The sequence below is a fragment of the Bradyrhizobium sp. genome (genome assembly GCF_035309285.1).
Taxonomy (GTDB): Bacteria; Pseudomonadota; Alphaproteobacteria; order Rhizobiales; family Xanthobacteraceae; genus Bradyrhizobium.
Map to the genome: position 1 here is coordinate 1 of NZ_DATGFH010000014.1, position 56052 is coordinate 56052.

Sequence of the window (56052 nt, forward strand, 5' to 3'; positions counted from 1 at the left end):
GGGTCAAGCCCGGCAATGACAAGGCTTTTGATAATTGGGACCAGAAGGGCTGACATTCGCTCTCGCCGTCGCTATATCCACCGCGCCCGGCACGTCCGGGCTTTTGGCGTTGGACTGGAAGCAAAGAGATGACGGGATCGACGAGATCGAGCCATGGGTTGGAAGAACGCCGCAAGCGGCTTTTGTTCCGCTGCTGGCACCGCGGCACACGCGAGATGGATTTGATCCTTGGCCGCTTTGCGGATGCCGAGATCGCAACGCTTTCCGAGCAAGAGGTGAATCAGCTCGAGGCCCTGATCGAGGTGCCCGATCCCGACCTCTATGCCGCCCTGACCGGCGACAAGCCGCTTGCGGCGGACTATGCGGGCACGCTGTTCGACCGCATCAAGGCCTTCCGCGCCGTGGATCTCGCATGAAACCTCAAGTCAAATCTCCGGCCGAGCTGTTGGCACCAGGCCATGTACTGACGCTTGCCAATGTCGCGGAAGGTGCGGAAGGGCTTGTCATCTCCGACCTCGCGCGCGCGATCGCCGCAAGGCCGAAGAAGCCCGCGATCAGTCTTGCCGCGGTCTGCCGCGACGGGCCACGCATGCAGCAATTGGCGCGGGCGCTCGAATTTTTCGCGCCCGATTTGCCGGTCCTGCAGTTTCCGGCCTGGGACTGCCAGCCCTACGATCGTGTCTCGCCGCATGGCGGTATCCTCGCGCAACGTCTGACCACGCTCGCGCGGCTCTCGCGCCTCACCGGCAGCGAGAGGCCGCTGATCGTGCTGACTACGGTCAACGCGATCGTACAGCGCGTCCCCGCGCGTGAGGCGGTTGCGGCGCAGGCATTGTCGGTCGCGCCCGGCCAGGTCGTGCCGATGGATTCGATCGTCGCCTGGCTCGAGCACAACGGCTACACGCGTTCCTCGACTGTGCGCGAGCCCGGCGAATACGCCGTGCGCGGTGGTATCCTCGATCTCTTTCCGGCCGGGCTCGATCAGCCTGTACGTTTCGATTTCTTCGGCGACTCGCTCGAGTCGATCCGCTCCTTCGATGCCGAGACCCAGCGCACCCTCCTGGACATGCGCTCGCTCGATCTGGTGCCGATCTCGGAATTCCAGCTCGTCACCGAGACCATCCGCCGCTTCCGCATGGGTTATGTCGCCGAGTTCGGCGCGCCCGACCGCGACGACCAGCTTTACGAGGCGGTCACCGGGGGCCGCCGCTATCCCGGCATGGAACATTGGCTGTCGCTGTTCCAGGAGCGGATGGACACGCTGTTCGACTACCTCGGCGACGCGCCGATCGCGATCGAGCCGCTAGGCGAGGACGCCGCGCGCGAGCGTTTCAAGCAAATCACCGACTATTACGACGCGCGGCGCGAGGCGATGGAGCATCCCGGCGGCGGCGCGATCTACAAGCCGCTTCCGCCGGACCGGCTTTATCTCACCGAGGACGAATGGAAGACGCGTCTCGGCGAGAGCTCGCTGACGCGGTTTACGCCCTTTGCCGTGCCCGGGGGTGCCAACGTGTTCGATGCCGGCGCGCGGCAAGGCCGCAACTTCGCGCCGGAACGCAACGACAGCAATGTCAACGTGTTCGAGGCCGTCGTGGCGCATGTCCACGCGTTGCAGGCCCAGCGCAAGAAAGTCGTGGTGGCGCTATGGAGCGAGGGCTCGCGCGACCGCATGGCGAGCATGCTGCGCGACCACAAGCTCGCCAACGTCACCTCAGTCAATTCCTGGCGCACGGTTCAGGCAACCCCGCGCAACGAAGCCATGCTGGCGGTGCTCGGCATGGAGTCGGGTTTCGAGACCGACGATGTCGCCGTCATCAGCGAGCAGGATATTCTCGGCGACCGTCTGGTGCGGCCGCGCAAGGCGAGCCGCAAGCTTGAGAATTTCATCTCGGAAGTGACCAGTCTCACCTCGGGCGATCTCGTTGTGCATGTCGAGCACGGCATCGGCCGCTTCATTGGGCTGCAGACGCTGGAAGTGTCCGGCGCGCCGCATGACTGTCTTGAGCTGCATTATGCCGCCGAGACCAAGCTGTTCCTGCCGGTCGAGAACATCGAGCTGCTTTCCCGCTATGGCTCCGATAGCGCCACTGTCGAGCTTGACCGGCTCGGTGGCACCGGTTGGCAGACGCGCAAGGCGAAACTCAAGAACCGCATCCGCGAGATCGCGGGCGAATTGATCAAGATCGCTGCCGAGCGCATGTTGCATGAGGCGCCGAAGACGCCGGTGCAGGCCGGCGTCTACGACGAGTTTTGCGCGCGGTTTCCTTATGAGGAAACCGAGGACCAGTTGTCCGCGATCCAGTCGACCTTGAAGGACCTCGAAGTCGGCCGTCCGATGGACCGGTTGATCTGCGGCGACGTCGGCTTCGGCAAGACCGAGGTGGCGCTGCGCGCTGCCTTTGCGGTCGCGCTGGACGGCAAGCAGGTCGCCGTCGTGGTGCCGACCACGCTTCTGGCGCGCCAGCACACCAGGACCTTCATCGAGCGCTTCAAGAGCTTCCCGGTGAAGGTCGCTCAGGCTTCGCGCCTGGTCTCGGCTAAGGAACTGACGCAGGTCAAGAAGGGACTCACCGACGGCTCGATCGACATCGTCGTCGGCACCCATGCGCTGTTGGGCAAGGCGATCAAGTTCCGCGACCTCGGCCTGCTCATCGTCGACGAGGAGCAGCATTTCGGCGTCAGTCACAAGGAGCGGCTGAAACAGCTTCGCGCCGAAGTGCATGTGTTGACGCTGAGTGCCACGCCGATCCCGCGTACCCTCCAACTTGCGCTGACCGGCGTGCGCGAGCTCTCGATCATCGCCTCGCCGCCGGTCGATCGCCTCGCCGTGCGCACGTTCGTCGCCCCGCACGATCCCCTGATGATCCGCGAGGCGCTGCTGCGCGAGCGCTACCGCGGCGGCCAGGCGTTCTACGTCGTGCCGCGGATCGAGGACCTCGCCGGCGTGAAGGACTTCCTCGACAAGAACGTGCCGGAGATGAAGGTCGCGGTCGCACACGGCCAAATGGCGCCGACCGTGATCGAGGACATCATCTCGGCCTTCTACGACGGTAAATACGATATCCTGCTCTCGACCACGATCGTCGAATCCGGCCTCGATATTCCCAACGCCAACACGCTGATCGTGCATCGCGCCGACATGTTCGGCCTTGCGCAGCTTTACCAGCTCCGCGGTCGCGTCGGACGCTCGAAACTGCGCGCCTATGCGCTGTTCACGCTGCCGGCGCAGCAGAAGATCACGGTGCAAGCCGAGAAGCGGCTGACGGTGTTGCAGTCGCTGGAGACACTGGGCGCCGGCTTCCAGCTCGCTTCCCACGACCTCGACATCCGCGGCGCCGGCAACCTGCTCGGCGAAGAGCAGTCCGGCCATATCAAGGAAGTCGGCTTCGAGCTGTATCAGTCGATGCTGGAAGAGGCGATCGTGAACCTCAAGGCCGGCGTCGCCGAGCCTGCCGCCGACCGCTGGTCGCCGCAGATCACGATCGGCATGCCCGTGCTGATCCCCGAGGATTACGTTGCCGACCTGCCGGTGCGGCTGTCGCTCTACCGGCGGCTCGCCGATCTCGACACCGACGAGGAGATCGACAATTTCGCGGCGGAGCTGCGCGATCGCTTCGGCGTGCTGCCGGACGAGGTGCGCTATCTCTTCAAGGTCGCTGCGATCAAGGCCTATTGCCGCCGCGCCAATGTCGAGAAGGTCGATGCCGGGCCGAAGGGCGCCGTCATCACCTTCCGCGACAACAGCTTTGCTCATCCCGACCGGCTGGTGTTCTTCATCAAGCGGCACGGCCAGGCTGCAAAAGTGCGGCCTGACATGAAGGTGGTGTTCTTCCAGGATTGGGAGACGCCGGAAGAGCGGATCGCCGGCACCACCGAGATTCTGCGTCAGCTCGCCAATCTCGCCGAGAACAAGAAGGCGGCTTAGCGCATGATCCGGAAAAGTGCGTAGCGGTTTTCCCTCGCGACAAACGCGAAGCGTTTGCGCGGAGATCATGTGCAAACGAAAAGCGCGACGTTCAGGACGCGGCGCGCTGCGCGGGGTGATAGAGCCGCGCCAGCAGCGATTTCGGCGAGTCCTGCGGCTGCAAGGTTGCGACCGTCACGGTCGGCTCCGAACGCGCGCCGCGCTTGCCGCTCGCGGTATGGCGCATCACCGCGGAGAGCCGCCGCGCAATCCCGTGCGCGTTGCGCAGATCGGCGTCGATGAACGCGACGATGACGGAGCCGTCGGTCTGGACCGCGCCGAAATCCGTCTGCCGCATCAGCCGGCTGATGATCCGCGCGCCGTCGAGCTGGGCGCGGGTATTTGCGGCGTCGAAAGCGAAGCGCGCCACTGACAATCCGCCTCCATTGGCCAGCGTCTGCTGGACGGCGGTCACGAAATCGCGGTCGAAGCTGGCCTTGACCAGGAGGCCTGTGTGCGGGTCGAGCAGCCCCTCGGCGTCGATCGCACGCAGGGTACGGCCGAGCCGGGCTTCGAAGGCGTGCTGGCGGATCAGCGGCAGCGCATTGGCGGCAATCTCCGCCGGCTCGCCGATGATGATCTCGAGATTGGGCAGCTCGTATGACGGCGCGAGCGCGTCCGAGGTGAGAATGATCGGCAGCTTGCGGAATCGAGCGTCTTCCGAAAGCACCGTGAGGAAGGCATCAGCCACTCGTGCGGTAAAACCTTCGCCGAGCACGATACCGTCGATGTCACGAGTGTTGAGATGATTGGCGGCGGCCTCGATCGAGAAGGCGCCGACCACGCCGAGCCGCTCGCCGAGCGCGACCGAGAGCGCGGGATAGCTGCCGCCGCGGCCGATCAGGAGAACGGTGGCTTCCCGTGCGGGATCGCTGTCGGGCAGGCGGGTCGCCGGCTCCTCGCTCAGTCTGCGCAGCACGGTCATATGCAACGCGCGTACGCGCAGCGCTGCATTCAGGCGTGCCGGCAGGCGGTCGAACTTCGCGGCGTGCGAGGTGAAAGGGATGGCATTGTCGGGCAGCGGCGCGGTCGGGTCGATGGCGATGAGCGGGACATAGGGCGTTCGCGCGGCGATGAGCTTTGCCAGCGCCGCGAATGGCGCGCGATCGACGCCGTGCATGTCGGCGAGAACAGCCGATGGCTGCATCTGCTTCACCGCTCGCGCAGCGGCCGGCAAGGGCGTCTCGATGACCGGAAACATCCGAGCCTCGTCCAGCGCACGCACGAAGGAGGGCTGCCCTGCGCTGGAGACGACGAGGAGCGGGCCTTGCTGGGACATTTCTCGAACTCGGGACGACTGACGCAACAGTGACCTGAAAGTTAAGCCTGCGGGGCTTAATGCGCCGTCAACGGAAACTCTGACTCGCCATCAGGCGGCGCTGCCGCGGTCCCGAAAAGCTTCGACCATCAAGGGGTTGAGGCCAAGTTCTAAGAGTGCGTCGCGGGCGCGGGCATTGTCCTGGGCGCGACCGGCGAGCCGGTGGCCGCTGAGGCGGTCCGGCAATGCCGTGAGCAACGCGCCTTGGCCCAACCGCCGTCCCCATTCCTGCAGATCGGAGGACAAGAAGCGGTAACCACCAACCGCCATGATCCCGGTCGGCGGGGCCGTGATCGAGATCGCGCCGGTAGAGCGATCAAGGCGCGCGGCATAGTCGGTATCGACGTAGTCGCGTGGCGCCTGCGCGATCAGCGTGTCCTCGGGCGGTGGCAGTGGCGCATACGCGGCAACCGCCACCATCGGCCCGCGCAATCCGAGCGTGCCCCTTGGCGTCAGCAGGATCTCGCCTGCGATCGAGGAGCCCGGCATCTCCCGCGGCGCGCCGTGCGGCCCGGACTTCACCAACGCCGGCGCGCCGTCCTCCGCAGTTCGGCGGGCGCCGAACAGACCCGCTTCGCCGAAAAGATAAGCGTCGGTCAGCGAGGCGTTCTGCGCTGTCCAACACGAGCTGGAAGCGACCTGCTCCGGCGCGCGCCACATGCCGATCACATTGCGCAGGCTCGGCATCCGCGTCGAAAGACCGAGTTCGTCGAGCTTCAGCGCGAGCGGTGCCGGCGCAACCAGCGTGTCGCAGGAATATTCGCCGATCTGCTGCTCCAGCACCTCGCTGTCGAAGGGGTGGTGCAGCACCAGCGATCCGCCCGTCAGCAACCAGACCACCATGGAGGACGCAAGTCCCGCAAAGGAGGAGGGTGCAAACGCCGACATCACGGTAGACCCTTGCTCGACGTCGCTTTCCAGCGACAGCGCGAGCCCGCCCGCGATCAGGCTGAGATGCGTGCGCGGCACCGCACGAAAGCCGTCGGCCGTGACGTCGAAGGAGATGATGGCGGCCTTGCGGCCATCCTGGATCACGGGGCGTACGGTGTTCGAAGGCCGCTCAATCGCCTGATCGAGCGAAGCCATGCCTTCCGGCAGGTCGCTGCCGAAGCCGCAGACATGGCGGATCGAGAAGGCTTCGGCGGCGGCATTCATCGCGAGATCGGCATGGCTGATGCCATCGATCCTGGCTGAGGTCACGATCGCCCGCGCGCTGGTGCGGTTGAGGGCCGCGACCAGTTCCGCCTGCCGCCACAGCAGTGGAAACACCGCAACTACGAGGCCGGCGCGATGCGCAGCCAACACCGTGAGTGCAAATTCAACAATGTTCGGCAGTTGAACGGCAATTACGGAATGAGCCGGGAGGCCGGCGTCAACGAAATGCGCGGCGAGAGCGGAAATGGCGCGATCGGCTGCCGCGTAGCTCAGCCGCTTGGGTGGCCCGCCGGTAATGCGTGCCTTGTTCTCGGGGTCGGCCAGCGCCAAAACGTCTCCCTTGCGGGCCAGGATCCGCTGGAACAGCGTGTCGAGCGTCGGCGATGTGTTGGGTTGGTGCACCTTAAGCCCCGTTTCCGGCGTCGCTTCCGCTCATTTCCCCTGCGCGCCCGGCTTCTGCCACCAGCTTTCGGGCAGATAGCCGACCAAAGGGGTGTCCTTGGGCCGTTCTATCCGATTCCATCGGGCAAGCCATTGGTCAGGGACGCTAAACATGGGAATAGCGTAGAAGCCGGACATCAGGGCGCGGTCGAGCGCGCGCACCGCGGATACGAAGCCGGCATGGTGGCGGGCAAGCAACAACGCGGCGATCATGGCATCAATGGCCGGGTCCTTGGCCCCCATATAGTTGCGGGTGCCCTGGATGTCGGCCGCCTTGCTGCCGAAATAGAACGACTGTTCATTACCCGGCGAAAGCGACTGATCCAGGCGGTGCGGGATCATGTCAAACTCATAGCCCAACCGCCGCTGGTCGAACTGCACGGCGTCGACGGTCCGCACAGTCGCCTGGATACCGGCGTGCTTGAGAGTGTCGGCATAGTTCAGGGCGATGCGCTCCTCGTCGGAGGAGGCAACCATGATTTCGAAGGCAAGCGGCGCTTTGGTCGAGCGCTGCCGCAACACGCCGCTGTCAAGGTCGTAGCCCGCCTCTTTCAACAGCGACAACGCGGCGCGCAGGGTGGTGCGGTCGCGGCCGGATCCGTCGGTCACTGGAAGGCGGTAGCTGCCGTCGAGGATGTCGGGTTCGATGCTCGCCGCGTAGGGCTTCAGCAGCGCCTGCTCGCGTGCGTCGGCAGGCCTGCCGTAGGCCGACAGTTCAGAGCCGGGGAAGAAGCCGCCGCTCCTCGTGTAGAGACCGAAAAAGTAATTGCGGTTGATCCATTCGAAATCGAACAGCAGGGTCAGCGCCTGGCGGACGCGGATATCGGAGAACACCGGACGGCGGGTGTTGAAAACAAAGTACTCGGAAATTTTCGGCAAACCGGTTTTCAAGGTCTCGCGGATCACCTCGCCATTCTTGGCTGCGGGAAAATCATAGCCATCGTGCCAGCGCAGCGGCTCGGTCTCGACGCGGTAGTCGTAGAGCCCGCGCTTGAATGCTTCGAAATAGCCATTGGCCTCGCGGTAATAGTCGAAGCGGATTTCGTCGAAATTGAACAAGCCGCGATTGATCGGGAGATCCCGGCCCCAGTAGTTGGGATTGCGCGTGAAGGTCACGCTGGCGCCGGGTTTGACCGACGTGATGAGGTAGGGCCCCGACCCGACCGGAGGTGTCAGCGAGGTCTCCTCGAAGGTCGAGACATCGACGGCGTGCTTGGGCAGGATCGGCATCAGCCCGAGGATCAGCGGCAGCTCGCGGTCATTGGCGCCGGTAAGGTCGAAACGCACCGTGAGAGGATCGAGCGCTTCGGCCTTGGCGACTTTCGAATAATATTGACGATGGTTGGGGCGGCCATGGTCGCGAAGCAGCTTCCAGGAAAACAGCACGTCTTCGGCCGTGACCGGCTTGCCATCCGAAAAGCGCGCCCGCGGATCAAGATGGAACGTGACGAAAGTCCGCTTATCATTGGTCTCGACCGTCTTCGCGAGCAGGCCGTAGAGCGTGAACGGCTCGTTCTCGCCCCGCGCCATCAGGCTTTCGATCACATAGCCGCGCTCGAAATTGTAGGAGCGAACCTGCTGTACCGGTTCGCCCTTCACGATCATCGGATTGAGGCTGTCGAAGGTGCCGAGAATGCCCCAGACCAGCCGGCCACCCTTCGGCGCATCGGGGTTGAAATAGGGCAGGTGGGCAAAATCGGCCGGAACCGCCGGCGCACCATGCATGGCGATGGCATGCGCCTCTTCCGCCCGGGCTGATGCTATGCCCATCATCGCCAACAGCATCGGCGCCGAGGCAAATCGCGTGAACCGGCGGAAGCCTATGCGCCTAAAAGCTAACATGGGGACGGACGAATTTGATTCGGAAGAGATCACGTCGGGGTTTTAGCATAAGCCAGAATCCGGCGGATTTTGCTGGGCCTAAAGATGCCCGTTGGCATTGATCTTTCCGTCCGCCCCTGTATGAAAGCGGGCGATTGAGGGAGGGGGCAGCACCTGTCACGTATCCGCCTCAATTGACTCGGAGACAGCCGCGCGAACCGGCTTGGTGCGGGCCGTCACCGGGAGTTTCGGGCGTTCCCGTTCAGAAAGGGCTTTCCGCAATGAATTTCCGTACCTTGGCCGCGTCTGTCGGGCCGCGTGGGCGACTTCTCGCCTTGTTGGCGGCAACCGTCCTGGCCCTGCCTTTTGCCTTCGATGCTCACGCCCAGGCACCTGCCCCGGCGACCCGGAAACCCGCCCCTAAGGCTGCTCCCAAGGCGGCCCCGAAAGCCGCACCGGCGGCGCCGGCTGCTCAGGCTCAGGCTCCGCAGCAGGGCGGCGCGCCGGCGCAGCCTCAGGACCAGCAGATCCAGCTCATCTACGCGCCCTGGACCAAGTTCTGCTTGAAAGGCCAGGACGCCAACGCCAAGCAGGTGTGCTTCACCGGCAAGGACGGCCGCATCGAGTCCGGCCAGCCGGTGATCGCCGCCGTGATCATCGAGCCGGAGGGCGAGCCCAAGAAGATCCTGCGTGTGACCCTGCCGCTCGGCATGCAACTCGTGCACGGAACCCGCATCATCGTCGACAACAACCCGCCGATGCAGTCGCCCTATGTGATCTGCTTCGCCAACGGCTGCATGTCCGACTACGAAGCGACTCCGGAATTGATCGCCAACATGAAGAAGGGCCAGAACCTGGTGGTTCAGGCTATCAACGCCAACGGCGCGCCGCTGACGCTGCCGTTGCCGCTGGCCGAATTCGCCAAGGCCTATGACGGTCCGCCGACCGATCCGAAGCAGTTCGAGGAGCAGCAGAAGAAGCTGCAGGAAGAGCTGCAGAAGCGTGCCGAGGAGCAGCGCAAGAAGCTCGAGCAGGCCAATCCGCCGGGCGCAACGCCGGCGCCCAACGCGGCGGCGAAGTAGGATCGTCCGAGACATGGACACGAAAAAGGCGCTCGCGAGAGCGCCTTTTTTATTGGCTGAAACTTGATGCCCGGCTCGCGCTAGTTCAGCGACGGATTGCGCGGGCGATAGCCGCCGGATTTATCCTTCACGAAGATCTCGGCGACCTGGGAATGACGGATCGGCTCGCCGGAATCGTCCGGCAGCAGGTTCTGCTCCGAGACATAGGCGACGTATTCGGATTCCGAGTTCTCCGCGAGCAGATGGTAGAACGGCTGATCCTTGTGCGGGCGGACCTCCTCGGGGATCGATAGCCACCACTCCTCGGTATTGTTGAATTCGGGGTCGATGTCGAAGATCACCCCCCGGAAGGAGAAGATCCGGTGGCGCACAATCTGCCCGATCTGGAACTTGGCGGTTCGTGCTTTGATCATGTCTTGTCGATAGACCATCGCGGCGGCCGATGCTAGTGCCCCGCCTGGCGAATTAACCCTACCCTCCCGGCCGGGAACGGCTGTGGAAGATGAACGACAGTCCGCGGAAATGATGGTTGCGCGCTTGGTCATGCCTGCGATCGCGGCGCGGGCTCCGCAGACCGGCCGGCCGGCGTTTCCTTGATCGCCTGACCCGCACCGCGGCGCGTCCGCCAGGACGGCGCCAATCCCTCATGCATGGCAAGCCGCCGCAATGGGCCGATCGCGCCGATCAGATGCATGCCGGCCGCGCGCAGCGATTGCATCGGCAGGAAATCGCTGAGCAGCGAGCGATTGGCGAGATCGATCGCAAAGGTGCGGCTGAGAACATCGGGACGGCGCTTGAAATCATAACGCAGCAGCGCGTCGGCCCCGCCTGGGTCGTCGCCCGCGGCGATCTTGTCACGGACGATGTCGGCAATATCGGCGGCGTCGCGCAATCCGAGATTGAGCCCCTGTGCGCCGATCGGGGGAATGACATGCGCGGCTTCGCCGACGAGCACGATGCGACGCCTGGCAAATTGCGCCGGCCGTTCGATCGCGAGCGGAAACAGATTGCGTCCCGCCTCGACTTTGACCCGGCCCAGGATCGAATGCGAGTGCCGCTCGGCAGCTTCTGATAATTCCTCATCGCCAAGCGCGATCAGCCGCTCGGCCTCCTTGGGAGAAGCAACCCAGACCACGCTGCAGCGCTCTCCGGGGAGCGGCACGAACACGCAGGGGCCCTCGGGAGTATGAAACTCGGTCGAGATATTTTTGTGCGACCGCGTGTGGCTGATGTTGAAGGTGAGGGCGGATTGCTTGAGCTCCCGCCTCACCTCGCCAATGCCGGCTGCCTCACGGCAGAGCGAATGGCGGCCATCGGCGCCGACGACAAGGCGAGCCGAGAGCGACGTTCCGTTACGCGCCGTGATCGCGACGGCGCTCTCTTGCGGCGCAACCGTCTCTGCTTCGTCGTCGAGCCGCGCCAAATTTGGAAATTCGGCCGCTCGCTCCTCCAGCGCGGCCACCAGCGTCCGGTTCTCAATGTTCTGACCGAACGCTTCAAGCCCGATCTCTCCCGAGGAGAACCGCACTTCCGGCGCACGGATCAGGCGCCCGGTGTCATCGACCAGCCGCATGGTCGTCAGCGCCGCCGCCTTATCGGCGCAGCGCGGCCAGACGCCAAGCTCTTCGAGGAAATCGACCGAGCCGCCGAGCAGCGCCGTGGTGCGATTGTCCCCGTAGGGGGCGCGCCGCGCGATCAACGCAGCGTTGGCGCCCGCTTCAGCCAGCGCGATCGCAGCCGAAAGCCCGGCGGGCCCGCCGCCCACCACCGCGACATCATAGACTTTCGATCCGTCGTCCATGCTCTCACAATTGACGTTTCCGGACAGCATTTTCAAGCCTGCAACCGACGTTCCGCGCGGCCGAACGCCGCAAGCTCGGATATACAAATGAGGCCGATTCCTGTTAGCACTGCGCCACCCATGGAACAGGCCGACCCTCCAGCTACTGTCCCGCCATCCCGGCGCGCCGCCGCCTTCGGTGTGCACATTTTCACCGCGTTCGGCGCGGGCGTCGCGCTGCTGGCGCTGTTGGAAGCCGTGCGCGAGCATTGGTCGGCGATGTTTTTCTGGCTCGGCGCGGCGCTTGTCATCGATGCCGCCGACGGCCCGATGGCGCGACGGCTGGATGTGGTGAACCTGCAGCCGAACTGGTCCGGCGATGTCCTCGATCTCGTGGTCGATTTCGTCACTTACGTATTCGTGCCGGCCTATGCGATCACCGCAAGCGGGCTGCTGCTGCCCCTTGCCGCACCGCTGCTTGGCATCGGGATCGTCGTCAGCGGCGCGCTCTATTTCGCCGACCGCCGGATGAAGCGCGATGACAACCATTTCCGCGGCTTTCCCGGGCTGTGGAACGTTGCGGCGTTCTATCTGTTCCTGTTGCATTGGCCGCCGGCACTATCGAGCCTTTTCATTGCGGTACTGATCGTGGCGACCTTCCTGCCGTTCCACGTGCTGCATCCCGTGCGCGTAGTACGGCTGCGCCGGCTCACGCTGACGCTGATCGCGGTGGCGAGCGCGCTCGGCATCTATGTGCTGTTTAGGGATTTCGACGTCGAGCCGCCAGTCACGATCGCGCTGTGCCTGATCGCCGTCTATGTCGTTGCCAGTGACGGTGCATTCCGCCTGGTGCGCTCGTTCAAATCATGATCGCCCTCCTCACCAGCCCCGAAGCATGGGCGGCGCTGCTGACATTGACGGCGCTGGAGATCGTGCTCGGCATCGACAACGTCATTTTCCTCTCCGTCATCGTTTCGCGCATCCCCGCGCCGCGGGCCAAACGCGCGCGTCAGATCGGTCTCGCGCTGGCGCTGGTGTTTCGCATCATCCTGCTCACTCTCCTGGTCTGGCTGATCGGCCTGACCGAACCTGTTTTCACCGCGAGCAGCCTGTCGTTCTCCTGGCGCGACGTCATCCTGATCGGCGGCGGGCTGTTTCTGATCGCGAAATCGACTCACGAAATCCATGCCGAGGTGGATGGCGTCGACGAGCCGGATGAAAGATCGGGTGGCACCAGTGCGTTCTTCTGGGTGATCGTCCAGATCATTGTCGTCGACATGGTGTTCTCGCTCGACTCCATCATCACCGCGATCGGCATGGCGCAGGATCTCGCCATCATGATCGCCGCGGTCGTGATCGCCTGCCTGATCATGTATGTCTCGTCAGGCCCCGTCGCGCGCTTCGTCGCCGAGCATCCGACCACCAAGATGCTGGCGCTCGCTTTCCTCGTGCTGATCGGGGTGGCGCTGGTCGCCGACGGATTCAAGTTCCACATTCCGCGCAGCTACATCTATTTCGCGATCGCGTTTTCGGCCGCGGTCGAAATGTTCAACGTGCTCGCCAGGCGTAACCGCAGGAAGGCCTCCGGATAGCACGACCGGCATGCCATCGAGTTGACAATAAGGCTTCAATGGCCTTGGTTTCAGGCTACTGATTTGCCCTTGGGAGAGGAGACGATGACCAAGGCCGTGCGCGTGCACAAGGTGGGCGGACCGGAGGCGCTGGTCTATGAAGCCATCGACCTGGCCGCGCCCGGGCCGGGCGAAGTCCGCATCCGCCAGCACGCGGTGGGCCTGAACTTCATCGACGTCTACTACCGCACCGGGCTCTACAAGGCGCCGGGGCTGCCGTTCATTGCCGGCAACGAAGCCGCCGGCGAGGTGGTCGCGGTCGGTCCCGGCGTCACGCATTTTCATCCCGGCGACCGCGTCGCCTACTATCACAACCTCGGCGCCTACGCGACCGAGCGCAACATTCCCTGGGAGAAACTCGTCAAGCTGCCCGACCACATCACCTACGAGCAGGGCGCGGTGCTGATGCTCAAGGGGCTCACGGTCTGGTACCTGCTGCACAAGACCTTCAAGATCGAGCCGCATCATCGCGTGCTGATCCATGCCGCGGCCGGCGGCATTGGCCTGCTCGCCTGCCAGTGGGCGAGGGCGCTCGGCGCGCATGTGATCGGGACCGTCGGCTCGAAATCGAAGGCCGAACTTGCGCTCGCCAATGGCTGCGATCACGTCATCCTCTACAACGAAGAGGATTTTGTCGCGCGGGTGAAGCAGATCAGCCGCAACGAGCTCTGCGACGTCGTCTATGACGGCGTCGGAAGATCGACCTTTCCCGGCTCGCTGTCGTGCCTGAAGCCGCGCGGGCTGTTCGTCAGCTTCGGCAACGCGTCGGGCCCGGTGCCGCCGTTCGCGATCGCCGAGCTCAACAGCCACGGCTCGCTGTTTGCGACGCGGCCCAAGCTCAACGACTATATCGGCACGCGCAAGGAGCTTCTCGAAGGCGCCGACACACTGTTCGCCGCGGTGATCTCTGGCAAGCTGCATGTGCCGATCAACCACGCCTACGCGCTCAAGGACGCGGCGAAAGCCCATGTCGATCTGGAAAGCCGCGGTACCACTGGGGCGTCTATTCTGAAGCCCTGACGCGCGACGGACGCGTGCGCCTAGCGAAGATGATCGGCGATCAGTGTTGCAACCTCCCCAGCGTGCGTTTGCGCCAGATCGTGACCACCGCCGCGGATGATGCGCAAGCGTGCATGAGGTAGCAATTGGTGCAACCGTTGTCCCACGGAGGGCGGGCTGATCGGGTCAGCATCGCCCCAGATCAGAAGGCTTGGTGCATCGATTGAGCCCAGCTTTGCAGACAAATCCTCGCTGGTCCGGTTCGCATCGGTGATCCAGCCGGCGGCGTTGGGAAACTCCCGCCGGTAGCCTATTCGCCAATCGATGCCACCGAGATCACGCACCGGGACACCCCCCGACGTAACGGCAAGCACAAGCCGCCGCACTTTTTTCGGCGCAGAAAGCGCCACGCGAATTGCGACGAGTCCGCCCAGCGACTGGGCGATCAGGTCGCAAGGTCCGTCGAGTTCAGCAAGAACCATCGACACAAGATCGTCCACACCTTGGACCTTCGGATCGTGTGGCTCGTTGCCGAGTCCCGGCCAGGCAAAAAAGTGCCGCTCCCGGCCCGGATCGAGCAGGTCCGCGACAGGGCGCCAGAACGAGGCACTCGCCCCAGCGCCCGGCAGGAAGAGAATTTTTGTCACGTAGCGATCTCCAGGAGCGGTCCAGCCGTTGCCGATGTCGGCTACGGCACCCGCCGCGCAGCGCCGCATTTGGTTAGGATCGTGTCGAGTTGACCGATCATCTCAGCGATTTCCTCCCGCGTCACATTGAGTGCCGGCATGAAGCGCAACGCATCCGGCTGCGGCGAGTTCAGGAGCAGACCCGCATCCAACGCTTGCGCCACGATCGCAGGCCCGATCGGCAGCTTCAGGTCGAGCGCGAGCAAGAGCCCGCGGCCGCGCACTTCGCCGAGCCCGTGCCGCGCCGCCAGCTTTTGCAACTCTGCTTCGAGAAAGAGCCCGGCATCCGCCGCCGCTTTCAGGAACGCGGGCTCGCTCACTTGCTCCAGCACGGCAAGCCCGACCGCGCACATCAGCGGATTGCCGTTGAAGGTGCCGCCCTGATCGCCATGCTCGAAACAGGACGCTTTTTCAGTGGCAAGCAGGGCCGCGAGCGGGACGCCGCCGCCGATGCCTTTGCCCAGCGTCATGATGTCGGGTGTGATGCCGGCATGCTCGTAGTGGAACAGCTTTCCGGTGCGGCCCACGCCGGTCTGGATCTCGTCGACGATCAGGAGCAGGCCATGCTCTTTGGTCAGCGCGCGCAAATCCTGGAGGAATTTATCCGTTGTGGGCCAGACGCCGGCTTCACCCTGGATGGGCTCGAGCATGACCGCGACGGTGTTGCCGTTGATCAGCTCTTTCACCGAAGCGAGGTCGTTCAACCTGGCTTTCCTGAAGCCCGGTACCTTGGGCTCGAACAGCGGCTCGAACGCCTTCTTGCCGGAAGCCGACATGGTCGCGAGCGTGCGGCCGTGAAAGCCGCCCGCGAAGGTGATGATCTCGAACGCGCCGCCGTTGCGCAGGGTGCCATATTTGCGCGCGAGCTTGATCGCGCCTTCATTGGCTTCCGCGCCGGAATTGGCAAAGAACACCTGGTCGAAACAGCTCAAGTCGACCAGCGCCTTGGCGAGCTTGAGGCTTGCGGCGTTGTAGTAGGCCGGACTCGGCGTGATCAGAAGTCTGGCCTGCGCCGCAATCGCTTCCGCCATCACCGCGGGTGCATGACCGAGACAATTCACGGCCCAGCCCTGGATGAAATCGAGATAACGCTTTCCCGCGTCGTCCCAGAGATACGAACCTTCGCCCTTGACGAACACGGTTGGCGGGCGCGCGGTGATGTCCATGAGCGCGTCGAAGGGATGGGTGACCTTGAGCATGGAGTTTCTCCTTGTGGGTTTTGGTGAGAGAGGGCGCCGAAACGCAAGAAGGCCGCGCTTTTGAGGGCGCGGCCTTCTCGAAAACTAAGCTGATCTAACTATTCAGCGTGGTCGTCGGACATGGCGCAGCCCATCATCGTCGCTGGAGCGACGGCGGAAAGCGGCGCGGCGGTTGGTCCGGTTGGAAATCATGGGTCGCGCTCATACAGGCGAACCCGAGTCGATGTCAAGCCGGTCCGCCGAACATTCGAGCCCGCGATCCCGTCACGAATGAGCAGATTTTGCCGGCGCGAGGCGGCTGGGCCGCGCACAGACACCATCGCGCCAGTTTTACCAAAATTTTAGCCATCGTCCGTAACCTTATTCAATTGGCTCAGAACAGCCGTTCAGCCGCTCAGGACGAGCGATGTCAGACGCAAATCGATCGATCGCCGACGAGGTCGAAGCGGCGATGGCCGCGGGCTCCTGCGGAAGATGCACCGAGACCGTCGAACGCGTCACCGCGCTTTTTCTGGCGTCGGCGGGCAGCTACAGCCAGGACCAGATCGAGCTGTTCGGCAACGTCTTTGAACGGCTGGTCAATTCGATCGAGCTGCGTGCGATGGCTGACGTCAGCGCGCGGATTGCGCTCGCCGAGTTGAGCTCCCAGCTCGCGCCCGTTCCGCAGGCGCCGGTTTCCGTCATTTGTCGTCTGGCAAGGCATGAGGACATCAGCATCGCGGGCCCCGTGCTCACGGAATCGCCGAGACTGAGCAATGAGGATCTCATCGAGATCGCGAAGACGCGGGGCGAGCAGCATCTGATTGCGATTGCCGGGCGCTGGTGGCTCCAGGAGATCGTCACCGATGCGCTGCTGGCCCGGCGCTTTCCGAGCGTCAGCCGCAGGCTCGTCTCCAATCCCGGCGCGCGTGTTTCGGCGGCGGGCTTCGCGATGATCCTCAACCAGGCCCTATCCGATCCCGAACTTGCGGTCGCAACGGGGATGAGGGCGGACTTGCCAGCCGGGCTTCGCGTGCAGCTCTTGCGCAATGCGACGGAAGCCGTGAAGAACCGACTCTTGTCGCGGGCGCCACCCCATCTTTTTGAGGAAATACGAGCTGCGATTTCGGCTGCGTCGGCTGGCGCGGACCGCGAGCTTTCGCGCGAGCGCGATTTCGGCACGGCCAGGGCAGTGATGTCGCAACTGAAGCGAGGAGGCCGGCTCAACGAAGCGATCCTGCGGGATGTTGCCCGGTGCAAGCGTTACGAGGAAACCGTGGCCGCATTGGCGGAGCTGTCGGAATCGAGCGTCGAGATCGTCCGACCGCTCATGCAAAGCCTGCGCAGCGACGGCATCCTTGTGCCCTGCAAGGTTGCAGGCCTTGCATGGGAAACCGTCAGCGCGATCCTTGATTGCCGGTATTCGTCCGGCGTCACCGCGGAAGAGGAGCGAGGCAAGCTCGAGCGCCAGTTCGCGGAGCTCACGGTCGACAAGGCCCATCGCCTGCTCCGGCTTTGGACGGTCCGTTCCGTCTCGCCGCCAGCGAAAACGCGCTAACTAAAATCCGGCGACGCTGCCGTGCAGATCGTATTCGTCGGCGCGCTCGATTTTCGCGGCGACGATCTCGCCGACCTTCAGCGCCCGGCGGCTCGAGAGATAGACGCGGCCATCGATCTCGGGCGCATCGGCCTTTGACCGGCCCTTGGCAACCGTCGGGCCGACTTCATCGATGATGATCGGCTGCCGTGATCCGATCTTGCGTTTCAAGCGCCGTGCCGAAATCTTCTGTTGCCGCGCCATCAACGCGTTGTAGCGCTGCTGCTTGATCTCATCCGGCACGGCGCCGGAAAGGGCGTTCGAGGCGGCGCCCGCGACCGGCTCATACTTGAAACAGCCGACGCGGTCGATCTCGGCCTGATCCAGCCAGTCAAGTAGATCAGCGAAATCGGAGTCGGTCTCGCCTGGAAAGCCGACGATGAAGGTCGAGCGCAGCGCGAGCTCCGGACATTGCTCGCGCCACTTCGCAATGCGCGCGAGCGTCCTGTCCTGCGCCGCCGGGCGCCGCATCGCTTTCAGGATATCCGGGCTTGCGTGCTGAAAGGGAATGTCGAGATAGGGCAGGATCTTGCCCTCGGTCATGAGGCCGATGACCTCGTCGACGTGGGGATAGGGGTAGACATATTGCAGGCGGACCCAGGCGCCGAGCTCGCCGAGCTCCTTTGCAAGATCGAAGAATTTGGCGCGGACCTGGCGGTCCTGCCACGGGCTCTCGGCGTATTTGATGTCGACGCCATAGGCCGACGTATCCTGCGAGATGACGAGCAACTCCTTGACGCCGGCCTTCACCAGCCGCTCGGCCTCGCGCAACACATCATTGGCGGGTCGCGAGACCAGATCGCCGCGCAGTTTCGGGATGATGCAGAAGCTGCAGCGGTTGTTGCAGCCTTCGGAAATCTTCAAATAGGCGTAGTGGCGCGGCGTCAACTTGATGCCCTGCGGCGGCACCAGATCGAGATGCGGATTGTGCGCCGGTGGCAGCGCGCGATGCACGGCGTCCAGCACGCTCTCGTATTGCTGCGGTCCGGTGATTGAGAGCACGCCGGGATAGGCGGAGGAAATCTGCTCGGGTTCCGCGCCCATGCAGCCGGTGACGATGACCTTGCCATTCTCGGCCATGGCATCACCGATGGCAGACAAGGATTCCTGCTTGGCGCTGTCGAGGAACCCGCAGGTGTTGACGATCACGAGGTCGGCGCCGTCATGCTTGCGCGCAAGCTCATAGCCCTCCGCGCGCAGCCGCGTGATGATGCGCTCGGAATCCACGAGCGCCTTCGGACATCCAAGCGAAACAAAGCTGACTTTCGGCGCGGCGGCCTGCGACATGTGCTTCAAACTGTGTGATTGATAGGCGGTGAGCTAGTCCCAAATGGGCAGAATTACAAGGCTTTGAGCGGGCGTTCCCCGTGCTATGGATGAGTGGCCGGACTACCTGAGTGAGCAATGGGCACTGAGGCCTCCCCCAAGATCGTCATCGTCGACGAAAGCCCGATACGGGCCGCGATCCTGCAAGAGGGGTTGCGCGAGGCCGGTTATACCGAAGTCGTGCACATCAGCGAGATGCAGAGCCTCTTGGCGCGCATCTATGCGCTCGATCCCGACATCATCGTCATCGACCTGGAAAACCCCAGCCGCGACAGCCTGGAGCAGATGTTCCAGGTGAGCCGCGCCGTGCGGCGCCCGATCGCGATGTTCGTGGATCAAAGCGATGCGGCCTCGATTCAGGCCTCCGTCGATGCCGGCGTCTCCGCCTACATCGTCGATGGCCTGAAGAAGGAGCGGATCAAGCCGATTCTCGACCTCTGCGTATCGCGCTTCAACGCTTTCGCCAGGTTGCAGAACGAGCTCGACCGCACCAAGTCCGCGCTTGAAGAGCGCAAGGTGATCGACCGCGCCAAGGGTATTCTGATGAAGCTCAAGGGCCTGACCGAGGAGGAGGCCTATGTGCTGATGCGCTCCACCGCGATGCGCGAGAAGAAGAAGATCGGCGAAATCGCGCAATCGATCCTGACGGCGTCGGAGCTTCTGAAATGAGCGTGCCACTCCATATCGGCTTCATTCCGCTGGTCGACGCAGCGGCGCTGATCGTGGCCGTCGACAAGGGATTTGCCGCCGTCGAAGGTCTCGATGTCACGCTGGTGCGGGAAGTGTCGTGGTCAAACGTCCGCGACAAGCTCAATATCGGCCTGTTCGATGCCGCGCATCTGCTCGCCCCCGTCGCAATCGCGTCCAGCCTCGGCATCGGCCACGTCAAGGTGCCGATCGTGGCTCCCTTCAATCTCGGCATCAACGGCAATGCGATTACGGTGTCGCCTGTGCTCCACGCAGCGCTGATGGGCGAGCTTGATGGCGACCGTTTCGATCCGATGGCAACGGCAAGAGCGCTGGCGCGCGTGGTGACGGCGCGGCGGAAGAAGGGCGCGGAGCCTTTGACCTTCGCCATGACGTTTCCGTTCTCCACCCACAACTACCAGCTCCGGTTCTGGATTGCGGCGGGCGGCGTCGATCCTGACGAGGATGTTCGCCTCGTCGTGCTGCCGCCGCCGTTCATGGCGCAGTCGTTGGCGAGTGGTCAGATCGACGGGTTTTGCGCCGGCGCGCCCTGGAACTCGGTCGCAGTCGACCGCGGCGACGGCCACATTCTGCATTTCGTCTCCGACATCCTGGTGCGGGCAGCGGAAAAGGTCCTGGCGGTGCGGCAGGGCTGGGCGGAGAAGAACGTCGGCGTGGTCGCAGCATTGACCCGCGCGGCTTCGCGTGCCGCCGATTTCGTCGAGCAAGATCGCGCCGAGACGGCGCGCATCCTGGCGAAGCCGGACCGGATCGGCGTCGACGCCGAGGTCATCCAGCGGACGCTCGAAGGGCGCCTGAAAATCTCGCCAGATGGCACCATGCGTGAAAGCGATCGCTACCTCCTGGTCGGACGCGAAGCGGCGGCGCGGCCAGATCCGGTGCAGGCAGCCTGGCTGCTTTCGCAGATGGCCCGCTGGGGACAGACCACGGTCAGCCCCAAGGCGCTTGCAACCGCCATGGCGGTATTTCGGCCCGACCTCTACGACGTGGCACTGGGAACGAGCGCGCCCGCCGGCGCGACGGAGCCGTTCACAGCGTTCGCGGGACCTGCCTTCGATGTCGGGGATGTCGAAGGTTACCTGGCGTCGTTTGCCGTGACCCGAAAGGCGCTCTGAGGTCCGGTCAGCCTGCCCGATTAAAGATTGAGCAATTTGATTCGAAGCTTATTATTTGAGCTTATGCTCTTTGAAAAGGCATGAATAAAAAATCACTTAATGCAGTGCAAAAATACCAAATAACTGAAATAACTGCGAATTTCTAACATTGCTGCACTGGCACACGTTTTGAATGGGGAAGCTCAAGCCGGCCGCCGCCGATGCCTGCTGGCCAAGTTCCGCAGCAATGCGGCTGATCGGATCGCTCGCACCGACGCGGGCGGCGCACATCCCTGTCCTTTGCCTTGACCTCGTTGTGACCACGCCAGGCGTGGCAGTTGGAGCTTCAAATGGATTATGCCAAGCCCGCGGACGTCGTTGCCGCGATGATTGATGCCAGCGTGAAGAAGCTGGCGCTCGCGCCGCGCGACATCCTGATCCGCGGCGCGCTCTCCGGTGCGCTTCTGGGCGCTGCCACTACGCTCGCCCTGACCGCCGTGGTCACAACCGGCCAACCGATCGTCGGCGCACTGATCTTCCCGGTTAGCCTGGTGATGATCGTTCTGCTCAATCTCGAGCTCGTCACCGGAAGCTTTGCGGTGGTGCCGCTGGCGCGGCTCGAGGGCAAGGCGAGCTGGGGCGCCGTCATCAGCAACTGGTCATGGGTGTTCGTCGCCAATCTCATCGGCAGCGTCGTCTTCGGCGTGCTGATCGCGATCTCGCTCACCAATATGGGCAGGGCCGAAATTGCCGGCGTAGCCGCCCGCATCGTTGCCGTGGCCGAAGCCAAGACCATCGCTAACGCAGCGCTCGGCACTGCCGGCATGGTCAGCGTCTTCGTCAAGGCGATCCTCTGCAACTGGCTGGTCTGCCTCGGCGTCGTGATGGGCATGACCTCGACCTCGACGGTTGGAAAGATCGCGGCGGTGTGGCTGCCGATCTTCCTGTTCTTCGCACTCGGCTTCGAGCACGCGGTCGTCAACATGTTCGTAATCCCGACCGGCATGCTGCTCGGCGCAAAGGTCTCGCTCAGCGATTGGTGGCTCTGGAACCAGATCCCGGTCACGCTCGGCAACATCGTCGGCGGTTTCCTGTTCACCGGGCTTGCGCTCTACGTGACCTACAAGCCGGCGCGTGAATCCAGCGAAGCGGATGCGGTCGTGATCCAGGCCGCTGCGGAATAGCAACAAGAGCACCTCGCCAATATGAAACTTGAAACTCCCACCAGCGCCGGCGACTTCAGCGACGAGCAGAAGCGCTACCTCGAAGGCTTCATGTCCGGCCTGCAGATCGGGCGCGTTGGCCGCAATCTTGCCGGCGGTGCGGCCAGCACACCGGCGAAGGCGGAGCCGGCTGGCCCGGACGCCGCGCACGTGAAGGCGCAGGACAAGGTCACGGCGTCGGGCAAGAAGCTCGCCGATCAGGAGAAATTCAAGCGTGAGGAGCACCCCTTCGACGCCTATGAGCGGTTGAAGGAGCAGGCGAGGGACAACACCCCGCCGACGCCCGCGGACAATTTCCGCTGGCGCTATTACGGCCTGTTCTACGTCGCGCCGGCACAGGATTCCTACATGTGTCGCCTGCGCATGCCGAACGGCATCCTGAAGCACTGGCAGATAGCGGGCCTGGCCGATCTCGCCGAAAGCTATGGCGGCGGCTATAGCCACGTCACCACGCGCGCCAATCTCCAGATCCGGGAAATCCTGCCGAAGAACGGCGTGGCGCTGATCGAGGGCATCCAGGATCTCGGCCTCTGCTCGCGCGGCTCGGGCGCGGACAACGTCCGCAACGTCACGGGCACGGCGACCGCCGGCATCGATCCGCAGGAGCTGCTCGACACGCGCCCCTACGCGCGCGAATGGCATTTTCACATCCTCAACGACCGCTCGCTTTACGGCCTGCCGCGCAAGTTCAACGTCGCCTTCGACGGCGCCGGCCGGATCGCGGTGCTGGAAGAAACCAACGACATCGCGTTTTCGGCGGTGGAGGTGAGGGACGGCCATGGCATCGAGCCCGGCGTCTGGTTCCGGCTCGGAGTGGGCGGCATCACCGGGCACAAGGATTTCGCGAAGGAAACCGGCATCATCGTCAAGCCGGAAGACGCGACCAACGTGGCGGATGCAATCGTGCGGGTGTTCATCGACACCGGCGATCGCACCAACCGCCTCAAGGCGCGGCTGAAGTATGTGCTGGATAGCATGGGCGTCGACCCATTCATGGCCGCGGTCGAGGAAAGGCTTGGCCGCAAGCTCACGCGGGCGCCGAAGGAGGCGATCGCGTCGCGTCCGGCCTTCGATCGCATGGCCCATATCGGTGCCCACAAGCAGAAGCAGGCGGGGCTGAACTGGATCGGTGTGGTGCTGCCGGTCGGCAAGCTCACCTCTGAGCAGATGCGGGGGCTCGCCAGGATCGCGCAGGACCTTGGTGATGGCGAAATCCGCCTCACGGTCTGGCAGAACCTGTTGCTCTCAGGCGTGCGCGACGAGAATGTCGCGTTGGCGATCGCCGCGATCGAAAAGCTCGGACTTTCGACCAAAGCCTCGCAAATCCGCGCCGGCCTGATCGCCTGCACCGGTAACGCAGGCTGCAAGTTCGCTGCGTCCAACACCAAGCGCCATGCCGCGGAGATCGGCGACTGGTGCGAGAGCCGCGTCGACATCGACACGCCGCTCAACATCCATCTGACCGGCTGCCATCATTCCTGCGCGCAGCACTACATCTCGGACATCGGTTTGATCGCGGCGAAGGTGCCGGTCGGCGAGGGCGACGACACCGTCGAAGGCTATCACCTCTTCACCGGCGGCGGTTTTGGGCCCAACGCCGAGATCGGCCAGGAGGTCTATCGCGACCTCAAGGCCGAGGATGCGCCGAAGACGGTCGAATGCCTGCTGAAGGCTTACGTGAAAAATCGCAGCGCGCCGGACGAGACCTTTCTCACCTTTGCCCGCCGTCACGACGGCGAAGCCCTGCGCAAGCTGGCAGACGCGGAAGCCTGACCATGAACCAGATCACGAACCTGCCGCGGATGGAGATCATTCCGGCCAATGCGCCGTTCTCCGAACAGCAGCGGCAATGGCTGAACGGATTCCTCGTCGGCATGCTCGGGCTCGATGGCACGATCCCGCTATCGCCAGAGCAGAACAGCGCGGTGATGGGGCCGACGGGCGATGGCGACGATGGCGTCGCGCCCTGGCACGACCAGACCATGCCGATCGCGCAGCGCATGAAGCTCGCCGAAGGCCGCCCGCTCAGGCGGCGGATGATGGCGGCGATGGCACAGCAGGATTGCGGCCAGTGCGGCTACAATTGCCACGACTATTCGGAGGCGATCGCAAACAAGAGCGAGGCGCGCCTCAATCTTTGCGTCCCTGGCGGCAAGGAAACGGCGCGGATGCTGAAGTCGCTCCACGCGGAGCTCGACAGGGCGCCTGCCGCGCAGTCGCCCGCAACGGGCGCGACGGAAGCGGCTAAGCCGGCCGTTGTTGCTGAACCCGGCCGCTCCCGCGAAAATCCCGTGCCGGCGAAATTCGTGTCGCGTCGCCTCCTCAACAAGAACGGCTCGGAGAAGGAGACCTGGCATATCGATTTCGATCTGGAGGAGTGCGGGCTCGATTATGTCGTCGGCGATTCCTTCGGCATCTTCGCCAGGAACGATCTCGGCCTCGTTGACCAGATCATCGCGCTGCTCGGCGCGTCGCACACGACCGCCGTACGCGGCAAGACCTTGCGCGAGGTTCTGATCGAGGACGTCTCGCTGTCGCCGGCGCCGGACAGCCTGTTCGAACTGTTTTCCTTTCTCACCGGCGGCAAGGAGCGCGAGAAGGCGCGCGCGTTGGCGCAGGGCGAGGATCCCGATGGCGATGCCGCGACGCTGGATGTGATGGCGGCATTGCAAAAATTTTCGAAGGTGCGCCCGCATCCGGAATCCTTTGTCGAGGCGCTGGAGCCGCTGCAGCCGCGGCTCTACTCGATTTCATCCTCGCATAACGCAACGCCTGGAAGATTGTCGCTGACTGTCGATTGCGTGCGCTACATGATCGGCAGGCGCAAGCGGCTGGGCCTCGCGTCGACCTTCCTCGCCGAGCGCATCAATCCGGGCGACGATGTCAAGGTCTATGTGCAGAAGGCCCATGGCTTTTCGCTGCCGCAGGATCCCAGGACGCCGATCGTGATGGTCGGTCCCGGCACAGGCGTAGCACCCTTCCGCGCCTTCCTGCTCGATCGCAAGGCGACCGGCGCTCCCGGCAGGAACTGGCTGTTCTTCGGTCATCAGCGCAGCGACTGCGATTTCTTCTATCAAGACGAGCTCAACGCGATGAAGACGTCGGGCCTGCTCACGCGGCTGTCGCTCGCCTGGTCGCGCGATGGCGCCAAGAAGTTCTACGTGCAGGACCGCATGCGCGAGGTCGGTCGCGAGCTGTGGACGTGGCTCGCCGAAGGCGCTCATGTCTATATCTGCGGCGACGCCAAGCGGATGGCGAAGGACGTCGAGCGGGCGCTGGTCGATATCGTCGCGCAATTCGGCGCGCGCTCGACCGACGAGGCGATCGCCTTTGTCGGGGAGCTCAAGAAAAAGGGGCGGTTCCAGCAGGACGTGTACTGACCGGCTTCCGACGCGGCCAATTTCTACGCCGCGCGCTTGAATGGCGCGACGTCGATGCCGGCATCCTTCAGAGCCTGGCGCACGCCGCGTGCGATCTCGACGGCAGTCGGATTGTCGCCGTGAATGCAGACGGTATCGGTCCGCATCTTGATGACCTTGCCGCTCACGGAAACGACAGCGCCGTCCTGCACCATCCGCACCACGCGCGCGGCGATCGCCTTGGGATCGTGCAGCACCGCGCCGGGCTTCTTGCGCGAGACCAGATTGCCGTCGTCCTCATAGGCACGATCGGCGAACACTTCATGGGCCATCGGCAGGTTGGCGCGCTCACCCGCTTTCACCAGCTTCGAGTTAGCGAGCACCACGAACACCAGGTTGGCATCGACCGCCTTGATGGCATTGGCGATCGCCTGCGCGGTCATGTCGTCCCCGCAGGCGACATTGGAGATCGCGCCGTGGGCCTTCACATGGGTGACCTTGTGGCCGGCCGCGGTGGCGATCGCTTGCAACGCGCCGATCTGGTAGGCGATGAGGTTCTCGATCTCCGAGGATGACAGCCCAGGCATCGGCCTGCGGCCAAAGCCGTGCAGGTCGCGATAGCCGGGGTGGGCGCCGATCGACACACGGCGCGCCTTCGCAAGCTCCACGGTCTTGCGCATCGTGTCGGCGTCGCCGGCATGATAGCCGCAGGCGATGTTGACGCTGCTTGCAAGCTCGATCATCTCGGCGTCGTGGCCCATGACCCAGGGGCCAAAGCTCTCGCCGAGATCGCAGTTGAGATCGACGGTTTTCATGATCCAGCCTCTCTTGTCATCGGTTCTTGTTATGGGTTCTCGGTCGGCGTCTCGGCATGCCATGTTCGGGCGTCGATCGCGCTGACGGCGCTGCCCGCGACATTAGCATCCTGCAGCGCCTCGATGTTGAGTTCAGAGCCTTCGATAGCGCGGAGACGCTCGGGGAGGCCGCGTAGCAATGCGGCGAATTTTTTCGCCTCCGCCTGTGCCTCTTGCATGCTGACGGCCTTGAAGCGGAAGGCGATTCCGGCCGGCGTCTGCGCGAAGCGACCGAAGTCGGCCGAAATGACGGTCGCGATCTTCGGATAGCCGCCGGTCGTGCCGCGGTCCGGCATCAGCACGATCGGTGCGCCATTGCCGGGCACCTGGATGCTGCCGTTGACGGTGCCGTCGGAGACGATGTTGTGGCCGTGCAAATGCTTGATGGCGGGGCCTTCGAGCCGATAGCCCATGCGGTCGCTGGTCGCCGAAACCTTCCATTCGCTGTCGAGGAATAGCGCCTTGGCTTCGTCGGAGAATTCATCATCCTGCGGGCCCAGCACGACGCGGATCGGCCCTGATAGGTCAGGCAGCTCAATCTGCCGGTCGGTCGCGCCGCTAGCGGCCTTCGCCGGAAATTCGTCACTCACCTGCAGCGGTCGCGGATAGGGACTGCCGAGGCCGGCGCGCTGATTGACGGAGCGGCTGCCGAACGTGGCGCCTCCGTCGATGCCGCCGTCAATCGCGAGATAGGAGAACGCGCCGCCTTTGGCCAAGCCCAGCGTCAGCGTCTCGCCATCGGCGATGGCCATCGACGTGTTCATGGCTATTGCTCGACCGGCGACGTCGGCGCCGCGTGGGCTACCAGTCAGCGCAACGCGAACCGCGCCGTCGCGCGCCGTGAACGACGCCATGAAGGGGCCAACCTCGATACATGCAGCAGACGGATCGTTGCCGACCAGCGCATTGGCGGCAGCGAGCGCCAGACTGTCCATCGCGCCGCTCGGTACCAGGCCGTAGCGCTGCACGCCGTGGCGGCCGCGATCCTGCACCGAGCTTGCCGGACCGATCGAGGAGACGACGAGCTTGCTCATGCGGCGACCAATTCGGCGATGATCTCGCCGGCCTCTGCGGCGCGATCCAGCTCGGCAAAGGTCTTGGCGTCGATCTGATAGAAGGTGATGCGATCGCCGGGTTCCGTCAGGAAGATGGGCTCACGGTGCAAATGGAAGGTTCGCACCGGTGTGCGTCCCAAGAGATGCCAGCCGCTCGGTGCCGCGAGGCACTGAATGCCAGTCTGCACGCCACCGATGGAAACCGTTCCCGCGGGGGTAAACACACGCGGATTCTGCCGGCGTGACATGTGCAACGATTTATCCAGGCCCGACAAATACGACCATCCTGGCGTGAAGCCGATCATGGCCACGCGATAGTCGCCGCTTGTGTGACGCGCCACCACTTCGCCAGGCGTGAGATTCAGGGCCTTGGCAACGTCCTCGAGATCAATCCCGTTCTCGCCGCCATAAGCGACCGGGACGCGCCAGTGCCGGGCCTTGGCGGCCGGCGGCGCGGGCGCGGCTGCCAGCGCCAGCAGTTTCTCGCCGAGCGTCCCGAAATCGATTGTTTCGGGATCGTAGTGCACCAGCAACGAGCGATAGGTCGGCACGGCCTCGGTCACGCCCGCCACGGAAGCCGCGGCCAATGCCCGGTCGAGCGCCAGCACCCGCTGATTGGCGGTGTCGTCAATATTGCGGGAAAATTCCACCGTGACGGCACTGTCGCCACTCGGCAACAGGCGGGGCGCGGGAAGCGGAGTGGCCATGGCATGCGTTTTCGCTCAAACGCTCGTGCTTGTCACGCCCTTGACGCGCTGCTTCCACCCCGCAAGATGCCGCCCGTCAAATCCACCCCTTCGGAGCCTGTTTTCTCGATGTCCCTGACCCCCGACGCGATCAAGACCCTTTCCCGTGTCACCACCGCCACCATCACCACGGTCCTGCTCAAGAAGGGCTTGCGGAACGTGTGGATGCGCGGGGCGCGTCCGCTGAAGCCGGGAATGCCGCGGCTGGTGGGGCCGGCCTTCACACTCCGCTTCGTGCCGGCACGGGAGGACCTTGCGACCCCGGAGTCCTGGTCATCGCCGATCTCGACCCGCACTGCGATCGAGGCCATGCCGGCGGGCTGCATCGCCGTGGTCGATGCCATGGGCATCACCGATGCCGGCATTTTCGGCGACATCCTCTGCGCGCGCATGGTCAAGCGCAACGTGACGGCGCTGGTAACCGACGGCGTGGTCCGCGATGTCGAAGGCGTGCTCGGCACCGGCCTTCCCGTGTGGTGCGACGGCTTTGCTGCGCCGCCATCGGTGGCGGGCCTCACCTTCGTGGGCTGGGGCGAGCCGATCGGCTGCGGCGGCGTGGCCGTATTCCCGAACGACGTTATCGTCGCCGACCAGGACGGCGTGGTGCTGATTCCGCAGGCGCTGCTCGACCACGTACTGGCCGAAGGCCCTGAGCAGGAACGAATGGAAGCCTGGATCGTCAACGAGGTGAACAACGGCGCGCAGTTGCCGGGGCTCTATCCCATGAATGCCGAAACCAAGGCGCGTTACGCGGCTTCGAAGAAGTAGGCCGGACCGACCGGCGCACAGCGAACGGAGAACCCCCATGGACATCCACCTCGCAGGCTCGCGCCCGACGCGGCGCGCGCCAAAGGAAAGCTTCACCGGAACGGTCTGGCAGGATCCAATCATCACACCACGGGCGCCGGCGCGGATCGCTTCCAGCCGCGTAGCCTTCGAACCGGGCGCGCGGACGGCGTGGCACACTCATCCGCTGGGGCAAACGCTCTACGTGATTTCAGGCGTGGGCCGGGTCCAGACCAAGGGCGGGCCCATCCGCGAGATCAAGGCTGGCGACGTCGTCTGGATTCCGCCGGGCGAGAAGCACTGGCATGGCGGCGCCCCGACGACCGGCATGGTCCACATTGCGATGCAGGAATCGCAGGATGGCGCCCACGTGACCTGGATGGAGCATGTTACCGACGCGGAGTACGGCGCCGCCATTGGCTGAGCCGCCCCGAACGGTCAAATCCGCGACGCGGTCCAGGTGCCCTTGCACAGCGCACCGCGCCAGGTGCCCGATCCCGATGTGCCCGAGAGACGGCCGAAGCCGATCGCCTTCTTCAGGCCGTTCGACAGCGTGACGCTGATGCTGCCGGCGTCGGCGACGCGGCCCGACGCACTCACCATCGAGCTACTCACCTGACCGTTGCTGATCCCGATCGAGACGATCTGGCCATTGCCGCATTCGGACGTGGTGGATGCAATGTGAACGCTCCATTGGCCGTCAAACGCCGAGCCGGCAACGGTGGCCGATGCAGTGACTGGCGAGCCTAGAACAACCGCGATCCCCGCGGCGACAATGACCCTGCTGAGATATCCCATTGACGAGCCCCTTTCCCTGGTTGGACGAGCGGGACTGTCACATTGTGCGGGGAGGCGCGATGTGATGGCTGTCACGCCGCGGTTCCAGTGTGTGACGTGGCACACAAATGAAAGGCCCCGCGGCAAAGCGGGGCCTTTTGCATCGGAACTTGTCGTGCGGCTAGTTCACCCGGGTCCAGGTCTGGCCCCCGCAGAACATGCCGCCGAACGCACAGCCCTGCACGCGGAGCGTATCCGGACCCTTGATCGCGAGGGTGGAATCATAGGTGCTGCCGGTGTCGGGATCGAGAATGCGGCCGCTCCATTTCCGATCCTTGCCCGGCTTCATGTTGATGAGCACTTGCTCGCCATTGGCATTCGTCTTGGCGTCGACCGAATAGCCGCAGAGGCTGGCGCCGCATTGCTCAATCCGGACCTTGCCTTCCTTCTCTTCCGTCAGCCAGACGCCGATCGGCGAATTGGGGTCGCTGCGAACGGGCGGCGGGGGTGGAGGGGCTGGCGGGACAGCCGCAACCGTCGGTGCTGGAGGGGGCGGCGGCGCGGGTGGCGTTGCGGCCTGCTGCGGCGGCAGGGGGGCGGGCGCAGGCGGCGGAACTGCCGTGGTGTCCGCAGGTGCATTGTTCGCGGGCGCGGCCGGTTGCTCCGGCGCGGCCGTTGCCGTCTGCGGCGCGGCTGTTGCCGCAGCAGGAGGTGATGCCGGCGGCGCAGGTGACGCCGGCGGCGGAGCCGCAGCCGTATCGGCAGGAGACGATGCCGGAGGCGGCGCGGCTTGCGTATCGGTCTTGGCGTCCTGTGAAGCAGGTTTGTTCTGGTGAGCGCGTTTCGACTTCCTGCCGGTGTTGTCATAGATGCCCGGAATCGAAATGGTGCCGCGGTCCGGGTCGATGCGGATCGTGCGGCCGCCATATTCGAACTGGTACTGGGCCTGCGCGGCGCTGCTTGCCAGCAGCAATGCGGCCATCGCCAATAGCCTCTTCATTGTGACCTCCTGAGCAGCGGAATCCCCAAAGGGCCGAAACTATGCTGCGGTCAATCTTGCCTTAAGTGATCTACATCACTTTCACGACGTAAGTCGCAGGCCTGCGATTATGGTTCAATTACGTGCCCATCATTCGAGAGCTGGCAACCGGATTTCCGTGCGGAACATGCTCAAATCATCATGAAATTTGCGTTGCGAGAGTCGAGGCCAATTCTGCCGGGCGGCCTTCACTCGAACCAGGCGGCGTAGATTTTCTTGAAACTACCGTCTTCCATGGAAATGTGCAGCCACTGGTCGACGAAATCCTTCAACGCCTCGTCGCGCTGCAGCCAGTAAGCCTTTTCCGAAAAATCAAACGGTTTGTCCGGATGCACCGCGCAGAGCACGCCAGGATGTAGCTTCTGCTGGTAGCGCGTCTCGGAGGCGTCCGTCATCATCAGGTCGGCGTTGCCCTTGGCGATCTCGTCGAAGATCGTGACGTTGTCGCTGTAGACCCTGATCTCGGCTTTCTTGACATGGGCGCGCGCGAAGCGTTCGTTGGTGCCGCCGGGATTGACGATGACGTGCGTGCCCGGCTTGTCGATGTCGGCCAGGGTCGCGAACTTGTCCTTGTCGGCGCAACGGGCGATCGGCGTCTTGCCCTCGCGCATGATCGGCGTCGAGAACAGGCCTTTCTTCTGGCGGTCCAGCGTGATCGAGACGCCGCCCATCGCGATGTCGAACTTGTCGGCCTCGAAGTCCTTCATCATTTGCGGCCAGGCGGTCGGTACGAACTCGACCTTGACCCCGAGGGCTTTGCCGAGCGCCTCCGCCATGTCGACGTCGAAGCCGCGGAATTTCCGTGTCTCTTTGTCGAGAGACGTGAACGGCAGATAGTCGCCGGTGGTGCCGACCCTGAGCGTGCCGCGGCTGATGATCTGATCGAGGCGGGAGGGCTGTTGCGCGTGGGCCGAAACGGTCACGGCCAGCGCTGCCAGGAGGCAAATCAAGCGGCCAATCAGATTGCGAAGCATATTGGGTCTCGATGCGGTTCCTTCAGATGACGCCGCACCGTTTAGACCAAGTCTCAGAAATCGCAACCATCGCTATTCGGCGCGTGACATCGTGCATCGAGATCATGGTCGCGCCGCAGGAGCTTGCCGGATTCAGGCTTCGCCCTTGCGGACAAGATCGGCAGCGGCCGCGCGGCCGGTCATCTCGGACCGCAACTGGTCGAAACGCCGCCGCGCTTCGCTTTCGCGTTCATCGACCAGCGCAATGGCGGCTTCCCGGGTCATCGGGCCTGAAACCATGGGGGCCGAACTCTCGCCGATGGTCTCGTCGACAAAATATTCGCCATTGCCGCCTGGGCGCGCGGTCCATTTGAAGCGGATCGCCGCAATCGGACCGGGGCCGAGCTTCGAATAGGCTTCGCCGTCCGTAGTCGCCATGGCCGGTACGGCCGGCCTGGGTTCGCTCACGGGCCTATCCACCTCGGGAGGCGTTTCCGGTTGATCGAGGATGCTCGCAATGGTCGCGAGCGCGTGATCAGTCGGGTCGCTCTGGCTCAAGATACCGCTCTCCGATTTCCCCAAAAGGGCGCTGCCGATTCCACCCGGGCACCCCCGACCGTGTTACTCGGCTGCGAATGAGGCTGAGTTTTGTCGTCCTGATGTCCCGAAAGGGGACACACGGCGGAGCTGATCTAAGCGCAGACCGACGGCAGCTTGGCCTTCCAGGGGCGCTCCTGCTCAAGCTGTGCCGCAAGGCGAAATAAGGTTCCCTCGGCGCCGAAGCGGGCCGCGAACATCATGCCGAGCGGCAAGGCGCTCTTGCTCCAGGCCAGCGGCACCGACATCGCGGGCTGGCCGGAGATGTTGAACATCGAGGTTCCCGGCATGTAGCGGCGAAGCGTCGGGCCAATATGCGAAAGGTCCGGCGACATCGCGTTGAGCTCACCGAGCCGGAGCGGAGGCGCACACAAGGTTGGCGCCAGGAATATGTCGCAGCTCGCCATGAAATCCGAAAGCGCGCGCGAAATCTGGTAGGCCGCGGACTGGGCTGCGACATAGTCGATCGCGCTGGCCTGCTGTGCGTTGTGCGCCATGGCCAGCGTCAGGTGCTCAAAGTCCTTGTCCGTCGTGGCGCGGCCGAAACGCTGCTCGGCCTGCCGCACCGTCAGCGCGGTGTTGGCGCTCACGATCGTCGTCATCACTGCCGCGGGATCAGCGGGCAGTTTTGGCGCGCGCTGCTCGACATGATGGCCGAGCTGTCCCAGCATCGCCGCGACATCGCGGACGGCGGCCGCGACCTCGGGGTCGATCGCCTCGCCATAGGGCGATTGGTCGGTGAAGGCGATGCGCAGGCGCCCCGGTTCGCGCCTGACCTCTTCGGCAAAGGGCCGCTCCGGCGCCGGCGCGTAATAGATGCTGGTCGGCTCGGGGCCCGAGACCGCGTCGAGCATCGCGGCGCTGTCGCGCACGCTGATGCTCACGACATGGCCGCATGAAAAGCCGCCCCAACCTTCGCCGCGATCCGGCCCGACCGGATTGCGCGCGCGGGTCGGCTTCAGCCCGAACACGCCGCAGGCGGACGAGGGAATACGGATCGAACCGCCGCCGTCGCTCGCATGCGCGACGGGGAGGATGCGCGCGGCAACGGCCGCCGCCGCGCCACCCGATGAGCCGCCGGAGGAATGAGCGAGATTCCAGGGATTTCGGGTCGGTCCGTGCAAACGTGGCTCGGTGGTCGGCATCAAGCCCAATTCCGGGCTCGCGCTCTTGCCGAAAATCGTGAGGCCGGCGTCGAGGAAGCGCTTGGCGAGGGTGCAACTATGGTCGGCGAGGTCATCCTTCAGCGCATTCGCGCCGAATGTCGTCCGCGTGCCCTCAAGCAGATCGAGGTCTTTCAGGAGAAACGGCACGCCTGTGAACGGCCCTTGCGGCAGACCTTTCTCGATCTGGCGCCGGGCATGGTCGTAGTGCTTGACCACAACCGCGTTGATATCGGGATTGACCTTTTCCGTGCGCGCGATGGCTTCGTCGAGCAGTTCGGTCGGCGTGACCTGCTTGGTGCGGACAAGCTCGGCGAGGCCGACCGCGTCAAAGCTGCCATATTCCTTGAATGCCATGGCGCAACCCGCTCAACTTTCAAACAAAATGTGGGGCGGCCACCGCAGGGTGGCCGCCCGCGCGATTCAGAGGACGTCCTGGTTGATGACGTTCTGCCGGATCGGTGCGCCGTCCAGCGCGCTCAGGATGTTCCGTGCCGTCTGCTCGCTCATGCGGTCGACGGCTTCAACGGTGACCCCCGCCACATGCGGCGCCATGATCACGTTGGGGAGGCTGTGCAAGGGCTGGCCGACCGGGGGCGGCTCCTGCTCGAACACGTCAAGGCCGGCACCTGCGACCTTGCGCGAAACCAGCGCCTCATGCAGCGCCTTTTCATCGACAATGCCTCCGCGGGCCGTGTTGATGAGATAGGCACTCGGCTTCATCAGCTTGAAACGCGCGGCATTGAACATGCCGACGGTTTCGGGCGTCTTCGGGCAATGGATGGTCACGAAGTCGGCGCGCGGCAGGGCCGCATCGAGATCGGGCACCGCCTCGCAGCCGGCCGCGGTGATCTCGCTTGCCGGCCTGTATGGATCGTACACCAATACCTGCATTTCCATGGCGAGACAGCGCTTGGCGGTGCGCGTGCCGATGCGCCCGAAGCCCACGATCAGGGCGGTCTTGCCATAGAGGTCGAAGGGCAAGACGCCAAGCCGGCTCGCCCACGTGCCGTCCTTGACCATGGAGTGCATTTCCTGGGCGCGCTTGGCCAGCGTCAACATCATGAACAAGGCATGTTCAGCCACCGACGGCGAGTTCGCGGTGCCTGCCACCATCAGCGGCACCTTTCGGCGCGAAAGCGCGGGCACGTCGACCGCGTCGTAGCCGACACCGATCCGCGTCACCACCTGCATGCCGCCCGAGGCTTCCAGCTCCGTTTCGCCGAAACGGGTAGCGCCGAGCGCCACGCCATGGACCGGCGCGTGCTGCTTCAGCATCGCCTCGAAATCCTTGGACGAGATCAGGTTGGGAAACTCGACGAGCTCGATATCGTCCCGCACGCTGAGGAGAGCTCGCGCTCCCGGTGACATGGTCTGAGTGACGAAGATCTTCTTCTTGTTGGTGGCCATTTCCTGCCCTTGGGGTTCTTGTCCGGCGTCAAAGGACGACGCCGGTCCCCTCGTTTAGCAGGTGCATATTGTTGAGGTCCACAGCCAATCGGAGCGGGGCACCGTCGCGCGCGCCGGCGCCCGGGTTGACCCGGCCGCAGACCTGCGAGCCCTCGAGCGTGAAGTAGACCAACGTCTCCATCCCCATCGGCTCGGTAACGTCGAGCATGGTTTCGAAGGTCTCGACGCCGGGGGCCAGGTGTCCATTGGCTTCCGTGAGATGCTCGGGCCGGATGCCGAGCAGGAGCTTCTCGTTGCGTGGTACGTTCTGGTAACGCACGGTGCGCGCCAGCGGCACCGGGAAGGCAAGGCGGTCGGTGAGGCGCAGGTTGAGCTTTCCAGCAGCCTCTTCGAGGTGGCAGGGCAGGAAGTTCATCGCCGGCGAGCCGATGAAGCCCGCGACGAAGCGCGTCGCCGGACTATGATAGAGTTCGTTCGGCGTGCCGATCTGCTCGATCTTGCCCTTGTTCATGACCACGACGCGATCGGCCAATGTCATGGCCTCGACCTGGTCGTGAGTCACGTAAACCGTGGTGGTGCGGACTTTCTGGTGCACCTTCTTGATCTCGATCCGCATCTGCACGCGCAGCTTGGCGTCGAGATTGGAAAGCGGTTCGTCGAACAGGAACACCTTGGGATTGCGGACGATGGCGCGGCCCATTGCCACGCGCTGGCGCTGGCCGCCGGAGAGCTGCTTCGGCTTGCGGTCGACGAGGTCGGTGATGTCGAGCATGCGCGCGGCTTCCGCAACCCGGCTCTTGATCTCCGCCTTCGGGTAATGCTTGAGGCGGAGGCCAAACGACATGTTCTCCGCAACCGTCATGTGCGGATAGAGCGCATAGTTCTGGAACACCATCGCGATGTCGCGATCTTTCGGCGGCACATCGTTAACGACGTCGCCGCCGATCATGATGTCGCCGTCGGTGATGTCCTCGAGGCCCGCGATCATTCTGAGCGTGGTGGATTTGCCGCAGCCGGAGGGACCGACCAGCACCACGAACTCCTTGTCGGCGATATCAAGGTCGATGCCCCGCACCGCCTCGACGTCGTCGTAGCGTTTCACCACCTTGCGCAAGTTGACTTCAGCCATGAGTTTCAACCCTTTGTCGCGCCGGCGGTCAGGCCGGCAATGTAGTAATCCATCAGGAAGGCGTAGATCAGGAGCGGGGGGGCTGCGCCGAGCAGCGCACCCGTCATGATCTGACCCCAGTTGAAGACGTCGCCCTTGACGAGCGAGGTGATGATGCCGACCGGCATCACGAGCTGGTCGGTCGACGTCGTGAACACCAGCGGATAGAGGTACTGCGCCCAAGAGACGGTGAAGGCGAAAATGGTCGCGGCGATCAGACCGGGCAGGGCGACGGGAATGAAGATCCGGGTCAGCGTCTGGAACCAGGAGGCGCCGTCAATGATTGCGGCCTCATCCAGCTCCTTCGGAATGGAGGCGAAGTAGCCGATCATGATCCACGTGCAGAACGGCACCGTCAGCGTCGGATAGATGAACAGCAGCACATACCAATGATTGATCAGCGAAATCCCGGTCCATTCGGACAGCCGCGCGAACATCTTGAACAGCGGAAGGAAAAGAAGGCTGTCCGGAATAAGGTAAGTCAGGAACACGCCGGCGGCGAGCGTTGCCGAGCCCCAGAACCGCATGCGCGACAGCGCGAAAGCCGCGGGGATGCTGATCAGCATGGTGATCGCCACCACGAACACCGACACCACGGCGGAATTCCAGTAGAAGCGCAGGAACTGGTTCGAGGTCAAAAGCTCGACGTAGTTCGACAGCGTCGGATGGAACACCCACCACGGATTGGTCGCGGCCGAAATCTCGGCGCTGCTCTTCAGCGACGTGATGATCATGTAGATCGGCGGAACCAGCGCGAACAACGCGAACAGCGCGAGGAAGAAGTAGGACCACCGCAGCGCCCAGGTGCGATCGCGGCTCATGCTGCCGTATTTGACCTTGCGCGAGGGGCCGGCCTTGTGGACTGCGATCGTGCTCATCAGGCTTCGTTCCCGCGTTTGTTGATGTCGCGCAGGATAAAGATCGCTGCGATCGCCAGGATCGGCGCCATGAACAGTGAGACGCTGGCGCCGAGCGGAATATCGCCGCCCTCGATACCAAGCCGGAAGGACCAGGTCGCGAACAGGTGTGTGGTGTCGAGCGGGCCACCCGCGGTGAGGATGCGCGTGATGTCGAAATTGGCGAAGGTCACGATCAGCGAGAACAGCGTCGTGATGGCGATGATGTTGCGCATCATCGGCAGCGTCACATACCAGATGCGCTGCCACCAGTTGGCGCCGTCGATGGCGGCCGCTTCATAGAGCTGCTCGGGCACCGATTTCAGCGAGGCCAGATACATGATCATGAAGAATGGCGCGCCGACCCAGACGTTGACCAGGATGACGGAAAAGCGGGCCCAGCCGGCTTCACCGAGCCAGGGGATGGGACCGATGCCGAACAGGCCCAGCGTATAGTTGAAGGCGCTGTAGGAGGGATCGAAAAGCCACAGCCACGCCAGCGTGCTCATGGCGGGCGGAATCACCCAGGGCACGAGCAGCATGCCGCGCCACTTGCGCTGCTTCTTGGAGGGAATGTTGTGGGCGAGATGCGCGACGATGAAACCGATCAGCGCCTTGAAGATCACCGCGGTGATGGCGAAGATGCAGGATTGCTTCACCACCATCCAGAAGGTTTCGCGCTTAAACAGGAATTCGAAATTGCCAAGCCCGACGAATTTGGTCATCCCCTTGTTCAGCGTCGCCAGGTGCAGCGAATAGGCTGCCGGATAGAGCACCAGCAGCCCAATGAGGAGGATCAGCGGCAGCGTCATCAGGAAGGCCACCGTCGATTTGCGCTGCAGCGAGCGTTTCAGGCTTGAACGCCTGGGAACGTTTCGTGCGCTTGCGACGCTGGTCGGTTGAACGACGACATCAGCCATAATGCAGGTTCCCTTGAGCGGTCATGGACCGCGGAGCCGCGACACTCTTGGTGCCTTGTCGGGCCAAGGCGCGAATGGATGCGCCGCACGCAGCCGCGCGGCGCATCGCGTCAGGACTTAGCTTCGCATGAAGCCTTCGCACTCGCCTTCCGCCCAGGCGAGCGTGTCCTCCATCTTTTCTCCTTGCGCGTATTTCAGGCACATCTTGGTCAGCGTCGCCTGAACGTAGATCTGCTGGGCAATTTTCGGCGGCGCCGACGAAGCCGCGATAGACAGCTTCTGATGGTGGAAGGGATTTGGGTAATGGTAGAGTGTGCCCTTCGGGGGCTCGGCCTCCGCCCACACCTTCAAGGTGGTGAGCTTGTCATAGGCCGGCAGGTCGTAGCCGCCGCTCGCCACCACCATCTTTTCGATGGACGAGGGTTGCGACAGGTGAACGAGCAGGCTCTTTGCAGCCTCCTTGTTCTTGGAAAATTTCCAGACGCTCCAGAAGAAGGGAAGATAGGGCGCAAAGCGGCCCTTCGGACCGGCCGGGAATCCATGCGTCCAACATTGCTCGGCCACCTGCGGCGCATCGCGCTTGGCGACCGCCCAGGCGCTCGGCGGGTTCATGATCAGGGCGCCCTTGCCGGCGATAAGCCACTTGTTGTTCGAGGCGTCGTCCCAGGCGGCAACGTCTGGCGGCAGGAAGGATATCAGCTTCTTGTAGTACTCGAGCGCTTGCCTGACTGCATCGGTTTTTACCGTGACGTCGCCCTTGGCGTTGACGAGTTCAGCGCCGAATGACTGGAAGAACGCGCCGGCGGAATCGACGCTGTCGGTGGTCTCGCCCAGTCCGATACCGAAGGGATAACCGCCCTTATGGCAGGCTTCAGCCGCCTTCAGGAAGGTGTCCGTGGTCCAATTATCTGCCTTCGGCGGACTACCGGCCGGATACATCGCCTGTACGTCGATGTTGGCATATTTCTTCATCAGATCGATACGCGAGCACGGCCCCTTGATCTGGCTGCCGACGGAAGCGGGTACCGCGAGCCACTTGCCGCCGGCCTGGCCGAGATATTTGACCGTATCGTTGGGCTCGCCATTCTGCTTGATGATCGGCCCCATAATGTCGTCCATGGGCTCAAGTTGCTCGGCAAAGGCCTGCACCTGCCAGGGACCGCCGGACGCCAGAATGTCGTGCCCGGACCCGGCTTGGGCTTCTGCGGTCTGGGTCAGGAGCAGCTTGTTGCCCTGGCTGGTGATGTAGTCGACATTGACCTCGACCTTCTCCTTCGCGGCCCATTCATTGACGAGATCGGTGGAGGCCTTGTTGGCTCCGGGAACCCAATGATCCCAGAAGCCGATCGAAAGGCTGCCGGCCGCGCGGGCCGAGCGTACGAAGGGCGCGGCGACCATGGCCGCTGAAGTCAACGTCGTGGCAGCGACAAATTGACGACGGGTGAGTTTTCTCCGTGACATGGCGTCCTCCCTGCTGGACCAAATCGGAAATATCGAGAAATCCGTTGGTCTTGTCTTGTTGTTCTTCTCGTTCTCCCGGGCACCCGCCCGGCGGGCGAAGCACTGAGATTTCATCACTCACGATCAGAGCAGAAATGCCGGCTTCTGTCGAGAAATCAGGTGAATAAGACGTTAGAACTAATGTCGTGCGTCAAAGCTGCGCAGAGTCGTTTTCGCCGCCCAGTCGCGGCGTCCAACGCGATCGATTTTTTGCATCGCACACGACGAGCCGGGTTATTTGCAGCAAACTGACGTGACGCGCTGGCGCAAATCCGCCGCAGTCAAGCGTAACAGCTTCGCGCGGCGGGCCTTTCTTGATCGCATTCGCCGCGTGCTGCGGTAGACGAATTCAGTCGCAACACGGTAGAATCGCGATCAGAGAGACTTCTGCCGCCCTCAAAAATCCCGCCGAATGAAATCCCTTCGATGATGGAGACCAAACAATGACCAGCCCGACATCAGGCTTGCGCACACGGTTAAGACTGTGCGTTGCGCTTGGGGTGGCCACCGTCCTTCTGGTTAACGCGCCGCGGATCGTCGATGCGCAAGGCCTTGTGAAGGGTGTCCAGCAGGGAGCCCGCGAAGGCAACAAGGCCGCAGGGCCCGTCGGCGGCGTGCTGGGCGGCGCGATCGGCGGCGTGGTCGGTGTGGTTGGCGGTGTGGTTGGCGGCGTGGCCGGTGTGGTCACCGGCAACAACGGGAACAATCCAAATAATCCGAACGGCAAGCCGAACGAGAAGCACAGCAACCAAGCGACCAAGACCGCGAAGGCCGCGGCCAAGGGTGTAAAGGAAGCGAAGGCAACGAAGGAAGCCAAAGCGGTTCAGGTGCTCACCCAGAATGGCGAGCCGAAGCTCACGGCCGAGCAGATCGTCGCCAACAGCGACGCCTATGTCGAGCGGATCAAGACTGAGCTGAATCTCACGTCTGAGCAGGAAAAGAACTGGGCCAGCTTCTCCGGCGCTATGCACGATCTTGGTCGCAACGGTGCCGACCGCCTCAATCTGCGCATCGCGCGCGCCAAGCGCGATCCACCGGACGATATCATCGAGCAGATGCGCAACGAAGCACAGTTCCTGGTCGACCGCGCCCAAGACCAGCGCAACATCGCCGACGCCGCCGATCCGCTCTATGCGAGCCTCGACGACAAGCAAAAGCAAATCTTCATCGACGAGATGGTGCGCCTGAGCCACGAGCGCGGGCTCGACTAAACTAGCCGGCACCAGGCGGGCAGCGATGCGCGTGTCGCGGCGGCGAATAGCCGGGCACGCGTGCCCTGGGGTAGGTTAAAGGCCCGGTACCCGGCTATCCTGCCGCAGCGGCGCGGCGCCTTCACGTCGCCATCCAATGTTGAAGAAATGCAGACCAATTCGCGCCGCATACATGGCTCGGCCGTGACCTTGTCGGGTTAACGCCGGGCGACCGCACAAACGCCATCGGCCGGCCCGCAGCTTGCCGCCGGACCGGCCGATGTCAGGTCGTGGTGAGAACGACCGTCTCAGCTCTTCGGAAAGTTCAGTTCCACGCCGATGCCATCGGGATCGTAGAGGAATATTTGCGTATCGCCCGTGCGCGGCACGATCTGCTCGCGGAATTGAACCTTTTTCTCGGTGAGCCGCTTGCGTACGCCCTCGACGTCGGTCGCGGCGAAGGCGATGTGGTCGAGGCGGCCGGTATCTTCGTATTTCTTCTCGGTGCCGCGGACCACGATGCCCTCGCGCGGCTTGCGCGTGCCCATCAGATGCACGGTCGCTTGGCCGCCGGAATAAAGCCAGTAGCCCGGAAAATCGAGCGGCGGGCGCGCGCCGTTCTCCAATCCAAGCACGTCGACATAGAAGTCCCTGGTCTTTTCGAGGTCCTGCGGCTCGATCGTGTAATGCTGCAGTCCGCCAAGCGGCATGGTTCTTCTCCTTGAATGGCTATACCCAAGTGAGGTCGGATTCGGCGCCCATCATCCAGGCGCCGACGGTTTCGAAATGGCTGAGGCGCCCCTGCAATTGCTGGGTCACGGTATGAATATCGCGGAAGCGGCGCTCCAGCGGATGGCTCTCGAAGATCGCAGTCGCGCCGGCTGCGTTGTAAGCGAAGTCGACCGCCTCGCGCGCTTTGTGAATCGCATGCGTTGCAGCCACGCGCACGGACATGCGCTGCGCCACCGTGATGATCGAACCGGCGCAGAGATGCTTCCAGATCTCCGCCATCGTTTGCAGCACGAGGCTCCGTGCCGCACGCAAGCTGACCTCGGCTTGGGCGAGATCGGACTGCACGACGGCGTTGTCCCGGATCGGGCTCTTGCCGCTACGCGGCACCTTGGTTTTTGCAAGATCGATGAAGCAATCGAGCGCGCCGCGGGCGATGCCGCAAGCTACACCCGCAAAGCCGACCTGATAGCAGGTGCCGTTGCCCATGCGATAGAGCGGGCCGTGCTCGCGGCATTCGCGCCAGAACTCGCGGATGATGGAGTGATCGGATCGCACGAAGAAGTCGTTGAGCGCGAACTGGTCGCTCGCGGTGCCGCGCAAGCCCACCGTGTTCCAGATGTCGGTCCATTCGACATCCTTGCTACGCACCAGCATGGTGCGCTCGGCCTGCTCGCCATCGTCGTCGAGCCGCGGGGTGCCGTCGGCCTTGAAGATCGGACAGTGCGCGCCAAGCCAGGTGGCGTGACGGCCCCCGGACGCAAACGCCCAGACGCCGGTGACGCGATAGCCGCCTTCGCACTCGATGGCGCTGACTTTGGGTCCCGGACCCCAGGCCAGCACCGCGCGGGGATCGTTGCCGAAGATCGCCTGCGCCACCGGCTGGTCGAGATAGGCCGCGGCCATCGCACAACCGCCGGCCTGGCTCAGGCACCAGGCAGCGGAGGCGTCGGCTTGCGCGATAGTCTCGATCACGTGGAAGAAGGTGACAGGATCGGTTTCGATCCCGTTGGCGGAGCGCGGCAGCAGCAGGCGAAACAGCCTCGCCTCATGCAGCTTGTCGAGCAGGGCGGGCGGGAGCCGCCGATCCCGCTCGATCTCGTCGGAGGCGGCCGCGACCGCCGGCCGGAGGGCTTCTGCGCGCGCGACCACGGTTCGATCGCCGGACAGCTCAGCGGAAGTCGCAACAATCATGGCCAATCTATGCCTGCCGAACTTGAGCCGTCGCCGCCACCTCGATGGTGGCGTTCAGCTCCCTGTCGATCTCCTCGATCGATTTACCCTTGGTCTCGATGCCCAGGAAGTAATACACGGCGCCGGCCATCAGGAACCAGCAGCCGAGATAGACGAAGGCTAGCGGGATTTCCGGCAATGGCACGTCGGGCTTGACGTAATTGTTGGAGCCGACGATCAGCGCGAGCCCCACCGGGCCGAGTATCTTGCCGATGCCGCCAAAGCCATAGGCCGAGCCCATGCCCGAGGTGCGCAGATGCGACGGCCAGATTTCGGTTGCATAAGGGCCGACAAGCGCAAAGCCGCCGTCGGCAAAGAAGAACGCAATGGCCAGGATCAGCCAGAACGCCGACCAGTCTCCCCACATCACGTTGTAATTGTAGCCGGCGACGATCACGAGAACCCCTGCGCCTAAGCCCAGCAGGCCGCCCGCCTTGCGCCGCCCGATCGATTCATTGAAATAGGAGAACGCGATCCGCCCGACGAAGCCGAACACGGTGAGCAGGATCATCATCTTCGCCGCCTGCTGAGGCGTCACCTTCAACAGCAGGACGAAGAGTGATGGCGCCCACAAGGTCACGCCGTAGACTCCCGTCTGAGCGCCGGCATTGCCGAGCCAGGACACCAGAAGGCTGCGCGGATATTTGAACAGGTCGAACCAGTTGGAGGTGATGACCGGACCGGCATCGGCAGCGGTCGGCATCGGCAGCGACGACGGCTCGACCTGCAGCGCCCAGGCGAGCGATTTGCGCGCTTCTTCATACCGACCCTGGCGGCAGAGCCAGCGCGGGCTCTCCGGCACCCAGATGCGGATCAAGAGCACGACGAGGGCGGGCAGGATGCCGATGGCAAACAGCAGACGCCACTGGTCGGTGCCCATGAAGGCGCCTAGCACCGCACCGAGGCCGACGCCGAGCGGAATGACCGATGTCACGAGCCCTCCGATCAGCCCGCGCTTGGAGGAGGGCATGAACTCCTGCACCAATGGCAGGTCGACGCAATAAAGTCCGCCGACGCCGGTGCCGACGAAGAAGCGCATCACCGTGAGATAGACCCAGCCGTTGTGCGGCGTGAAATAGAGCAGGCCGGTCGCGATCGAGAAATTCAGCACGGTGCCGATAAAGACGATACGGCGCCCGATGCGGTCGGCAAGCCAGCCCCAGGCATAGGCGCCGATGATGGCGCCGATCCCGGAGCTCATCAGCACCGTGGCGGATTGACCGAAGGTCAGCTTCCACGGTCCGATGAGGAAGGCAAGCACAAAGCCGATCAGGAAATAGTCGAAAAATTCCAGCGCATCGCCGATGATGGCCGCGATCAGGATCTTGACCTGGTTGCCAGTCAGACTCGTCCTGCGGTCGAGCTCGTCGAACATGGCGTTCTCCCCATGGGCGCCTGTTCATTTTTATAAAGGCGTGCGTCGCGCCCCGCGCATCGCTATCGTTATAAGGCTAACCTGCGACCGCCGCGACCGGCAAGCCGGCCCGCGAACAGATGGCATGCGCCGGGCAATACGCACACGCGCTTGCCGCGAATGGCTGCGGCGCCCCGGCGCGCGTTGGGGAGCGTAGTAATTTGCGTCCGCGGTAGCCAGGTGCGATAGCACGGGCCGCGATTCGTTTTAGGAATTGCTGCTCTCTAGAAATTGCTGCTGCTCTCGCAGCCGCAAGAAATGGAAAGGCCATGGAAGAACGGCGCAAGCACAAGCGGACTGAGATCAACGAGCCGGGTCTGGTCTCGGCCGCAGGATCGGTCATGAGCTGCGTGGTGCGCAATATCTCCCCCGATGGCGCTGCCATCGACGTGGAAAACCCGGCCTTTGTGCCGGCGCGCTTTCGCCTGGTCATGGACAACGGCGCAACCGTGCATGAGTGTAGCGTCGCCTGGATCCAGAAGAACCGGATCGGCCTCGCGTTCGTTGCACCGCCGCAAACGCGAAAATGAATGCGCCGGAGAGAGGCGCGCGGACTCTCAACTGCCGTCAAGCGATACCTTCACGACGCCGGCACCCATCATACCGAGCGCACGCGCTGCACTGACGGACAGGTCGATCACGCGCCCTCGCACGAAAGGACCGCGATCGTTCACGCGGCAGCGAATGGTGTGGCCGCGATATTTGACGGTGACCATGCTTCCCATGGGACGCGTCCGGTGTGCACAGGTCATCTCGCCGGAATGTCCGCGACCGCCGTAATAGGAGGCCAGTCCGCTTTCGGCATGTGCGCAAGAGAGGGGTGAGATGATCGCGAAGAGAATGAGGAGTTTGCGATTCAAGGTAGGGCTCGTTGTTGCCCAGCCGCCCGGCGCAATAGGAGTGTGGAACCGGGGCGGTTCGACGACTCCGCCGATCAAATTGTGTAACAGCGCCGGCACGATTTTGAGGGAACTTTTTTGCGGCAGCGTTTTCGCGCGCAGCATCCCAATTCAAGCTAGCGCCGTCATAACGCGAGCAAGTAGCCGTGATGTCATGAGGTTTGCGGAAGCTTGAAGTGCACGAGGCCCGGAGTGCCTAGGAGCCCGGGCCTCGTGACTTGCCCCTCCCCCATGGGGCGCAAAACGCAGGCAAGCTCTTAGTCAAAGTTGGCAGCGACGCCTATTCCGTATCACTACGGTGCAAGCTCGCGGGGCGACGGCGCGATGCCGCTCAGCGCTTCAACAGCGGCAGGAGCTTCGCTTCCAGCTCCTCGAACGACATCGAGCCTTGCAGCTTCTCGCCATTGATGAAGAAGGTCGGCGTCGCCTCGACCTTCAACTGGTTGTGGGCGAAGGTCTGAGCGGCTTGCAGCTTGTCGAGCGTGTCATCGTTCTTCACGCATTTTTCGACCTCGGACTGCGCCATGCCGAATTTGGCGCCGATCGATGTCAACGTGTCGGTGGTGTGTTCCACCAGATCCTGTTGTTGCTTGAACAGCATCATGGTGGCTTCGAAGAATTTCGATGCCTCGCCCTTGGCCGCACAGCGCGCCAGCATCGAGGCAGCGGCAGCCTTGAAGTCGAGTGGAAAGTCGCGGGACACGAACCGGACCTTTCCGGTGTCGATATATTTCGACTGCAGCATCGGGAAGACGTTCTCTGCAAAGGCCGCGCAGTGAGGGCAGGTCAGCGAGGAATATTCGACGATCGTGATCGGCGCCGTGTCGGACCCAAGAGCCATGTCGGGCAGCGCGACGGGCTTTGCGACCAGGGCGGCCGTCACCCGGTCGGGGGCGCCGGCGGTGGAGGTCGCGAAGCCGTGGCGCGAACTGGCGATGGCGAATGTGGTGAAGGCAAACGCGACCAACGGTGCGCGACGAGAAAACAGCAATGAACGATCCTTCGGGTTCCCCGCTCCCGTGGGCGCGAAGCGCTTGCGGGTGCCGGACCGAGAGATTAGAGCCAGGTGGTGCTCAGGTCCATGCCGGCCGCCATCAGGCAGAACGACAAGGCGAGACCAAGGCCGGAAAACATCGAGATCGCCTTGAACGCGCGATCAGCAGCAATCGAAGAAATCGTTTTCACGTTGTACGCCCCTTTGTTGGCCCACGAATGGGCATCGAGGGGACATGCATAGGCCAAAAGGCTTTAGGCCTGATTTCCGGGCATCGTTAATGTCGTCCCAATGCCACAGGCTGCGGCCGTCGCGGGCCGCATGGCTCATCCGCCTGCGGAGCCAGCATCAGCGCCGCGAGGGGCCTAGGACCTTGGCGATGGTGGATGCCGTCATCGCGGCCCGGTCGCCAGCGATCTGAGCCGCCAGGCGATCCCTGGCGCGCTCCTCGATCAGAATGTTGATCAACGCCATCCGCTTGTCGTCATTGTCGGCGTCGGCGAGCAACTGCCGATAGCGATGATAGTCAAAGGTCACGTCTTGCTTACGCATGCCACGCCCCCACGCCCATACGTCACAACCCGGAAAATCTTCCGCAGTCTGAGCCGATGGGCAAGCGGAGTTACGCGTTATCAACCGTTTCGCGCGACCGTGCAGCGCAGCAGCGCTTGCTATCGTGTGTTCGCGCGAGCCGTTGCGGCCGGCTACTTCGTGTCGGCGTCGGCCTCGATGCATTGCAGCAGGAAGGCGGTGCGATCGCGCGGCATGACCTTCTGAGCGTCGGCTTTGTGGGAGCATTCAAGCTCCCTAAGCTGCTCGGCGCGGCGCTTCTCGGCGGCTTCGCGATACTCCGGCGCAACCTTGGTGGGATCGACAAGCTTCTCGGCAAAAGCCGGCACGATGATAATGAACAAGAGCAGCGTCAGAGGGGTAAAGCGCTTCAAAATAACCTCCTTCAACTAAACAAGCGGACTGTCCTTTTCTTTCCAATTCCAAATCGCGTCGGCGAGGCGGCCCAACGGCCATCCCCTGATCGATGGCAAAGCAGTATCGGGTACAAACCTTTGGGCATTCAAGCGGATATTGCCCGCACAAGGCTGGATCGCGCAGTGAAGCGGGTCACAAGCCGCCAAGTGGCGACGGACCGTTGCGGTCGATCGCCTTGGGCACCGGCAACGGCACGACGAACGTCCCGCCGCCATCGATAAAGGCGGCATTGCGGGCGATGATCGGCTCGGCGTAGATCCAGGCGAGGATCACCACAATGTCCGGCTTTCGGACCGTGAGCTCGCCGGACGGCAGCACCGGAATATGGGCAGCCGGGCTGAAGCGGCCTTGTTTGAGCGGGTTGTCATCGGCGATGAAGGCGAGGCGCGAGGCCAGCTCGAAATGGTAGAGCAGGGTTGTCGTCGTCGTCGATGCGCCATAGCCGGCTACGGTTTTGCCGGCGCCGCGAGCAGCGTCGAGATAGGCGAGCACCGCATCCTTGCGATGCTCGATGGCGCCGAACCAACCGCGATAGATTTCAGGCCCCGTGATGCGGCGCCGCGCTTCCTCCTCCATCAGCGCCGATAGCTGCGGCGAGCGCATACGTTTTCCGGTCGACAGGAGCTGCGCAAAGCCCCGGATCGAGCCACCCTTGGTGCCCGTGCGCATCACATCGAACAGCGTCAGGCCATGGCGATTGAGGAAGGCTTCCAGCGGCAACAGGGCGTGGTGCGAGACATGCTCGTGATAGATGGTATCGAACACCATGTTGTCGATCATGTCGACGATGTAGGAGACCTCGAACACGAACACGCCGTCCGGCGCGAGCAGGGAGCGAATGCCGCTTGCGACATCGGAAAGATTGTCGATATGGGCGAAGACGTTATTGGCGCAGAAAAGCCTCGCGTGGCCGCTGTCGGCCACGATTTGCGCCGCAATCGCGCTGGTGAAGAAGTCCGGTCGCGTCGAGACGCCCTGATCGGTTGCCGCCTTTGCAATGTCGCGCGCCGGATCGATCCCCTGCACCCGCATGCCCTCGGCCTGAAAGGCCTTCAGGAGCGAGCCATCATTGCTGCCGATCTCCACGACAAGGCTGCCTTTGGGGATCGCGAGGCCTGACACGACCGAGCGTGCGTAATTCTTGAAGTGCTCGACCAGCCCAAGCGAAACCGATGTCCGGTAGGTATAGTCGCGGAACAGGATCTCGGGGTCGACGACGTCGAGATTTTGCAGATGGCCACAGTCGCCGCAGAGATAGCAATCGAGCGGGAACAGCTCCTGCTTCTCCTGCAAGCGATCGGCCGTGACGAAAGCGTCACCGATCGGCGACGGCCGGATCGGCAGCACCAGCTCGAGCGCACGCGATCCGCATAGGCGGCAGGCCGATTTGTGCGTCACGTGTCGCATGTGTTGCTCGCATTCTCGTCGGCCATCGCAATCCTCAGCTCTTGATCCCGGCAAAACTCTTTGCCACCTCCTCGGGCCAGATCACGGACACCCCGCCGTCGATAAGGAGCGACTGGCCGTTGATGAAGGAAGCCTGCTCGCTGCAGAGGAAGCTCAGGGCGTTGACCGAATCCTCTGCTGTCCCCATGCGCTGCAGGGGAACGAGCTTCCGATAGAGGTCCATCAGGCCGGCATTGCCTTCGTAGAACTGCCGCGACTCCTCTTTCAGATAGGTCAGCGGCATGATGGCGTTGACACGGATGCCGCGCCGCCCGAGTGTGGCCGCGTAATAGCGAACCATCTCGTTCAACCCGGCCTTGACGACATGATAGCCGACCGGCTGCGAGCTTCCGACATATTGCGCATAGACGGAGCTCACCACGCCGATAGCGCGGTCGCCGGATTCCGCGAAATGATTGGCAAAGCCCTCGATCAAACGCTTCGAAGCGGTGAGGCCGACACGCAGTTCGCCGTCCCAGAGATCGCCAATGCCGCGAAAACGCTGGCACAGCACGAGGTAGCTGATCGGCCCAAAACCGTCGCGCGCCCTGGACCAGATGCCGTCGTAGCTTTCGGCGTGTTCAAGGTCTGCCGCGAGATGGCGGACGTTTGTATCGCCGGCATGCCTTGACGAGGGCGAGCGGGAGATCACCGTCACGCCATATCCGCGCGCCAGAAAACGCTCGACTACGACGAGGCCGAGGCCGCGCGTCCCTCCAACCACAACAGCGTGCGGGGCGCTCACGGGCGTTTCTCCCGAAATGCCGCGATCCGTTCGACTAGATCAGCTTGGAAGGCTACCGAGGCTGCCGGATCATCATCGCCCGGCGCGAACGCCGCGTACATCGTGCCGTCGGGGCGAAACGGGCCGTTGGTGATCTCGTGCACGATCAGCAGATCGGAGCGGATGACCAGCGTATGAAATCGCGCCTCCGACATCCGGTAATAGAACGGCTTGGTCCCGCCTTTCTCGCCGAGCGAGATGATTTGCTCGATCGCGCCATCATTGCGGAAGATGACGATGTCAACTTCGCCCTCGATGATGTGGAACGCCTCGCTCTTCCCGGGATGCCGGTGTGGCTGGATGTAGGAGGCAGGCTCGATGGCGATGATCATTTCGTGCAGCGGATCGTCGTGGGCGGGATGCGCATTGATGCGCGCGCGCCGCTTCGGCGCTTGCCGCGCGGCGTGCCGCAGCAGCGCGATGTCTTGAGGTCCGATCGTCGCGATCGGGCCTTCCGCGACAAACACCTCCGGCGATTTCTGGATTAAGGTCATGGCGAAGGCCCCGGCAATACCGATCCTGGCACTCCAGCAAAGATCGAGCGGAATTCGACGCCACGCCGTGCGAGCGGGGCAAGCCGATCCCTGATCTTTTGCTCGATCCGCGGCGCAACCGCAAACAGGCAGGCTCGCACTTTTGTGTCCTGGAGCAGCGCGTCCGATGGCACGACGGGGACCTTGAAGCCGGGCGGGAAATAGCTGCGCTTGTCGGGATCATCGTCGACCGCCATAGCGATGCGCTCGGACACGCCCATGGCGTTGGCAAACATCACGGCCTGGTGCCCGATGCCGAACACCGCAAGGCCATCTCCGGATGGTCCGGCCGCCTCGGCCGCCCAAGAGCGAACCAAATCCCGTTTCGGGGCGAAGTTGGCGATATAGTCAGGAAACAGCTCCGGCGTCGGAGTGCTGGTCGGCGCGACATCAACACTGCGCTCGTCTCGCGCCGGCCGCAGGACGGCAATCAGCGCATCCTCCAATTCGCCTTGTGCCCGACGAAGGTTGGCCACCTCATAGCCGGCCTTTGTTGAGAGATGCCGGAGTGTCGACTCGACGAAGTAGCTGACATGCTCCTCCCACAGGAAGGAATAGTCGCAGGCTGCGAGAAATTTGGCGCTGTCGGGCACTTCGATAACCACGACGCCGTTGTCGGCAAGGAGTTGCTTGAGCCCGCCCAAGGCGCCGAGCGGATCATGGCAATGTTCGAGGAGATAACGGCAGGAGATGATGTCGGCGGTGCCGTAGAGCTTGGCGATGCCTGTCAGGTGTTCGGCATTCAATCCAAGCTGCCAGGTCTCGAGATAGGGATAGCCGTCCTGCCCTGATTGCGTGGGACGGATATCAAGTGCCGCCGCACGTAAACCCCGCCTTTGGAGCCGGTCGAGCAGGGGCTGATCGAACGGGCCGACGCCGAACGACGTCGCCGCTTTTGAGTCAGGCTCATCGAGCAGAAGATCCACCACGCCATCCAGATGCGCGTCCGGCTCGCGGTACTTGATCCATGGCAACCTCGGCCGCACGGCTTCGACCGGCAAGGGCACGCCGAGCTGGATGAGCTGGCACCGCCGGCACTGATGCAAGACAAGATCGTGCCGCGCGACAGCGTCCGGCCTCAAGGTGAAGCGATTGCAGACGGGTACTTGCTGGAGCGACAGAGCGCTGCCGTTCAGCACCTCGCCACAGAGCCTGCACCATGCATTCGGCATCCGCTCTCCAGTCGCTAGACGAAGAAAATGAACTCGTGATCGCCGCTATAACCCGTCTGTTTGAACTCGTAGTCCCATTCGGCCGGCGTATGGAAGATGCGGCAGGTGAGCTGCCAGTACATCAGGTTCACCTTCTCGCGCTCGTTGCGATAGGCCTCGACGCAGACGTATTTGGCGCCGCGTCCGACGCGCTCGATCTCGCGGAGCGCCGAATGGAGCTCGTAGTTGTAGAGATTGTGCAGCGTATTGATGGAAATCACGAGGTCGAAATGCTGGTCGGGATAGGGCAGCCTGACCGCCGAGCCGACCTGACAGAATGGCCTCACGCCCTCGACGGTGTGCGCGATCCCGTAAGCCGAGATGTCGATGCCGGCGACCTCGATCCCCGGTACGCTTTCCGTGAAATCGTGCAGCAAGAAACCCTTGCCCGATCCGACGTCGAGCACGCGCATCCCGGGCTTGAGGCCGTAGGCAGCAACCATCGCGTCGGCGACCTTGCGCCAGCGGCCGTCATATTTGTAACCGCCGTAGCCGGTCTCGCGGCTGCCGTCCCAATAATCGTAGTCGTATTTGACCGCGAGTTCGGCGACCTCGGCCTTGTCACGCTGGGTGACGCGCGCGAGATAGTCGCGCTTGGTCGATGTATGAATCAGGCTGATGAAGTCGCGATAGGCCATTCCTGCGTCCTTAAAGGCGAATCTCCGAGAGCATCGCTTTTGCCTTCTCAAGCTGCACAGCGCAACGCGCCTTGCGGTCACTCGTCGCCGCAAAAGCACGGCGCGCCGCGCCGACGGGAAGGAAATCATTGAGCAGGATGCAGACCCATTTGACGCGGCAGACGTCGAGGAGGATCCTGCATCGCGCTTGCGTGACGTCGTCCAGCGCCAGGCGCGTCAGGAACTGGGCGCGATAGCCGCTCGGAACCGGCACTTGTGGCTGGCAGAAGAAATCCACGACAAGCTTGGCCGGATCGTCGCGTCCGGCATATTCGAAGTCGAGAAAGACGAGCCGCCCATCATTGCCCGCGAGCGCATTGTGAAAGCCGAAATCGGAGGGCGACAGGCAGCATTCGGATTCGGCCAGCGCACGATGCGGATCGAGGCCGAGCGCATGGGCCTCACGCGTTACCTGCTCGCGCACCATGTCCCACCTTGGGCGCAATATCGCGAAGACGAAACGCTCGGCATCGGCAAGCTGTGGCGCCTCGCGATCGAGCGCTGCCAGACGCAACAGCCGACGCTCGACGAGCTGCAGATGATCGGAGATCGAAAAGCAGGCGTCCGAAGCGGGCCCAAGGCCCACACGCCGCGTGGCATTGATGGCGAGAATGAAATCAGCGGCTGCATCGATGTGGGCCGGCTCAAGCTTACCGGCCTCCAACCTTCGGCCCACGACGAAGCTGTAGAGGGCGGCTTGGGCGCTGTCGTCCTTTGCCAGAGGCTGCGGAACGGTCCGGACGCCGTCGTTCCAGGCGCGTTCAAGGAAGTCCCATTCCGCAGCGAGCCGGTCACGCATATCGCGCGGGTCGCTGAAATAGCGCTTCATGACGAGCGGCGCGCCCGCCGTGGCATCGATGCGGAAGACCTGGTTGTTCCTGCCGCCCACAAGTCGCGTCAGCGATCGCGCGCGGCCGAAGCCGGCGCGAGCGGTCAGCGCCGTGGCCAGTGCGAGCAAACCGTCGTCGGCCAGTGCGTCAGACGTGCGCATGGCAGAGCTCCGCGGAAATCTCGGTCCACGACGAACAGAGGTGGAGCTTTCCCCCACGGGCGGCAGCCGCGAACTGCCCCTCGGGATCGAACAGGATACAGCGCATTCCCGCCGGAAAACCCGGCAGCGCAAAGATTTCCGGGAGATCGTCGATGAACACGTCGCAGCGAAGGAGAGCCGCGCGAGCGACCTTGTCTTCCTTGGTCAATGCGAAGAACAAGTTGCCCGGATCGATTTGGTCGCTGCCCAAGCCGACCAGCCCGCGCGCTGCCAAAAAGCCTCGCGCCGCGGCGTGCAGATCATGCTGCGGCCCGCGGATCGGGGTGCGCGTTTTGTGGCTGACGATGAACAGCTCGTGGCCGGCTTTCCCCGCGGTCGCGACGAAATCGGCAAAGCCGGGATAGGGCGACGCCAGCTCCATGCGGGCGCCATAGACGTAGCCCTGCAGCTCCGTAAACGCGTCGGCGCGGCCGGCGCCGTTGAGATAATCGCGCACGCTGTTCTTGTCGCGCGACAGATGGGCGGGGATCAGTCCGCGCTCCAGAGCCGCTGCATGAAAGACGCCATCGTAGCAAACGATCGTGTTGTCGAAATCGATTCCGATGCGCATGACTACGCTCGCAGCGACATGTCGATCAGGGGGCGGCCGATTGTGCCGGACGCGAGATCCTGCAAGGCCTGCTCGGCCTGTTCGAGCGCATAGGCCTTGGACAGCAGCTTGCGGACGGGAAAGCGGCCCGCGCCGAGCAGGCGCGCGAACCGGCCATAGTCGCGATCGGGCACGCTGTCACCGCCCCATGTGCCCATCAGGCTCTTGCCCTGATTAAAGACGGAAGGGTTGATCGAGAGCGTCGCACCGTGGCGGGCATTGCCGATCACGACCGCGCGGCCACCCTGCTGGCGCGTGGCGTTGACGGCCTGTTCCATCGCGGCCGGCACGCCGGACGATTCCACAGCAATATCCACGCCTTGCGGGACGATCTTCTTGATCTCGGCGAGCACGTCGATGCCCGTGGGGTCGATGACGTGCGATGCGCCGTAAAGCGGCGCAAGCGCTCGCCGCGTTGGATTAGGGTCAACGGCGATGACGGGCATCGCGCCGACCAGAGCCGCCGCCATGATGGCGTGGAGCCCGACGCCACCAGTGCCGAACACCGCAACCGCGTCGCCCGGCTGCGCCTTCAACACATTGTAGACCGCGCCCATGCCGGTCGGCGCCGCGCAGCCGAGCAGCACGGCGATATCCATAGGTAATTCCGCAGGAAGCAACGTCAGCCGGTTTTCGCTGACCACGGCGTGGCGCTGAAAGGTGGTGACGCCGCCGGCGTTGACCTTCTTGTCGGCCCAGGCATAGACGGCGCCGCCGGCCTCGACGCCAGAGCCCCTGATCCATGACAGCACAACCTTGTCGCCCGCCTTCACCTTGGTGACCGCGCGGCCGGTCTCCAGCACCGTGCCGGTGCCCTCGTGGCCGAGGCAGTGCGGCACCCATTTGTCTTCACCCTTGTCGCCGCGCCATTCCATCACCTGTGTGCCGCAGGCGCCGGAATAAGCGATCTCGACCAGCACCTGGCCCGGCTTCAGGGCGGGGATGTCGATCTCAGCCACGACGAGCGGTGCGCCGGTCTGAACGAGGAGGGCGGCGGTGGTTTTCATGTGGTTAGCCCTGCCGCAACGCGTCCGCGATTTTCGCCGCGATCTGGTGACCGGAAAGGCCGAGCACCTCGCGGGCATACTCCTGCTCGCCGGACTTCTTGAAGAAGGCATCTGGCGTGCCGAAGCGGATGAATTGCCGCGGCGTGACGCTGTGATCGATCAGCCATTCCGCAACCGCTGCGCCAAAGCCGCCGATCCGCGAATGCTCCTCGATGGTCGCGACCAGCGGGAAGCGCACAAAGACATCGGAAAGGCACGTCTCATCCAGCGGCTTCACGGTGTGGAAGCTGACCACTTCCGCGGAGATTCCCTGCTTTTCCAGTGCATGCGCGGCTTCGATCGCTTCGGGCAGCATGTTGCCGGTCGAGAGCAGGCAGGCATCGCTGCCACGCGCCATCGTGATGGCCTTGCCGAACGCAAATTCCGCAAGCGGCCCTGAATGCACCACCGGCTCGCCCTTCTTGCCGAGCCGGATGTAGACGGGCCTGTCCTGCTGCTGGGACGCCCGCAGCGCTGCGCGCACTTCGAAGGCATCGCCGGGGCAGACCACCACCATGTTCGGAAGCGAGCGCAGGAAGGCGATATCTTCGCAGGCATGATGGGTCGGCCCAAGGCCGGAATAGGCAAGTCCCGCGCCGACCGCGACGATCGTCACCGGCGCCTCGTGATAGCAGACGTCGGTGCGGATCTGCTCCAGGCAGCGCGTCGTGATGAAGGGCGTGATGGTGTAGGCGACCGGACGCAGGCCGTTCATGGCCATGCCGGCGGCGACACCCATCATGTTGGCTTCGGCGACGCCGCAGTTGAAGAAGCGCTGCGCATGCTTGGCCTTGAACTTGTCGAACAGGCGATTGCCGATATCGCCAGACAACATCACCACGCGCGCGTCTTCGTCGCCGAGCCGGGTCAGTTCGTCCGCAAAAGCGTTTCTCATGCGAGCCCAAGCTCCTTGCGCGCTTTGGCGACTTCCTCGGATGACGGCGCGCGATAGTGCCAGTTGTTGTCGTCTTCCATGAACGACACGCCCTTGCCCTTGACAGTATGGGCAATCAGCGCCACGGGCTTGCCCGAGCCGTTGGGCACGTGCTGCATCGCTTCCGCAACCGCACCAACATCGTGGCCATCGATCTCGCGCGCATCCCAGCCGAACGCCGTCCATTTGTCGGCGAGCGGCGCCAGCATCAAGGTCTCGTTGGAGCGGGCGGTCGCCTGCCATTTGTTGTAGTCGACGACGACGCAGACGTTCTCGAGTTTCTGGGCGGCGGCGAACATTGCGGCTTCCCAGACCGAACCCTCATTGTTCTCACCGTCGGAAAGCAGCGCAAAGACCCGGAATGCCTCTCCCTTGATACGCCCCGACAGCGCCATGCCGCAGCCAAGCGGCAGGCCGTGGCCAAGCGAGCCGGTCGCGGCCTCGACGCCCGGCAGGAGATTGGCAGGCGGATGCTCGGCCAGACGGCCGCCGTCCTTGCAATAGGTGTCGAGCTCTTGGAGCGGGAAAAAGCCTTTCATCGCCAGCGCCGCATAAAGCGCCGCCGCGGCATGCCCCTTGGAGAGGATGAAACGATCCCGCAAGGGATCCTTCGGCCGCGCCGGATCGATGTTGAGGACATGCCAATAAGCCACAGTCACGATATCGGCGCAGGAAAGCGAGGAGGCGAGGTGCGCGGCCTGTGCCGCGTGCGACATCTCGATGATCTTGCCGCGCAGTTCCGCGGCGCGACGCGTCAAGGCGGGCGCGTCGATGCCGCCGGCGGGCTTGCGGACTACCAGGTTCATCGTCCTCTCCCCATCGCGGTTCTCCCTTAGGGCTTGTGAACGTATTTCGCCGGCAGCTTTGCCAGCTCGCCTTTGAAACGCTCGGCCCAGCGAATGACGTCCTCGATGCCGCGTTCGAGCGAAATGGTGTCGCGCCAGCCGAGCTCGTTCCGAAGCTTGGTCGTATCGAGCATGTAGGCGGTGTCCTTGCCCGGCCGCTCAGGCGCGATCTCCACGCAATCGTCGAAGGATTTTCCGAGCTGCTTCAGGATGGTCTCCACCAGCGCGCGGATCGAGACCAGCTCGTAGCCGGAGATGTGA

Annotated in this window: 56 protein-coding genes (1 of these 56 only partly in view); 16 read left to right on the forward strand and 40 right to left on the reverse strand. The window is 63.6% G+C overall.

The window, feature by feature from the left end; translation table 11 throughout:
• Positions 1-128: 128 nt before the first annotated feature.
• On the forward strand, positions 129-416 hold the full coding sequence (locus VKR55_RS04325; protein WP_324400051.1) for an FAD assembly factor SdhE: 288 nt from the start codon (positions 129-131) through the stop codon (positions 414-416).
• On the forward strand, positions 413-3928 hold the full coding sequence (gene mfd / locus VKR55_RS04330) for a transcription-repair coupling factor (protein WP_324400053.1): 3516 nt from the start codon (positions 413-415) through the stop codon (positions 3926-3928). Before VKR55_RS04325 ends, mfd begins: the two co-directional genes overlap by 4 nt.
• A gap of 91 nt (positions 3929-4019) precedes the next feature.
• On the opposite strand, the gene VKR55_RS04335 is transcribed toward mfd, so the two are convergent.
• The 3 genes from VKR55_RS04335 to VKR55_RS04345 all read right to left on the reverse strand — a co-directional run bounded on the left by VKR55_RS04335 (position 4020) and on the right by VKR55_RS04345 (position 8654).
• Entirely contained in the window at positions 4020-5246 is a 1227-nt protein-coding gene (locus tag VKR55_RS04335) for a GGDEF domain-containing protein (protein WP_324400056.1), read from the reverse strand.
• 90 nt (positions 5247-5336) lie between these two features.
• A complete protein-coding gene (locus VKR55_RS04340) occupies positions 5337-6842 on the reverse strand; it encodes a class I adenylate-forming enzyme family protein (protein ID WP_324400058.1) in 1506 nt (501 codons plus the stop codon).
• 30 nt (positions 6843-6872) lie between these two features.
• The gene (locus tag VKR55_RS04345) at positions 6873-8654 is read right to left on the reverse strand and encodes an extracellular solute-binding protein (RefSeq protein ID WP_414642298.1); all 1782 of its coding nucleotides are present in this window, start codon (positions 8652-8654) and stop codon (positions 6873-6875) included.
• 329 nt (positions 8655-8983) lie between these two features.
• Between VKR55_RS04345 and VKR55_RS04350 the strand changes: the two genes are divergently transcribed.
• Entirely contained in the window at positions 8984-9784 is an 801-nt protein-coding gene (locus tag VKR55_RS04350) for an invasion associated locus B family protein (RefSeq protein ID WP_324400062.1), read from the forward strand.
• Between the two features lie 80 nt (positions 9785-9864).
• Here the strand turns inward: VKR55_RS04350 and hspQ are convergent, their stop codons facing one another.
• Both hspQ and VKR55_RS04360 read right to left on the reverse strand, forming a co-directional pair.
• On the reverse strand, positions 9865-10197 hold the full coding sequence (hspQ, locus tag VKR55_RS04355) for a heat shock protein HspQ (RefSeq protein WP_324400064.1): 333 nt from the start codon (positions 10195-10197) through the stop codon (positions 9865-9867).
• Between the two features lie 128 nt (positions 10198-10325).
• On the reverse strand, positions 10326-11585 hold the full coding sequence (locus VKR55_RS04360; protein WP_324400226.1) for a UbiH/UbiF family hydroxylase: 1260 nt from the start codon (positions 11583-11585) through the stop codon (positions 10326-10328).
• A 120-nt stretch (positions 11586-11705) separates the two neighbouring features.
• On the opposite strand from VKR55_RS04360, the gene pcsA reads away from it, so the two are divergent.
• The 3 genes from pcsA to VKR55_RS04375 all read left to right on the forward strand — a co-directional run bounded on the left by pcsA (position 11706) and on the right by VKR55_RS04375 (position 14215).
• A complete protein-coding gene (pcsA, locus tag VKR55_RS04365; protein WP_324400067.1) occupies positions 11706-12434 on the forward strand; it encodes a phosphatidylcholine synthase in 729 nt (242 codons plus the stop codon).
• On the forward strand, positions 12431-13156 hold the full coding sequence (locus VKR55_RS04370) for a TerC family protein (RefSeq protein ID WP_324400069.1): 726 nt from the start codon (positions 12431-12433) through the stop codon (positions 13154-13156). Before pcsA ends, VKR55_RS04370 begins: the two co-directional genes overlap by 4 nt.
• Before the next feature lie 84 nt (positions 13157-13240).
• Positions 13241-14215, forward strand: coding sequence for a quinone oxidoreductase family protein (locus tag VKR55_RS04375; RefSeq protein WP_324400070.1), 975 nt, complete (start codon positions 13241-13243; stop codon positions 14213-14215).
• A gap of 20 nt (positions 14216-14235) precedes the next feature.
• Here the strand turns inward: VKR55_RS04375 and VKR55_RS04380 are convergent, their stop codons facing one another.
• Complete coding sequence (locus tag VKR55_RS04380; protein ID WP_324400072.1) at positions 14236-14841, reverse strand: alpha/beta fold hydrolase; 606 nt, start codon at positions 14839-14841, stop codon at positions 14236-14238.
• A gap of 41 nt (positions 14842-14882) precedes the next feature.
• Positions 14883-16079 (reverse strand): acetylornithine transaminase, encoded by a 1197-nt coding sequence (locus VKR55_RS04385; protein WP_324400074.1) that lies wholly within the window; start codon positions 16077-16079, stop codon positions 14883-14885.
• A gap of 406 nt (positions 16080-16485) precedes the next feature.
• Here VKR55_RS04385 and VKR55_RS04390 point away from each other — a divergent pair, with 406 nt between their 5' ends.
• Entirely contained in the window at positions 16486-17616 is a 1131-nt protein-coding gene (locus VKR55_RS04390; RefSeq protein ID WP_324400076.1) for a DUF2336 domain-containing protein, read from the forward strand.
• On the opposite strand, the gene rimO is transcribed toward VKR55_RS04390, so the two are convergent.
• Positions 17617-18942: a 30S ribosomal protein S12 methylthiotransferase RimO gene (gene rimO / locus VKR55_RS04395; RefSeq protein WP_324400078.1), complete on the reverse strand. Its 1326-nt coding sequence runs from the start codon at positions 18940-18942 to the stop codon at positions 17617-17619.
• Between the two features lie 117 nt (positions 18943-19059).
• Here rimO and VKR55_RS04400 point away from each other — a divergent pair, with 117 nt between their 5' ends.
• From VKR55_RS04400 to VKR55_RS04420, 5 genes are all read left to right on the forward strand, one after another.
• Complete coding sequence (locus VKR55_RS04400; protein ID WP_324400080.1) at positions 19060-19650, forward strand: ANTAR domain-containing response regulator; 591 nt, start codon at positions 19060-19062, stop codon at positions 19648-19650.
• Positions 19647-20804, forward strand: coding sequence for a CmpA/NrtA family ABC transporter substrate-binding protein (locus VKR55_RS04405; RefSeq protein ID WP_324400082.1), 1158 nt, complete (start codon positions 19647-19649; stop codon positions 20802-20804). The genes VKR55_RS04400 and VKR55_RS04405 overlap by 4 nt, the downstream gene beginning before the upstream one ends.
• Before the next feature lie 329 nt (positions 20805-21133).
• The gene (locus VKR55_RS04410) at positions 21134-21967 is read left to right on the forward strand and encodes a formate/nitrite transporter family protein (protein WP_324400084.1); all 834 of its coding nucleotides are present in this window, start codon (positions 21134-21136) and stop codon (positions 21965-21967) included.
• 21 nt (positions 21968-21988) lie between these two features.
• The gene (locus tag VKR55_RS04415) at positions 21989-23779 is read left to right on the forward strand and encodes a NirA family protein (protein ID WP_324400086.1); all 1791 of its coding nucleotides are present in this window, start codon (positions 21989-21991) and stop codon (positions 23777-23779) included.
• Positions 23780-23781: 2 nt separating this feature from the next.
• Entirely contained in the window at positions 23782-25386 is a 1605-nt protein-coding gene (locus tag VKR55_RS04420) for a sulfite reductase subunit alpha (RefSeq protein WP_324400088.1), read from the forward strand.
• Between the two features lie 23 nt (positions 25387-25409).
• On the opposite strand, the gene VKR55_RS04425 is transcribed toward VKR55_RS04420, so the two are convergent.
• Genes VKR55_RS04425 through pxpB form a run of 3 tightly spaced genes read right to left on the reverse strand, consistent with a single transcriptional unit; the run spans position 25410 to position 27981 of the window.
• Positions 25410-26180: a LamB/YcsF family protein gene (locus VKR55_RS04425; protein WP_324400090.1), complete on the reverse strand. Its 771-nt coding sequence runs from the start codon at positions 26178-26180 to the stop codon at positions 25410-25412.
• Positions 26181-26209: 29 nt separating this feature from the next.
• Positions 26210-27253: a 5-oxoprolinase subunit C family protein gene (locus VKR55_RS04430; protein ID WP_324400093.1), complete on the reverse strand. Its 1044-nt coding sequence runs from the start codon at positions 27251-27253 to the stop codon at positions 26210-26212.
• On the reverse strand, positions 27250-27981 hold the full coding sequence (gene pxpB / locus VKR55_RS04435; RefSeq protein ID WP_324400095.1) for a 5-oxoprolinase subunit PxpB: 732 nt from the start codon (positions 27979-27981) through the stop codon (positions 27250-27252). Before pxpB ends, VKR55_RS04430 begins: the two co-directional genes overlap by 4 nt.
• A gap of 108 nt (positions 27982-28089) precedes the next feature.
• Here pxpB and VKR55_RS04440 point away from each other — a divergent pair, with 108 nt between their 5' ends.
• Positions 28090-28788 (forward strand): ribonuclease activity regulator RraA, encoded by a 699-nt coding sequence (locus VKR55_RS04440; protein ID WP_324400097.1) that lies wholly within the window; start codon positions 28090-28092, stop codon positions 28786-28788.
• A 37-nt stretch (positions 28789-28825) separates the two neighbouring features.
• Complete coding sequence (locus VKR55_RS04445; RefSeq protein ID WP_324400100.1) at positions 28826-29230, forward strand: (R)-mandelonitrile lyase; 405 nt, start codon at positions 28826-28828, stop codon at positions 29228-29230.
• 14 nt (positions 29231-29244) lie between these two features.
• Here VKR55_RS04445 and VKR55_RS04450 read toward each other — a convergent pair whose 3' ends face one another.
• From VKR55_RS04450 to VKR55_RS04495, 10 genes are all read right to left on the reverse strand, one after another.
• Positions 29245-29604: a hypothetical protein gene (locus VKR55_RS04450; RefSeq protein ID WP_324400102.1), complete on the reverse strand. Its 360-nt coding sequence runs from the start codon at positions 29602-29604 to the stop codon at positions 29245-29247.
• 160 nt (positions 29605-29764) lie between these two features.
• Complete coding sequence (locus VKR55_RS04455; RefSeq protein ID WP_324400104.1) at positions 29765-30583, reverse strand: DUF2147 domain-containing protein; 819 nt, start codon at positions 30581-30583, stop codon at positions 29765-29767.
• A gap of 227 nt (positions 30584-30810) precedes the next feature.
• The gene (locus tag VKR55_RS04460; protein ID WP_324400106.1) at positions 30811-31596 is read right to left on the reverse strand and encodes a transporter substrate-binding domain-containing protein; all 786 of its coding nucleotides are present in this window, start codon (positions 31594-31596) and stop codon (positions 30811-30813) included.
• Between the two features lie 132 nt (positions 31597-31728).
• A complete protein-coding gene (locus VKR55_RS04465) occupies positions 31729-32043 on the reverse strand; it encodes a hypothetical protein (protein ID WP_324400108.1) in 315 nt (104 codons plus the stop codon).
• A 224-nt stretch (positions 32044-32267) separates the two neighbouring features.
• Positions 32268-33692, reverse strand: coding sequence for an amidase (locus VKR55_RS04470; protein ID WP_324400110.1), 1425 nt, complete (start codon positions 33690-33692; stop codon positions 32268-32270).
• A gap of 66 nt (positions 33693-33758) precedes the next feature.
• Entirely contained in the window at positions 33759-34745 is a 987-nt protein-coding gene (locus VKR55_RS04475; protein WP_324400112.1) for a hydroxyacid dehydrogenase, read from the reverse strand.
• A 28-nt stretch (positions 34746-34773) separates the two neighbouring features.
• Complete coding sequence (locus tag VKR55_RS04480; protein WP_324400114.1) at positions 34774-35874, reverse strand: ABC transporter ATP-binding protein; 1101 nt, start codon at positions 35872-35874, stop codon at positions 34774-34776.
• A gap of 5 nt (positions 35875-35879) precedes the next feature.
• Entirely contained in the window at positions 35880-36791 is a 912-nt protein-coding gene (locus VKR55_RS04485; protein ID WP_324400116.1) for a carbohydrate ABC transporter permease, read from the reverse strand.
• Positions 36791-37729, reverse strand: a complete 939-nt coding sequence (locus VKR55_RS04490) for a carbohydrate ABC transporter permease (protein WP_324400118.1) — start codon at positions 37727-37729, stop codon at positions 36791-36793. The genes VKR55_RS04485 and VKR55_RS04490 overlap by 1 nt, the downstream gene beginning before the upstream one ends.
• 117 nt (positions 37730-37846) lie before the next feature.
• Positions 37847-39190 carry an ABC transporter substrate-binding protein gene (locus VKR55_RS04495; RefSeq protein WP_324400120.1) on the reverse strand — a complete coding sequence of 448 codons (1344 nt, stop codon included), beginning with the start codon at positions 39188-39190 and terminating at the stop codon, positions 37847-37849.
• A 482-nt stretch (positions 39191-39672) separates the two neighbouring features.
• On the opposite strand from VKR55_RS04495, the gene VKR55_RS04500 reads away from it, so the two are divergent.
• Complete coding sequence (locus VKR55_RS04500) at positions 39673-40440, forward strand: Spy/CpxP family protein refolding chaperone (RefSeq protein ID WP_324400122.1); 768 nt, start codon at positions 39673-39675, stop codon at positions 40438-40440.
• Positions 40441-40727: 287 nt separating this feature from the next.
• Here VKR55_RS04500 and VKR55_RS04505 read toward each other — a convergent pair whose 3' ends face one another.
• The 3 genes from VKR55_RS04505 to VKR55_RS04515 are packed head-to-tail and all read right to left on the reverse strand — an operon-like array spanning position 40728 to position 43756.
• Positions 40728-41129, reverse strand: coding sequence for a VOC family protein (locus VKR55_RS04505; protein ID WP_324400124.1), 402 nt, complete (start codon positions 41127-41129; stop codon positions 40728-40730).
• A 19-nt stretch (positions 41130-41148) separates the two neighbouring features.
• A complete protein-coding gene (locus tag VKR55_RS04510) occupies positions 41149-42342 on the reverse strand; it encodes an acyl-CoA dehydrogenase family protein (protein ID WP_324400126.1) in 1194 nt (397 codons plus the stop codon).
• Positions 42343-42349: 7 nt separating this feature from the next.
• Positions 42350-43756, reverse strand: coding sequence for an MFS transporter (locus tag VKR55_RS04515; protein WP_324400128.1), 1407 nt, complete (start codon positions 43754-43756; stop codon positions 42350-42352).
• 308 nt (positions 43757-44064) lie between these two features.
• Here VKR55_RS04515 and VKR55_RS04520 point away from each other — a divergent pair, with 308 nt between their 5' ends.
• Positions 44065-44325 carry a PilZ domain-containing protein gene (locus VKR55_RS04520; protein ID WP_324400130.1) on the forward strand — a complete coding sequence of 87 codons (261 nt, stop codon included), beginning with the start codon at positions 44065-44067 and terminating at the stop codon, positions 44323-44325.
• Positions 44326-44352: 27 nt separating this feature from the next.
• Here VKR55_RS04520 and VKR55_RS04525 read toward each other — a convergent pair whose 3' ends face one another.
• The 16 genes from VKR55_RS04525 to VKR55_RS04600 form a co-directional block, all read right to left on the reverse strand.
• Positions 44353-44655 carry a septal ring lytic transglycosylase RlpA family protein gene (locus VKR55_RS04525; RefSeq protein ID WP_324400228.1) on the reverse strand — a complete coding sequence of 101 codons (303 nt, stop codon included), beginning with the start codon at positions 44653-44655 and terminating at the stop codon, positions 44353-44355.
• 370 nt (positions 44656-45025) lie between these two features.
• The gene (locus tag VKR55_RS04530; RefSeq protein WP_324400132.1) at positions 45026-45685 is read right to left on the reverse strand and encodes a DsbA family protein; all 660 of its coding nucleotides are present in this window, start codon (positions 45683-45685) and stop codon (positions 45026-45028) included.
• A gap of 65 nt (positions 45686-45750) precedes the next feature.
• Positions 45751-45879 carry a hypothetical protein gene (locus VKR55_RS04535; protein WP_324400134.1) on the reverse strand — a complete coding sequence of 43 codons (129 nt, stop codon included), beginning with the start codon at positions 45877-45879 and terminating at the stop codon, positions 45751-45753.
• A 157-nt stretch (positions 45880-46036) separates the two neighbouring features.
• Positions 46037-46240, reverse strand: coding sequence for a hypothetical protein (locus VKR55_RS04540; protein ID WP_324400137.1), 204 nt, complete (start codon positions 46238-46240; stop codon positions 46037-46039).
• Between the two features lie 152 nt (positions 46241-46392).
• Positions 46393-46632, reverse strand: coding sequence for a hypothetical protein (locus VKR55_RS04545; protein WP_324400138.1), 240 nt, complete (start codon positions 46630-46632; stop codon positions 46393-46395).
• 175 nt (positions 46633-46807) lie between these two features.
• A complete protein-coding gene (locus tag VKR55_RS04550; RefSeq protein WP_324400140.1) occupies positions 46808-48082 on the reverse strand; it encodes a class I SAM-dependent methyltransferase in 1275 nt (424 codons plus the stop codon).
• A 34-nt stretch (positions 48083-48116) separates the two neighbouring features.
• On the reverse strand, positions 48117-48866 hold the full coding sequence (locus tag VKR55_RS04555) for an SDR family NAD(P)-dependent oxidoreductase (RefSeq protein WP_324400142.1): 750 nt from the start codon (positions 48864-48866) through the stop codon (positions 48117-48119).
• A complete protein-coding gene (locus VKR55_RS04560; RefSeq protein WP_324400144.1) occupies positions 48863-49399 on the reverse strand; it encodes a WbuC family cupin fold metalloprotein in 537 nt (178 codons plus the stop codon). Before VKR55_RS04560 ends, VKR55_RS04555 begins: the two co-directional genes overlap by 4 nt.
• Entirely contained in the window at positions 49396-50610 is a 1215-nt protein-coding gene (locus VKR55_RS04565; RefSeq protein ID WP_324400146.1) for a class I SAM-dependent methyltransferase, read from the reverse strand. The genes VKR55_RS04560 and VKR55_RS04565 overlap by 4 nt, the downstream gene beginning before the upstream one ends.
• Before the next feature lie 14 nt (positions 50611-50624).
• Positions 50625-51287 (reverse strand): class I SAM-dependent methyltransferase, encoded by a 663-nt coding sequence (locus VKR55_RS04570; RefSeq protein WP_324400148.1) that lies wholly within the window; start codon positions 51285-51287, stop codon positions 50625-50627.
• 10 nt (positions 51288-51297) lie between these two features.
• Positions 51298-52317, reverse strand: coding sequence for an aminoglycoside phosphotransferase family protein (locus tag VKR55_RS04575; RefSeq protein WP_324400151.1), 1020 nt, complete (start codon positions 52315-52317; stop codon positions 51298-51300).
• Positions 52304-52927, reverse strand: coding sequence for a hypothetical protein (locus VKR55_RS04580; RefSeq protein ID WP_324400153.1), 624 nt, complete (start codon positions 52925-52927; stop codon positions 52304-52306). Before VKR55_RS04580 ends, VKR55_RS04575 begins: the two co-directional genes overlap by 14 nt.
• A 2-nt stretch (positions 52928-52929) precedes the next feature.
• Complete coding sequence (locus tag VKR55_RS04585; RefSeq protein ID WP_324400155.1) at positions 52930-53973, reverse strand: zinc-binding dehydrogenase; 1044 nt, start codon at positions 53971-53973, stop codon at positions 52930-52932.
• Positions 53974-53977: 4 nt separating this feature from the next.
• A complete protein-coding gene (locus tag VKR55_RS04590) occupies positions 53978-54907 on the reverse strand; it encodes a transketolase family protein (protein WP_324400157.1) in 930 nt (309 codons plus the stop codon).
• Positions 54904-55752, reverse strand: coding sequence for a transketolase (locus tag VKR55_RS04595; protein ID WP_324400159.1), 849 nt, complete (start codon positions 55750-55752; stop codon positions 54904-54906). The genes VKR55_RS04590 and VKR55_RS04595 overlap by 4 nt, the downstream gene beginning before the upstream one ends.
• Before the next feature lie 26 nt (positions 55753-55778).
• Positions 55779-56052 carry the final stretch of a GDP-mannose 4,6-dehydratase gene (locus VKR55_RS04600; RefSeq protein WP_324400161.1) on the reverse strand. Its footprint extends 725 nt past the window's final position, so 274 of the gene's 999 nt are visible here — the last part of the coding sequence; its start codon lies off the right edge, out of view; its stop codon occupies positions 55779-55781.

Bases quoted from the DNA above. Each gene is read 5' to 3' on its own strand.
- VKR55_RS04325 (WP_324400051.1), top strand. From the start codon at position 129: ATGACGGGATCGACGAGATCGAGCCATGGGTTGGAAGAACGCCGCAAG.
- mfd (WP_324400053.1), top strand. From the start codon at position 413: ATGAAACCTCAAGTCAAATCTCCGGCCGAGCTGTTGGCACCAGGCCAT.
- VKR55_RS04335 (WP_324400056.1), bottom strand. From the start codon at position 5,246: ATGTCCCAGCAAGGCCCGCTCCTCGTCGTCTCCAGCGCAGGGCAGCCC.
- VKR55_RS04345 (WP_414642298.1), bottom strand. From the start codon at position 8,654: ATGATGGGCATAGCATCAGCCCGGGCGGAAGAGGCGCATGCCATCGCC.
- VKR55_RS04350 (WP_324400062.1), top strand. From the start codon at position 8,984: ATGAATTTCCGTACCTTGGCCGCGTCTGTCGGGCCGCGTGGGCGACTT.
- hspQ (WP_324400064.1), bottom strand. From the start codon at position 10,197: ATGATCAAAGCACGAACCGCCAAGTTCCAGATCGGGCAGATTGTGCGC.
- VKR55_RS04360 (WP_324400226.1), bottom strand. From the start codon at position 11,585: ATGGACGACGGATCGAAAGTCTATGATGTCGCGGTGGTGGGCGGCGGG.
- pcsA (WP_324400067.1), top strand. From the start codon at position 11,706: ATGGAACAGGCCGACCCTCCAGCTACTGTCCCGCCATCCCGGCGCGCC.
- VKR55_RS04370 (WP_324400069.1), top strand. From the start codon at position 12,431: ATGATCGCCCTCCTCACCAGCCCCGAAGCATGGGCGGCGCTGCTGACA.
- VKR55_RS04375 (WP_324400070.1), top strand. From the start codon at position 13,241: ATGACCAAGGCCGTGCGCGTGCACAAGGTGGGCGGACCGGAGGCGCTG.
- VKR55_RS04385 (WP_324400074.1), bottom strand. From the start codon at position 16,079: ATGCTCAAGGTCACCCATCCCTTCGACGCGCTCATGGACATCACCGCG.
- VKR55_RS04390 (WP_324400076.1), top strand. From the start codon at position 16,486: ATGTCAGACGCAAATCGATCGATCGCCGACGAGGTCGAAGCGGCGATG.
- rimO (WP_324400078.1), bottom strand. From the start codon at position 18,942: ATGTCGCAGGCCGCCGCGCCGAAAGTCAGCTTTGTTTCGCTTGGATGT.
- VKR55_RS04400 (WP_324400080.1), top strand. From the start codon at position 19,060: ATGGGCACTGAGGCCTCCCCCAAGATCGTCATCGTCGACGAAAGCCCG.
- VKR55_RS04405 (WP_324400082.1), top strand. From the start codon at position 19,647: ATGAGCGTGCCACTCCATATCGGCTTCATTCCGCTGGTCGACGCAGCG.
- VKR55_RS04410 (WP_324400084.1), top strand. From the start codon at position 21,134: ATGGATTATGCCAAGCCCGCGGACGTCGTTGCCGCGATGATTGATGCC.
- VKR55_RS04415 (WP_324400086.1), top strand. From the start codon at position 21,989: ATGAAACTTGAAACTCCCACCAGCGCCGGCGACTTCAGCGACGAGCAG.
- VKR55_RS04420 (WP_324400088.1), top strand. From the start codon at position 23,782: ATGAACCAGATCACGAACCTGCCGCGGATGGAGATCATTCCGGCCAAT.
- VKR55_RS04425 (WP_324400090.1), bottom strand. From the start codon at position 26,180: ATGAAAACCGTCGATCTCAACTGCGATCTCGGCGAGAGCTTTGGCCCC.
- VKR55_RS04430 (WP_324400093.1), bottom strand. From the start codon at position 27,253: ATGAGCAAGCTCGTCGTCTCCTCGATCGGTCCGGCAAGCTCGGTGCAG.
- pxpB (WP_324400095.1), bottom strand. From the start codon at position 27,981: ATGGCCACTCCGCTTCCCGCGCCCCGCCTGTTGCCGAGTGGCGACAGT.
- VKR55_RS04440 (WP_324400097.1), top strand. From the start codon at position 28,090: ATGTCCCTGACCCCCGACGCGATCAAGACCCTTTCCCGTGTCACCACC.
- VKR55_RS04445 (WP_324400100.1), top strand. From the start codon at position 28,826: ATGGACATCCACCTCGCAGGCTCGCGCCCGACGCGGCGCGCGCCAAAG.
- VKR55_RS04450 (WP_324400102.1), bottom strand. From the start codon at position 29,604: ATGGGATATCTCAGCAGGGTCATTGTCGCCGCGGGGATCGCGGTTGTT.
- VKR55_RS04455 (WP_324400104.1), bottom strand. From the start codon at position 30,583: ATGAAGAGGCTATTGGCGATGGCCGCATTGCTGCTGGCAAGCAGCGCC.
- VKR55_RS04460 (WP_324400106.1), bottom strand. From the start codon at position 31,596: ATGCTTCGCAATCTGATTGGCCGCTTGATTTGCCTCCTGGCAGCGCTG.
- VKR55_RS04470 (WP_324400110.1), bottom strand. From the start codon at position 33,692: ATGGCATTCAAGGAATATGGCAGCTTTGACGCGGTCGGCCTCGCCGAG.
- VKR55_RS04475 (WP_324400112.1), bottom strand. From the start codon at position 34,745: ATGGCCACCAACAAGAAGAAGATCTTCGTCACTCAGACCATGTCACCG.
- VKR55_RS04480 (WP_324400114.1), bottom strand. From the start codon at position 35,874: ATGGCTGAAGTCAACTTGCGCAAGGTGGTGAAACGCTACGACGACGTC.
- VKR55_RS04485 (WP_324400116.1), bottom strand. From the start codon at position 36,791: ATGAGCACGATCGCAGTCCACAAGGCCGGCCCCTCGCGCAAGGTCAAA.
- VKR55_RS04490 (WP_324400118.1), bottom strand. From the start codon at position 37,729: ATGGCTGATGTCGTCGTTCAACCGACCAGCGTCGCAAGCGCACGAAAC.
- VKR55_RS04495 (WP_324400120.1), bottom strand. From the start codon at position 39,190: ATGTCACGGAGAAAACTCACCCGTCGTCAATTTGTCGCTGCCACGACG.
- VKR55_RS04500 (WP_324400122.1), top strand. From the start codon at position 39,673: ATGACCAGCCCGACATCAGGCTTGCGCACACGGTTAAGACTGTGCGTT.
- VKR55_RS04505 (WP_324400124.1), bottom strand. From the start codon at position 41,129: ATGCCGCTTGGCGGACTGCAGCATTACACGATCGAGCCGCAGGACCTC.
- VKR55_RS04510 (WP_324400126.1), bottom strand. From the start codon at position 42,342: ATGATTGTTGCGACTTCCGCTGAGCTGTCCGGCGATCGAACCGTGGTC.
- VKR55_RS04515 (WP_324400128.1), bottom strand. From the start codon at position 43,756: ATGTTCGACGAGCTCGACCGCAGGACGAGTCTGACTGGCAACCAGGTC.
- VKR55_RS04520 (WP_324400130.1), top strand. From the start codon at position 44,065: ATGGAAGAACGGCGCAAGCACAAGCGGACTGAGATCAACGAGCCGGGT.
- VKR55_RS04540 (WP_324400137.1), bottom strand. From the start codon at position 46,240: ATGCGTAAGCAAGACGTGACCTTTGACTATCATCGCTATCGGCAGTTG.
- VKR55_RS04550 (WP_324400140.1), bottom strand. From the start codon at position 48,082: ATGCGACACGTGACGCACAAATCGGCCTGCCGCCTATGCGGATCGCGT.
- VKR55_RS04560 (WP_324400144.1), bottom strand. From the start codon at position 49,399: ATGACCTTAATCCAGAAATCGCCGGAGGTGTTTGTCGCGGAAGGCCCG.
- VKR55_RS04565 (WP_324400146.1), bottom strand. From the start codon at position 50,610: ATGCCGAATGCATGGTGCAGGCTCTGTGGCGAGGTGCTGAACGGCAGC.
- VKR55_RS04570 (WP_324400148.1), bottom strand. From the start codon at position 51,287: ATGGCCTATCGCGACTTCATCAGCCTGATTCATACATCGACCAAGCGC.
- VKR55_RS04575 (WP_324400151.1), bottom strand. From the start codon at position 52,317: ATGCGCACGTCTGACGCACTGGCCGACGACGGTTTGCTCGCACTGGCC.
- VKR55_RS04580 (WP_324400153.1), bottom strand. From the start codon at position 52,927: ATGCGCATCGGAATCGATTTCGACAACACGATCGTTTGCTACGATGGC.
- VKR55_RS04585 (WP_324400155.1), bottom strand. From the start codon at position 53,973: ATGAAAACCACCGCCGCCCTCCTCGTTCAGACCGGCGCACCGCTCGTC.
- VKR55_RS04590 (WP_324400157.1), bottom strand. From the start codon at position 54,907: ATGAGAAACGCTTTTGCGGACGAACTGACCCGGCTCGGCGACGAAGAC.
- VKR55_RS04595 (WP_324400159.1), bottom strand. From the start codon at position 55,752: ATGAACCTGGTAGTCCGCAAGCCCGCCGGCGGCATCGACGCGCCCGCC.